The 57671-nt window shown below is 41.7% G+C and carries 56 protein-coding genes and 4 pseudogenes (1 of these 60 cut by a window edge); 23 read left to right on the top strand and 37 right to left on the bottom strand.

Annotated features, from left to right (window positions below; genetic code table 11):
- Positions 1-547: the 5' portion of a TetR/AcrR family transcriptional regulator gene (locus J7649_RS04055; RefSeq protein ID WP_004646788.1), read on the bottom strand. 101 nt of this gene lie to the left of the window's left edge; 547 of the gene's 648 nt are visible here — the first part of the coding sequence; its start codon is at positions 545-547; its stop codon lies off the left edge, out of view.
- Between the two features lie 230 nt (positions 548-777).
- Between J7649_RS04055 and prpB the strand changes: the two genes are divergently transcribed.
- Entirely contained in the window at positions 778-1662 is an 885-nt protein-coding gene (gene prpB / locus J7649_RS04050; RefSeq protein WP_004280180.1) for a methylisocitrate lyase, read from the top strand.
- A 4-nt stretch (positions 1663-1666) separates the two neighbouring features.
- Positions 1667-2806 carry a bifunctional 2-methylcitrate synthase/citrate synthase gene (prpC, locus tag J7649_RS04045; RefSeq protein WP_219309501.1) on the top strand — a complete coding sequence of 380 codons (1140 nt, stop codon included), beginning with the start codon at positions 1667-1669 and terminating at the stop codon, positions 2804-2806.
- Positions 2807-2871: 65 nt separating this feature from the next.
- Here prpC and J7649_RS04040 read toward each other — a convergent pair whose 3' ends face one another.
- Both J7649_RS04040 and J7649_RS04035 read right to left on the bottom strand, forming a co-directional pair.
- The gene (locus J7649_RS04040) at positions 2872-3492 is read right to left on the bottom strand and encodes a hypothetical protein (protein WP_005100825.1); all 621 of its coding nucleotides are present in this window, start codon (positions 3490-3492) and stop codon (positions 2872-2874) included.
- Positions 3493-3594: 102 nt separating this feature from the next.
- Positions 3595-4071: a CinA family protein gene (locus J7649_RS04035; RefSeq protein ID WP_219309499.1), complete on the bottom strand. Its 477-nt coding sequence runs from the start codon at positions 4069-4071 to the stop codon at positions 3595-3597.
- Between the two features lie 252 nt (positions 4072-4323).
- Between J7649_RS04035 and J7649_RS04030 the strand changes: the two genes are divergently transcribed.
- Positions 4324-4554, top strand: coding sequence for a hypothetical protein (locus tag J7649_RS04030; RefSeq protein ID WP_004280185.1), 231 nt, complete (start codon positions 4324-4326; stop codon positions 4552-4554).
- A 622-nt stretch (positions 4555-5176) separates the two neighbouring features.
- Positions 5177-5428, top strand: coding sequence for a hypothetical protein (locus J7649_RS04025; RefSeq protein ID WP_219309497.1), 252 nt, complete (start codon positions 5177-5179; stop codon positions 5426-5428).
- A gap of 105 nt (positions 5429-5533) precedes the next feature.
- Here the strand turns inward: J7649_RS04025 and J7649_RS04020 are convergent, their stop codons facing one another.
- Positions 5534-5875, bottom strand: a complete 342-nt coding sequence (locus tag J7649_RS04020) for a hypothetical protein (protein WP_004646794.1) — start codon at positions 5873-5875, stop codon at positions 5534-5536.
- 1213 nt (positions 5876-7088) lie between these two features.
- Here J7649_RS04020 and J7649_RS16940 point away from each other — a divergent pair.
- Positions 7089-7316, top strand: a complete 228-nt coding sequence (locus J7649_RS16940; protein ID WP_016806847.1) for a type II toxin-antitoxin system HigB family toxin — start codon at positions 7089-7091, stop codon at positions 7314-7316.
- A 162-nt stretch (positions 7317-7478) separates the two neighbouring features.
- Positions 7479-7625, top strand: a complete 147-nt coding sequence (locus tag J7649_RS04010) for a hypothetical protein (RefSeq protein WP_004646799.1) — start codon at positions 7479-7481, stop codon at positions 7623-7625.
- A 41-nt stretch (positions 7626-7666) separates the two neighbouring features.
- On the opposite strand, the gene J7649_RS04005 is transcribed toward J7649_RS04010, so the two are convergent.
- The 3 genes from J7649_RS04005 to J7649_RS03995 all read right to left on the bottom strand — a co-directional run bounded on the left by J7649_RS04005 (position 7667) and on the right by J7649_RS03995 (position 11039).
- Complete coding sequence (locus J7649_RS04005; protein ID WP_219309496.1) at positions 7667-8302, bottom strand: SOS response-associated peptidase; 636 nt, start codon at positions 8300-8302, stop codon at positions 7667-7669.
- 226 nt (positions 8303-8528) lie between these two features.
- Positions 8529-9743: an alpha/beta hydrolase family protein gene (locus tag J7649_RS04000; protein WP_420868637.1), complete on the bottom strand. Its 1215-nt coding sequence runs from the start codon at positions 9741-9743 to the stop codon at positions 8529-8531.
- A gap of 159 nt (positions 9744-9902) precedes the next feature.
- Entirely contained in the window at positions 9903-11039 is a 1137-nt protein-coding gene (locus tag J7649_RS03995; RefSeq protein ID WP_219309494.1) for a catalase family protein, read from the bottom strand.
- A 379-nt stretch (positions 11040-11418) separates the two neighbouring features.
- On the opposite strand from J7649_RS03995, the gene J7649_RS03990 reads away from it, so the two are divergent.
- Positions 11419-12585 (top strand): MFS transporter, encoded by a 1167-nt coding sequence (locus J7649_RS03990; protein ID WP_219309493.1) that lies wholly within the window; start codon positions 11419-11421, stop codon positions 12583-12585.
- A gap of 16 nt (positions 12586-12601) precedes the next feature.
- On the opposite strand, the gene J7649_RS03985 is transcribed toward J7649_RS03990, so the two are convergent.
- Together J7649_RS03985 and J7649_RS03980 are read right to left on the bottom strand one after the other, a co-directional pair.
- The gene (locus J7649_RS03985) at positions 12602-14092 is read right to left on the bottom strand and encodes an amidase (protein ID WP_219309492.1); all 1491 of its coding nucleotides are present in this window, start codon (positions 14090-14092) and stop codon (positions 12602-12604) included.
- 46 nt (positions 14093-14138) lie between these two features.
- Positions 14139-15569 carry a sensor domain-containing diguanylate cyclase gene (locus tag J7649_RS03980; RefSeq protein WP_219309491.1) on the bottom strand — a complete coding sequence of 477 codons (1431 nt, stop codon included), beginning with the start codon at positions 15567-15569 and terminating at the stop codon, positions 14139-14141.
- 314 nt (positions 15570-15883) lie between these two features.
- On the opposite strand from J7649_RS03980, the gene J7649_RS03975 reads away from it, so the two are divergent.
- A complete protein-coding gene (locus J7649_RS03975) occupies positions 15884-16327 on the top strand; it encodes a hypothetical protein (RefSeq protein ID WP_005100815.1) in 444 nt (147 codons plus the stop codon).
- A gap of 56 nt (positions 16328-16383) precedes the next feature.
- Here J7649_RS03975 and accC read toward each other — a convergent pair whose 3' ends face one another.
- Genes accC through aroQ form a run of 3 tightly spaced genes read right to left on the bottom strand, consistent with a single transcriptional unit; the run spans position 16384 to position 18655 of the window.
- Positions 16384-17748 carry an acetyl-CoA carboxylase biotin carboxylase subunit gene (gene accC, locus J7649_RS03970; RefSeq protein ID WP_004646808.1) on the bottom strand — a complete coding sequence of 455 codons (1365 nt, stop codon included), beginning with the start codon at positions 17746-17748 and terminating at the stop codon, positions 16384-16386.
- Between the two features lie 18 nt (positions 17749-17766).
- Positions 17767-18183 (bottom strand): acetyl-CoA carboxylase biotin carboxyl carrier protein, encoded by a 417-nt coding sequence (gene accB, locus J7649_RS03965; RefSeq protein WP_005107117.1) that lies wholly within the window; start codon positions 18181-18183, stop codon positions 17767-17769.
- 16 nt (positions 18184-18199) lie between these two features.
- Entirely contained in the window at positions 18200-18655 is a 456-nt protein-coding gene (aroQ, locus tag J7649_RS03960) for a type II 3-dehydroquinate dehydratase (RefSeq protein WP_219309490.1), read from the bottom strand.
- 958 nt (positions 18656-19613) lie between these two features.
- Between aroQ and ybaK the strand changes: the two genes are divergently transcribed.
- From ybaK to J7649_RS03945, 3 genes are all read left to right on the top strand, one after another.
- A complete protein-coding gene (gene ybaK, locus J7649_RS03955; protein ID WP_219309489.1) occupies positions 19614-20081 on the top strand; it encodes a Cys-tRNA(Pro) deacylase in 468 nt (155 codons plus the stop codon).
- Between the two features lie 192 nt (positions 20082-20273).
- The gene (locus J7649_RS03950) at positions 20274-21527 is read left to right on the top strand and encodes a YncE family protein (RefSeq protein ID WP_219309488.1); all 1254 of its coding nucleotides are present in this window, start codon (positions 20274-20276) and stop codon (positions 21525-21527) included.
- 62 nt (positions 21528-21589) lie between these two features.
- Complete coding sequence (locus J7649_RS03945) at positions 21590-22072, top strand: hypothetical protein (protein ID WP_219309485.1); 483 nt, start codon at positions 21590-21592, stop codon at positions 22070-22072.
- 115 nt (positions 22073-22187) lie between these two features.
- On the opposite strand, the gene J7649_RS03940 is transcribed toward J7649_RS03945, so the two are convergent.
- Genes J7649_RS03940 through tusD form a run of 4 tightly spaced genes read right to left on the bottom strand, consistent with a single transcriptional unit; the run spans position 22188 to position 23579 of the window.
- Complete coding sequence (locus J7649_RS03940) at positions 22188-22499, bottom strand: TusE/DsrC/DsvC family sulfur relay protein (RefSeq protein ID WP_005263018.1); 312 nt, start codon at positions 22497-22499, stop codon at positions 22188-22190.
- 14 nt (positions 22500-22513) lie between these two features.
- The gene (locus tag J7649_RS03935) at positions 22514-22798 is read right to left on the bottom strand and encodes a DsrH/TusB family sulfur metabolism protein (protein WP_219309483.1); all 285 of its coding nucleotides are present in this window, start codon (positions 22796-22798) and stop codon (positions 22514-22516) included.
- Between the two features lie 17 nt (positions 22799-22815).
- The gene (locus J7649_RS03930; protein WP_219309481.1) at positions 22816-23166 is read right to left on the bottom strand and encodes a hypothetical protein; all 351 of its coding nucleotides are present in this window, start codon (positions 23164-23166) and stop codon (positions 22816-22818) included.
- Between the two features lie 44 nt (positions 23167-23210).
- Positions 23211-23579, bottom strand: coding sequence for a sulfurtransferase complex subunit TusD (gene tusD, locus J7649_RS03925; protein WP_004280211.1), 369 nt, complete (start codon positions 23577-23579; stop codon positions 23211-23213).
- A gap of 70 nt (positions 23580-23649) precedes the next feature.
- Between tusD and J7649_RS03920 the strand changes: the two genes are divergently transcribed.
- The 7 genes from J7649_RS03920 to J7649_RS03890 all read left to right on the top strand — a co-directional run bounded on the left by J7649_RS03920 (position 23650) and on the right by J7649_RS03890 (position 30347).
- Entirely contained in the window at positions 23650-24660 is a 1011-nt protein-coding gene (locus tag J7649_RS03920; RefSeq protein ID WP_219309479.1) for an NAD-dependent epimerase/dehydratase family protein, read from the top strand.
- 138 nt (positions 24661-24798) lie between these two features.
- Complete coding sequence (fumC, locus tag J7649_RS03915; RefSeq protein ID WP_219309477.1) at positions 24799-26193, top strand: class II fumarate hydratase; 1395 nt, start codon at positions 24799-24801, stop codon at positions 26191-26193.
- Between the two features lie 126 nt (positions 26194-26319).
- Positions 26320-26811, top strand: coding sequence for a hypothetical protein (locus J7649_RS03910; protein WP_219309475.1), 492 nt, complete (start codon positions 26320-26322; stop codon positions 26809-26811).
- Between the two features lie 433 nt (positions 26812-27244).
- Entirely contained in the window at positions 27245-27847 is a 603-nt protein-coding gene (locus J7649_RS03905) for a nitroreductase family protein (RefSeq protein ID WP_219309473.1), read from the top strand.
- A gap of 129 nt (positions 27848-27976) precedes the next feature.
- On the top strand, positions 27977-28339 hold the full coding sequence (locus tag J7649_RS03900; RefSeq protein WP_064102146.1) for an immunity protein Imm33 domain-containing protein: 363 nt from the start codon (positions 27977-27979) through the stop codon (positions 28337-28339).
- Complete coding sequence (locus J7649_RS03895) at positions 28340-28708, top strand: hypothetical protein (protein ID WP_219309471.1); 369 nt, start codon at positions 28340-28342, stop codon at positions 28706-28708.
- Between the two features lie 877 nt (positions 28709-29585).
- Positions 29586-30347 (top strand): alpha/beta fold hydrolase, encoded by a 762-nt coding sequence (locus J7649_RS03890; protein ID WP_219309469.1) that lies wholly within the window; start codon positions 29586-29588, stop codon positions 30345-30347.
- Between the two features lie 25 nt (positions 30348-30372).
- Here the strand turns inward: J7649_RS03890 and J7649_RS03885 are convergent.
- From J7649_RS03885 to J7649_RS03865, 5 genes and pseudogenes are all read right to left on the bottom strand, one after another.
- Positions 30373-30513: pseudogene (locus J7649_RS03885) on the bottom strand (ISNCY family transposase); the annotation flags it as partial.
- A gap of 188 nt (positions 30514-30701) precedes the next feature.
- On the bottom strand, positions 30702-31511 hold the full coding sequence (locus tag J7649_RS03880; protein WP_219309465.1) for an SDR family oxidoreductase: 810 nt from the start codon (positions 31509-31511) through the stop codon (positions 30702-30704).
- A 51-nt stretch (positions 31512-31562) separates the two neighbouring features.
- Positions 31563-32414 carry a TauD/TfdA family dioxygenase gene (locus J7649_RS03875; protein ID WP_219309462.1) on the bottom strand — a complete coding sequence of 284 codons (852 nt, stop codon included), beginning with the start codon at positions 32412-32414 and terminating at the stop codon, positions 31563-31565.
- Between the two features lie 38 nt (positions 32415-32452).
- On the bottom strand, positions 32453-33973 hold the full coding sequence (locus J7649_RS03870) for an AMP-binding protein (RefSeq protein WP_219309461.1): 1521 nt from the start codon (positions 33971-33973) through the stop codon (positions 32453-32455).
- Between the two features lie 35 nt (positions 33974-34008).
- Entirely contained in the window at positions 34009-34743 is a 735-nt protein-coding gene (locus J7649_RS03865) for a thermostable hemolysin (RefSeq protein WP_219309459.1), read from the bottom strand.
- Between the two features lie 187 nt (positions 34744-34930).
- Here J7649_RS03865 and J7649_RS03860 point away from each other — a divergent pair, with 187 nt between their 5' ends.
- Together J7649_RS03860 and J7649_RS03855 are read left to right on the top strand one after the other, a co-directional pair.
- On the top strand, positions 34931-35317 hold the full coding sequence (locus J7649_RS03860; RefSeq protein ID WP_004729795.1) for a diacylglycerol kinase: 387 nt from the start codon (positions 34931-34933) through the stop codon (positions 35315-35317).
- Between the two features lie 39 nt (positions 35318-35356).
- Positions 35357-36028, top strand: coding sequence for a phosphatase PAP2 family protein (locus J7649_RS03855; protein WP_219309458.1), 672 nt, complete (start codon positions 35357-35359; stop codon positions 36026-36028).
- 66 nt (positions 36029-36094) lie between these two features.
- Here J7649_RS03855 and J7649_RS03850 read toward each other — a convergent pair whose 3' ends face one another.
- The 10 genes and pseudogenes from J7649_RS03850 to J7649_RS03805 all read right to left on the bottom strand — a co-directional run bounded on the left by J7649_RS03850 (position 36095) and on the right by J7649_RS03805 (position 49162).
- A complete protein-coding gene (locus J7649_RS03850) occupies positions 36095-37414 on the bottom strand; it encodes a sensor histidine kinase (RefSeq protein ID WP_219309457.1) in 1320 nt (439 codons plus the stop codon).
- A 5-nt stretch (positions 37415-37419) separates the two neighbouring features.
- Positions 37420-38091, bottom strand: coding sequence for a response regulator transcription factor (locus J7649_RS03845; protein ID WP_219309456.1), 672 nt, complete (start codon positions 38089-38091; stop codon positions 37420-37422).
- A gap of 1 nt (position 38092) precedes the next feature.
- On the bottom strand, positions 38093-39778 hold the full coding sequence (locus tag J7649_RS03840; protein ID WP_219309455.1) for a phosphoethanolamine transferase: 1686 nt from the start codon (positions 39776-39778) through the stop codon (positions 38093-38095).
- Between the two features lie 105 nt (positions 39779-39883).
- Positions 39884-40960: pseudogene (locus tag J7649_RS03835) on the bottom strand (DUF4010 domain-containing protein); the annotation flags it as partial.
- Positions 40961-41146: 186 nt separating this feature from the next.
- Positions 41147-42443: pseudogene (locus tag J7649_RS03830) on the bottom strand (amidohydrolase family protein).
- Positions 42444-42486: 43 nt separating this feature from the next.
- Complete coding sequence (locus tag J7649_RS03825; RefSeq protein ID WP_219309454.1) at positions 42487-43407, bottom strand: ABC transporter permease; 921 nt, start codon at positions 43405-43407, stop codon at positions 42487-42489.
- Between the two features lie 33 nt (positions 43408-43440).
- Positions 43441-44538, bottom strand: a complete 1098-nt coding sequence (locus tag J7649_RS03820) for an ABC transporter permease (protein WP_219309453.1) — start codon at positions 44536-44538, stop codon at positions 43441-43443.
- 41 nt (positions 44539-44579) lie between these two features.
- Positions 44580-46181: an ABC transporter ATP-binding protein gene (locus tag J7649_RS03815; RefSeq protein WP_219309450.1), complete on the bottom strand. Its 1602-nt coding sequence runs from the start codon at positions 46179-46181 to the stop codon at positions 44580-44582.
- A gap of 109 nt (positions 46182-46290) precedes the next feature.
- Positions 46291-47391 (bottom strand): BMP family ABC transporter substrate-binding protein, encoded by a 1101-nt coding sequence (locus J7649_RS03810; RefSeq protein WP_219310047.1) that lies wholly within the window; start codon positions 47389-47391, stop codon positions 46291-46293.
- A gap of 715 nt (positions 47392-48106) precedes the next feature.
- A complete protein-coding gene (locus J7649_RS03805; RefSeq protein ID WP_219309448.1) occupies positions 48107-49162 on the bottom strand; it encodes an aromatic ring-hydroxylating oxygenase subunit alpha in 1056 nt (351 codons plus the stop codon).
- A 278-nt stretch (positions 49163-49440) separates the two neighbouring features.
- Here J7649_RS03805 and J7649_RS03800 point away from each other — a divergent pair, with 278 nt between their 5' ends.
- Positions 49441-50364: a LysR family transcriptional regulator gene (locus J7649_RS03800; protein ID WP_219310046.1), complete on the top strand. Its 924-nt coding sequence runs from the start codon at positions 49441-49443 to the stop codon at positions 50362-50364.
- 76 nt (positions 50365-50440) lie between these two features.
- Here the strand turns inward: J7649_RS03800 and hpxO are convergent, their stop codons facing one another.
- Complete coding sequence (gene hpxO / locus J7649_RS03795) at positions 50441-51598, bottom strand: FAD-dependent urate hydroxylase HpxO (RefSeq protein WP_219309446.1); 1158 nt, start codon at positions 51596-51598, stop codon at positions 50441-50443.
- Positions 51599-51808: 210 nt separating this feature from the next.
- Here hpxO and alc point away from each other — a divergent pair, with 210 nt between their 5' ends.
- Together alc and J7649_RS03785 are read left to right on the top strand one after the other, a co-directional pair.
- Positions 51809-52813, top strand: a complete 1005-nt coding sequence (gene alc / locus J7649_RS03790) for an allantoicase (RefSeq protein ID WP_219309445.1) — start codon at positions 51809-51811, stop codon at positions 52811-52813.
- 12 nt (positions 52814-52825) lie between these two features.
- Entirely contained in the window at positions 52826-53323 is a 498-nt protein-coding gene (locus tag J7649_RS03785) for an ureidoglycolate lyase (protein ID WP_004646920.1), read from the top strand.
- Positions 53324-53380: 57 nt separating this feature from the next.
- Here the strand turns inward: J7649_RS03785 and J7649_RS03780 are convergent, their stop codons facing one another.
- The 5 genes and pseudogenes from J7649_RS03780 to puuE form a co-directional block, all read right to left on the bottom strand.
- Positions 53381-54094: an outer membrane protein OmpK gene (locus J7649_RS03780; protein ID WP_004280255.1), complete on the bottom strand. Its 714-nt coding sequence runs from the start codon at positions 54092-54094 to the stop codon at positions 53381-53383.
- Positions 54095-54220: 126 nt separating this feature from the next.
- Positions 54221-55581: pseudogene (locus J7649_RS03775) on the bottom strand (nucleobase:cation symporter-2 family protein).
- A 30-nt stretch (positions 55582-55611) separates the two neighbouring features.
- Complete coding sequence (uraH, locus tag J7649_RS03770; RefSeq protein WP_004280258.1) at positions 55612-55932, bottom strand: hydroxyisourate hydrolase; 321 nt, start codon at positions 55930-55932, stop codon at positions 55612-55614.
- Entirely contained in the window at positions 55929-56432 is a 504-nt protein-coding gene (gene uraD, locus J7649_RS03765) for a 2-oxo-4-hydroxy-4-carboxy-5-ureidoimidazoline decarboxylase (RefSeq protein WP_219309444.1), read from the bottom strand. Before uraD ends, uraH begins: the two co-directional genes overlap by 4 nt.
- A gap of 142 nt (positions 56433-56574) precedes the next feature.
- Positions 56575-57537 carry an allantoinase PuuE gene (gene puuE, locus J7649_RS03760; RefSeq protein ID WP_219309443.1) on the bottom strand — a complete coding sequence of 321 codons (963 nt, stop codon included), beginning with the start codon at positions 57535-57537 and terminating at the stop codon, positions 56575-56577.
- Between the last annotated feature and the right edge of the window lie 134 nt (positions 57538-57671).

Genomic DNA, 57671 nt, shown 5'->3' with positions numbered 1-57671 from the left:
GCCATTCCAGATTGCGCAAAATACCAAAATACAACTGTGCCGAATATTGTGGATTTTCGCAATGCAATAAACCTTGCGCATCTGCCTGTTCTAAAGCCGTGGCAATGGCACTTTGCACATGCACCGGGCCTCGCTCATGAATATGTTGAGCAAGTTCTGGATTGCGCTGACTCTGTTCCAGCACCAGACGCATAAAGGCCGAGTTTTCAGGTTGCATGATCTGGTGATAAAAATTGAGTAGCGTGTGTACTAAATAACTACGAAAATCCAGTGCCATCAATTCGATCGGAATACTGATATCTTCAAAAAACTTGATACGACGATAATCGCAGATGGCTTTAAACAAGCCTTCTTTATTGCCAAAGTATTTATAGATCGAAGCTTTGGAGCCTCCGGCATGCTGGACGATATCATCCAGAGAGACAGCGTCATAACCCCGTTCCAGAAATAGCTCGGTTGCACTGATCAGCAGCGCAATACAACGCTCATGACCACGTTTGGTCTGTGGCAGATCTTTGGCGAGCGGTTCTAGGGCAAGGTCTTGCATAGGAGATCGTACATCAACATGACAATAAAGATTGAAACGCCATCATAGCAAATATATGCACATATTTCATAATTGCGCCAGATAAGTGCGCTATTTGCTAATTAGGTAAAGCAAAACTTAAAAATTTGACTAAAGTTTTAGAGTATTTGTTCTATCGGGTTATGGAATGAGCAAGCCAAATGAGTATACTCGAATTTCAATAATTATAGCCAAGACTGTGGAAAAGGAAGATGACAGAACAAATGTCTGCAGGTTTAAGATTTAGACAAGCGCTTGAAGTCGAGAAACCATTGCAAATTATGGGCACGGTAAATGCCTATGCTGCCATGATGGCCAAACAGGTCGGTTATAAAGCCATTTATTTATCAGGTGCGGGTGTCGCGAATTATTCTTATGGTTTGCCTGATCTGGGCATGACCAGCCTGGATAATGTTCTTGAAGATGTACGCCGGATCACTGAGCGTGTGGATACACCTTTACTGGTTGATATTGATACCGGTTGGGGCGGTGCATTAAATATTGCCCGCACGATCAAGCAGATGATTGCAGCAGGAGCCGCTGCGGTTCATATTGAAGATCAGGTGGCACAGAAGCGTTGTGGTCATCGTCCAAATAAAGAAATCGTATCGCAACAGGAAATGGTCGATCGTATCAAAGCTGCTGTAGATGCGAAAACCGATTCAAACTTCGTGGTGATGGCGCGTACCGATGCGCTACAAAAAGAAGGCCTGCAAGCCGTGATTGACCGTGCTTCTGCCTGTGTTGAAGCGGGCGCAGATGCGATCTTTGCTGAAGCGATGACTGATATCACCATGTACCGTACAGTGTGTGATGCGGTCGGTGTTCCAGTCTTGGCAAATATTACCGAATTTGGTGATACACCCTATTATACGGTAGATGAACTGGCTGAGCAGGGCATTGGCATGGTGCTGTATCCATTGTCAGCGACACGTGCCATGCAAAAAGCCGCACTTGAAGTGATGCGTTCGGTGCGCGAACATGGTACTCAGGTAAATGTTCTGGATATCATGCAACAACGAAAAGAACTCTACGAATTTTTAGATTATCACAGCTTCGAAGACACATTAGATAAACTGTTTAAACAGGAGAATTAAAAAAATGGCTGAAGGAAAAGTACTCACTGGCGCAGGATTGCGCGGACAAGTGGCAGGTAAAACCTCACTCTCAACAGTAGGGAAAAGTAGCGCAGGTCTGACCTATCGTGGTTATGACGTGCAGGATCTGGCTGAACATTGCCAGTTTGAAGAAGTCGCTTATCTGATTTTCTTCGGAGAATTGCCGACAGCAGAGCAATTGGCAGCCTACAAAGCCAAACTGAAATCCTTGCGCACTTTACCTCAGGCATTAAAAGAAGTCCTTGAGCGTATTCCTGCGGATTCGCATCCAATGGATGTGATGCGTACTGGCGTTTCCATGCTGGGCAATCTTGAAACTGAGCAGTCTTTTGAGCAGCAACAGGATATCGCAGACCGCATTTTGGCAACTTTGCCGGCAATCATTTGTTACTGGTATCGTTATAGTCATGACGGCGTACGTATTGAAGAAAATACTGACGATGATTCGATTGGTGCACAGTTCCTGCATCTTCTGCATGGTGAAAAACCAAATGAGCTACATGAACAGGTAATGAATGTTTCCTTGATTCTGTATGCAGAGCATGAATTCAATGCTTCGACTTTTACCGCTCGTGTGTGTGCATCAACGCTGTCAGATATGCATTCCTGTATTACCGGTGCAATCGGTTCCTTGCGTGGCCCTCTACATGGCGGTGCCAACGAAGCTGCGATGGACATGATCGAAAACTGGAAGTCGCCTGAAGAAGCTGAACGTGAAATGCTGGGCATGCTGGAACGTAAAGAAAAAATCATGGGCTTCGGTCATGCGATCTATAAGGACAATGATCCGCGTAATGGCATTATTAAAGTCTGGTCGGAGCGTTTAGCCAAAGATGTCGGTGATACCGTACTTTATCCAGTGTCAGTGCGCTGCGAAGAAGTCATGTGGCGTGAGAAGAAATTATTCTGTAATGCGGATTTCTTCCATGCTTCGGCTTATCATTTCATGGGCATTCCAACCAAGTTGTTTACCCCGATCTTTGTTATGTCACGTGTGACAGGTTGGGCAGCGCATGTGATGGAACAGCGTGCAGATAACCGTATTATCCGTCCAAGCGCGGACTATACCGGTCCAGAACTACGTAAAGTAGTGCCAATCGCTGAGCGTTCTACAGCGGCTTGATCCGTAAATGTCCTAGAATAAAAATAAGGTCTCAATTGAGACCTTATTTTTTTTAGTGAATTCTGTTATCGACTTAACAGTGCCGGATCTTCAATGCTATAACCTGTTTCAAAAGGAATACCCAGATACTTTACTATTACCAGGGTTTTATTCTGTTTCGGAACTTTATAGGCCTGGCTAATTTTCAAGCCTTGCTGATAACTGACTGCTTGCTGAACCGGACTTTTTTGTAAGCTGGATTTTACTTGATATTGATAGGTCCATTTTGGCACTTTTTCCTGAGGATCATGCCAGGCAGGCGCGCTACCTTTCGTTGTCTTTAACACCTTAAGCTGTGGCTTTGATTTTTGAATTGGATTTAATGGAACTAAACGTTTTTTGATTTTGGCAATGTCCTGATCAAACTTGCGACTGTCTTGATCATAATCGATGCGCTTGGTTTTAGGATTGATATATAAGGAATTGACCTGAACCAGTTGATTTGGTTTTTGGGATTTAAAATTATAATAATACAGTTGAGGCAAGCGTCCACGACCATCAAGATAATGACGCATGATATAAAGCTTCTGTTCTTTGACTTCATAGCCTAGAACTTCAATATTTTGTGGGCCGCCTACAGTAGCGAAAGCCAGACTGGGCAAGCTCAGAGGGAGCAGAAGCAGTGCGGTTTTAATATTCATGGTCATTCCACCCTCAAAAAAATAGATTGGCATTTGATCATGCCAATCTATCTTAAAATACGGTAGAAATAATGAAGCTTATTCAGGCTACATAGTAACTTTGAAAGCTTAGCTGTTATTCAATAGATTGATCATGTCATGTGCAACCACAGCGGACAGTTTGTTGAGGCGTTCAAGTGGCGAGCCTTTCAGATAATACTGGAACTGATGGATTTGCGTGCCATCATTAATGGCCACAAAAAAAGTCCCTTCCGGTTTTTCTGGCGTCGCACTACCGCCTGGTTTAAGCAGCCCTGTACAGGCAATAATCCAGTCCGCATCACGGAACATTTTTTTACCTGCTTCCGCCAGAGCAACAGTCACCGGCATGGATTCCGCAGTATGACTATTGATTAGAGTCTTGGAAATGCCCAATACTGAAGTCTTGACACTTACATCGTAGCAGATCAAACCACCAATCAAAATTTCGGCACCTTCTCCTTTACAGATGGAGAACTGGCTACTGAGATATCCAGAACTTGCGCTTTCGATAAAGGCAATTTTTATGTTTTTCTCTTCGAGTAAGCCGCAACAGGTTTTTATCATAGTCTCTATATTTTCTTTGTGGGAGTGATTTTAGATCAATCTGGACAGATTTTTTCTGTCGATCAACTCCAAGTATATTTATATTTTTATGAAAGTTAAAATTTTTTTCATAGATTAGTGTAATTTCATGTTGACCTGATCACAAAATCTGAGTGGTTAAAGCTTGGGCTATTTTCAAAAATATAGGTTTATTCTCAGGCTGAACAATGGTAAAAATAAAAATAAAGTGCTTAGTGAAAGTAGGGTGTTGGAATGAAAACCACAGTAAAATATGTAGTCTTAAAAAGTCTTGACTATCAATTGGGTACACCATTATTTCAGGAAGAAATTGACGCTGATGGTCAATATTTTGATCAGATACCAAGCACAATTTCTTATCAGAACTTACAGTTCAAAGTAAAAAGCAAAGAGCTTAAACGTTTGCATCTGGCCGAAGAGCAGGAAGATACTCAAACGATTATCGTCAAAGTAGTCAATATCTAATAAAAACTGAATAGAATAAGCCTCTTTTAAAGAGGCTTATTTATTATAAATAGATTAATAAATATAATTACAAACAATGATTTGATCTAAGTTTATACTAAAATAATAAGTAAAAATATTTGAATTAAAGTCAACGTAAATTCGAAACAGCTTAAGTTTTATTGGTGAGGTCATGTTAAGTATCGTATTTCTTCACAGTTAATAATATTCAAAAAGAATTGTATTTTTAATGTTTTATTTAATTTTTTAAAAATATAGAAGGTTTAGATTTATTTTTATATATTTATAAATATCAATAGCATAGTTATTAAGTGGTTCTGTTTAATAACGCTTTTTAAATTTTATTAAAAATTTTCCTATATATGAAATAGGACTTAAGTTATTCCTTTTATTGGATAATAAATTTTTGACCTATAAAGTCTTTCATTATGTTTCTGTTGCATTATATCAGGTAATTTATGTTGCGCATTAATCTCCACTTCAAGTACTTATCTTACTATTTTTTACATTGAATTAATCTGTAACAGGTTAAAGGTTGGCGAAATCTGAAAAATGCGTAGAGTAGATATTAAGTCGAAACCTATCGGCTTTTAATTTAAAGCAAATAGTAAGGAATACCACCATGGCTAATAATCAACAGCAAGACCAACAGAAACAACAGCAACAGCAACAGCAACAACAAAATCAAGATCAGCAGCGTCAACAAAACAACCAGCAAAACCCAAATCAGCAACAAAATAACCAGCAACAACAACAGCCGCAGGGTGGTCAACACAACCAGCAGCAACAAAACCAGCAAGGCCAACAGCAACAACAGCCACAGCAAAACAGTAACCAGCAACAACAACGTTCACGTAATCAACAAGATCAGTGAAAGCCACAGCGTTAATCTTTTTTAAGATATATGCTCTTCATAAAAAAACCGCCTGATTCAGGCGGTTTTTTTTATATTTCATTGCACGATTAGACTAAGTATTTATTAACACTGAATATTGGCTTTTAGCTTGTAGAAATTCAAGGCATTGTCTAGGTCGGTGAGCAACTCTTTTTCTGTATATTCCTTGGGTGCAAGTTTTAGCAAGGCAGGCATATAGTTATTTTTATATTCTTTAGGATATTGTTCACACAGGATACGTGTTCTTTCTTCCAGACTAATTGTTGAAGAGTCAAGTTTGTCCAGATAAGCACTCAGTTGATTATCTGATTGTTCAAACTGCACTTTAATGTTTGCATCAGCTTCTGCTGCACTCTCTGCTTGCTGTTTTTGGCAGCCGCTTATTGCCAGACTCATCAATAAAGTAATTAGTATGCGATTTTTCATGCTGCCAAAATATTGTTATTGCTCATATGAAAAATTATAGAGAGAAATGACTAAAAAGAAAGCAATGATCTATAAACTTTATGAGACATTGAACATTCATAACATCCGATATTGACTGAAATAAGGAATTTTCTCCTACAAATCTGAATTAACCTATTCTCATTTATAGGTTTAGCAATTCTTTTTGGGTTTTGGTTATTTAATCGTCTTATTTGCCCATTAAAAAGATTTTTGGATAAATTACAGTCATTTAATTAACAAAAGTAATGGTTTTTTCATATTTTGAAACATTGCATCTATATATCCTACACAGATTGGCTGCATGGCTAGTGATATCTTGGCGTCATTCTAAGAACTTAATGAAAATAATTAAAAATCAGCACATTATAGGGCCTGTTTAATTTAGGAGAGTTAAACAGGCTTTTTCTTTTCCGTCTTAAATCTGGTTTTTTCTTTGCTGATTGTATTTTTTGCTCATTCTCTTTCACATAAGTTTTCATACACAACATAAAGCCTGAAAATTCCCTCAGGAGAGATACATGAATAGATGTTATTTATATATCTCTTTTCACGAAAAGACAGGACAAAGCTATGATGAGATGTATATGCGCATTTGGCATGGGCGTAATGGTTGGCTGTTGTTTTAAATCTTGCAAAGAGAAAATGTGTCAGATGATGAGCAGCAAGCATTGTAAAAGTGATCATTGTAAAAAAGATCAGGCGACTCAAGCTGAAGAGCCTGTACAAACTTAGCCCAAAAGCTTCAATTTTACTGAAAGGCTAAACAGAGCTGAGTACTGAAGTTGTTCTAGATCGCTGATCCAATCATTTTATATTGAATCATTCTATATTTAAAGCAATAAAGCTTGATCCTAGATTGAGCTTTTTACACTTAGGAGAAAAACATGATGCAATTTATATTTTGTTTATTTGGTCTTCATGGTGCGACTGAAATTAACTACACGTGTGACCATGATGAGGTCAAACAGTGTCGTGATTGCTTGAAAAATATTGAATAATGTGCCAAATCATCAGACATCTTAATGAAGATCAATCCCCGTTCAATTATCAGTTGGCGGGGTTTTTCTTTACTGATAAAATTTTTGGATCTAAACATAATTTCTCACAAGGAATACTTTATAAAAGAATCATTTCAATAGGATTACGTTTTGATAAATTCTTAGCTGCTTAGAACTGGAATACAATAAAATTTATGCGTGTGATCACCCATGCTCGAATTCTTGAAGCAATTCAAAAGAGGCCACAGGCTGAAACTGCATTAGCTGGTTGGCATCGAATGATTAAGGCCAATCATCCTAAAGATTTTACTGAAATGAAAAGACTTTTTCCGGCAGTGGATAAGCTTAGAAAATTTCATGTATTCGATATCGGCTCGCACGCGAATTCATATTCTTTGCTGTACCATCTACGATCAGGCTGAACAGCTTATTTGCTCAGATGGACTTTAGGGTTTGTGAAATGTAAAAGAATACTTCAAGGAAAATTTGTCTTTTTAGAAAACTGAATGTGCAACATAAATAACATTGATGTTTAGCAGTAGATGTCATATTTATCTCTTAATAGATATATGAAGGAGATGCATATGACAAATAAGCCAGAGCAAGAGCAAGAATCAAATCCGCATAAAGAATCGAATGACGACAAGGGTAATCAGGCATCTTATAAGCATGTCAAACCAGAGAAAAAACCCAATGCAGAACCCGAAAATCCATTGAGAGAGCAAAAATAGCTTTTTCACATGGACGAAGCCCTAACTTGGTTTAGGGCTTTTTAATTTCCCGATAAACGTTGATCTCTCGGCTTTGCAATAAACTCATCTTTCATTTCAAAGAAAAATTCATGGGCTTGTTCATGATCGCAGTGCAACCAGTCATGTCGTGATTCTTCCGGAATCACAATAATCGAGCGTTTTTCGTCATTCGGGTCATGAAACTGTTTCATAAAGGGATGTTGATCTGAATTTATGGTTAGCATCGAAAATGATCTGATTTTTTCACCATCAATGAGCGCATCATCATAAATTGCCGCCACGGTAAAAGGATTGCCATCTTCACGTGAAATACCAAACCAGCGCGGTTTACCATCTATATATTTAGGTTCATAGAATATATCAACCGGTACTAAAGCAAACTGGTTGTTTTTCCAGGCATGTCGAAAACTCGGTTTGGATGCCACTGTTTCTGTCCGTGCATTATAGGTATGCCGGCCATATTTCAATTCTTTCGCCCAAGCTGGAATCAGTCCGAAACGTGCGATATCCAGCTCAAACTCGTCAGCACCGCGCATCATGATTGGGGCTGGCGCTAAAGGATAAACATGCCTTTTCATTTCCAGTTCGAGTTGATCTTCATGAATATCTAATAAGGAAAGACGTTTTTTTGAGGGGAATTCATAGTTCGAGCACATAAATAACCTCTTTCATTCTAATTATTGTTTGCTAAAGAATTAAGGTATAAAAATGATGGGCTCAAAACAATTCAAAATCGTAAGTGTAGTTTTAACAGAAAGTAAGAATACGGATTAATATCAGTTTATCCTCTTTATAGAATAGCGCTCCTTTAAAGGACTATTCTATAAATATGAAGATTAAAATATTTGCGTTTTTAATGATTAAATATAAAAGCTCGCCGGGTTATTTTGTAGGGCAGGTGCTCAAAGCTTTTCCTTGTTCAACTGAATGGATAAAGTTTTCAATCAGAAATTCACTCTGTTTTAAGGAATCACGATGATCTCCATTTTTGACGAGATGGAAAACGATAGATTTTTGCTTTGTACATACCTGCTGGTAGTAAGCATAAGTACCACGATAATCGACCAGTTGATCTTTCTCACCTTGTACCAGCAGAACCGGCACAGTCGGTGTCATATTCTCAATAGACTGTTCTTTTAAATAATTTGTCAAAGGTGCCAGATTTATATTTGATTTAAAGACAGTCTTAGGTGCTTGTTTTAGGTCAGATTGTAATTCTGACAAACAGCGACTGCGTGCATGATTAAGAATTCCTCCCATTTCTGGGCTAACTAAATTTGCTGGAGCAAGCATCGGGTCTGCAGCTTCTGCTCCTAAAAGCACAATTGGAAAAAATGCGGCGACATCAGTCGTGATTTGCGAATTGCTGGCAACATATTCAGCGATTCCTTCATATTGGTAACCGCCCGGTGCTAGTGCAATTGCCCCGCGAAGATCAAATTCAGGTGCATCTTTTTGACCGGCCGCAGCAATTTTAAGAGATGCTGCACCTCCTTGACTATGACCCATAACATACCAATTTTTACTAAAGCTATAAGGCTTTAAATGGTGGATCGCTCGTACAGCATCCACGACAGTATGCAACTGACTTCGCGCATTCATATAAGGATGACCGCCCGGAGTGCCTAAACCTTGATAATCAGGTGCAATGACTGCATAGCCGCGAGCGAGCCAGGCATTCAATGCTTTAGCAGCGATTTGCTGATAGACATGGACTGGCCCGCCCACATAATCCCCAGAGGGTGCACATGTATCAGCAACGCCAGTTGTACCATGCGCCCAAGCCAGAACAGGCCAGCCATCTTTAGGGAATTTGCCTTTAGGTAACAAGATATAGCCTGAAGTGACAATGGGTTCGGATTTTGTGCCACGACTGCGATAATTGATTAAGAAACGTTGTGAGGCATTCGTAAACAGATCAGTATTTTGTTCTTGTATAGATAATATTGTACCCGGTATTTTTTCCGAAATATGAGATGCTTGGATTTTGCTGTTATCGGGAAGTGGAGGAGAGGCTATTGCATATGTTGAACCTGAACATAAACAGCTCATGATTAATTTAATAATAGGAGATTTAATTTTCATCGCTGAAACCATTTTCCTTTTTATAATGTCATTTTTAATGTAGCAGCTTTATTTATGTTTCTAAATTAACTCTGCACAGAGTTTGTAAACTAAAGCTTTTAAGTTAAGGCGAATGAGCAGTACAACAGGTTATTTTAGTCTAGCTGATAGCTTCATATAAGCACTTATATTTTAATGTGCTTCTGATCTGTGAGTAGAATTCATATCATGTCTAACTTTACTAATACGATCATAAATCACTTTTCGCATTCGGTTTATTACTCCCAGAGGTTTGTGCTCCGGTAGTGTATGCCATGGTGTAAAAGAGAGATTTTCACAAAACTTGTTTTGTTCAGGTGTATCAAAAACTTGTTGAGGAATGCGGATAGTTGCGACCTTGTAAAAAGGCGCCTCACTTTCTTGCCATTCAGTCATGGAATCTTCGACTGACATGGTGTTTGATGTTCTAGGCTGTATCAGAAACTCCATACATGCTTCACTTTTTTGCAAATGTTTGCGCAATTTTTCTCTTAGAAAATTATGATGCGGAGCATGTGGAAGAGGATCTGTCACTGTCGAACATGCTTGAGCTGAATACTTTATAGCTTGACGATCAGTGCCTATTCCTAATTGATAGGGCACCATAGACCAATATCTAGTTTGCAAAGGATTAGAAATTTTATTTCTCGTATTTAAGGCAATCCAGGTTCCTTTAGCTCCTAATGCAAAAGGAATATGGAGCTTATTGAAAAATCTATCGCTATTTATATCTTGCATAAATGACATATATCGGACTGGATCATTTACAAAAAAGACAGGATGATTGATCATAATGAAATCTTGAGTAGAGGTTTCATCATCTAAAAGCTTTTCTCCCGGTACTCCCAAAAGTTTTATCGCCATGCCACGGGCATCTTTTTTAATATCTGCTTGTTGGGCATTTTTAGACCCATTAGAGAAACGAATCCAGGCTTGATATGTTTTTCCCGGAAGAAAAACACCTTGAGCCAAGTTTTTAGGAAGAGCTTCATCTACTTTGAATTCTGCGCGTACACAACCGTGTGCTTTGGGATGGGCATCACGTAGCGCGATACCTGTGGAATATTCTTTCCGAATCGATATCTCAATTATATCTGCGATTTTTTCAGTTATATTTGCTTCATCAGGATAAAGACTTTCACTTAAATGATGATCTATATTGGGATGAATATTATCTTTTGAAGAGTTAGATGCTATAGGGGAAGCGTTAGCATATGCAGCACTACAAATACTTATTGCCATTAAAGAGAAAACTAGACCCGAGCATATAGGTCTTATAAAGTTAGGCATTGATTTTCTCCTTGCTATAAAGCTAGAGTTAGTTTTAATTTTTTAGCCTATGAACTGAAAATTCTTTGGACATACTTTAGCCATAAAATAATGAGAATGTCTGTGTAATTATTGATCTTCAGATTTAAAGTCCACCCATACTCCTTTCTAAAATATTTCCACTCTTTATCGTGTGCTCAATATAGAAGCCGATTTATGTTCTTACTTTAATTTAACTCCACACAGAGTTTTTTACTTTAGCAAAATTTATCCATAAACTTATGAAAATTTATTTTTAGACTAATGCGAGATGCTCGTAGCAAAATCAAGAGTCGTCGAATACAGTGCTATAGAAATCTATTTAGTTTAACATTCTGAAAATATTAGGATATATAAATCAATGCCAGTTCTAGCAATCCAGCATAGACTCAGTGGATTTTACTTTTTTTACTATGCGATTGTTGGGGCGTTCATGCCTTTTTGGAGTCTGTATCTAGAAGATCAGGGCTTCAATTATCAGGAAATTGGCATTTTATCTTCTATTGCAATCGTCACCCGCTTTTTTGCTCCCTTAATTTGGGGCTGGATTGCAGACAAGTCTGGTAAACGCATGCTGCTGGTACGTATTGCCACCTGGATGGAAGCCTGTATCTGGTTCATGATTTTTATCATTCCCAATAGCTTTCAGTCCGTAGCTTTACTGATGCTGATTTTCAGTTTCTTTCAGAATGCTATTTTGGCACAGTTTGAAGGCGTGACTTTGTTTTGGCTCGGGGAAAAAAGAGCAGAACTTTATGGCAAAGTACGAAAATGGGGATCTGTCGGTTTTATTATTGGTGTATTCGGCTTGGGCGCCGTCTTTGAAATTATGAGCATCAGTATGTTGCCAGTGTTGTTGCTGTGTATTTCATTTCTGGCCTTTCTCTGGTCATTTACCATTAAAGAGCCCACGATGGCGCCTACCGCCCAGAAACAGCTCGAACCCTTATGGCCGATATTTAAACGCCCAGTGGTGTATAGTTTTTTCCTGATTGAATTGATTCTGCTATTTTCACACGCGCCGTTTTATAGTTTTTATAGCAATTATCTCAGTCAGGCGGGATTTAGCACCAGTCAGATCGGGCTGCTCTGGTCAGTCGGGGTCATTGCGGAAATCATCATGTTTGCCTATGCGACGTTCTTTCTGACACGGTGGTCATGGCGTCATCTGGTCACGCTATGCTTGTTAATGACAGGATTAAGATGGTTCATCGTCGGAGTCTTTCCTGCTTCATTTATGGCACAGTTTTTTGCTCAAACGATTCATGCTTTAAGTTTCGGTTTATTTCATATGATTGCAATGCGGGTGATATTCCAGAACTTCTCTGCAGGGCAGCAAGGACGTGGACAAGCGCTCTATAGCACCATGTGGGGCATTGGCGTGGCGAGTGGCAGTATTCTGGCTGGGCATTATTGGGATCAAGTCGGCGGCACATCTATCTTTATCGCTGCTGCAGCATCGACCTTGCTTGGCTTGTTACTGATTTTCGGATTGCCGAATAAAGTCGAACTGCAAAAACAGGCTTGAAAATATCATCTCAACATTAAATACGGATCTTGGAATATTGCCCAAACCACGGTTGAGCTTGTTCCAATTGAGCTGCCAATTGTAGCAGGAGATCTTCACGGGCAAACGGCGCAATAAACTGTGAACCGAGCGGCAGGTTTTGTTCATTCCAGTACAGCGGTACAGACATCGCTGGGAGTCCGGTAATATTGGCCAACTGGGTAAAAGGCACCCATTTTAGATTTTCTTTCACAATCTGGTTTACTAGTTTCCCTTGCGCCAGTAAATGCGCTTTATTCAGTTTCAATAAACCTTTAAGAATCGGTTTCTGCCAGTTTGGTGTTTTGACCTCACCATTTTTCGGCGCCACTGTCGCCGTTGCAGGCGTTAGATAGAGGTCATAATTATCAAAGAAATGATTCATCTGGGTCACATACTGGCCCCAGTTATTCAGGTTCTGGATATAATCAATCGCGCTGGTTTTGGCCCCAAAAGCCGCCAGTGCTAAAGAGTCCAATTCAAAATCATTTGTTTTAGACGGATAGCCTTTCTGGATTTCATCCAGCATAAATGAAAATTGGCTAAACCAGGTGGTAATAAAATCCTTGGCCAGTTGCATTCCATCAATGGCTGGGCGGTCTTCGACCACCTCATGGCCCAAAGATTCTAGCAATTTGGCTGTTTTTTCAATGGCTTTAATGGCATCCTGGGAAACAGGTGTGCCAATCGTAGAATAAGTGCTAAACGCAATTTTCAGTTTTTTTGGCGGTTGCTGAATCACATCCAGATAATGATGCTGTGGACGCTGAATCTTAAACAGTGAACTATGATCTTCACCATGGGTGGCATCCAGCATTGCAGCACTATCCCGTACCGTTTTGGTCAGTACATGCTGAATCGCGGCGCCATGCATGGCTTCACTCATTTGTGGTCCCCAAGGCGTGCGGCCACGACTCGGTTTCAGGCCAAACAGGCCGCAATAGGAAGCGGGGATACGTATCGAGCCGCCACCATCACCAGCACCCGCAATTGGTACAATTCCGGCAGCCACGGCAGAAGCGGAACCACCGGACGAGCCGCCGCTATTATGCTGTAAATTCCACGGATTTTTACAGCTGCCCCAAGCATCTGGTTCAGTAATACCTTTAATCCCAAATTCAGGAGTATTGGTACGTCCAAAAGTCACAATCCCGGCTTTTTCCCAGCGATTGACAATCTCGGCATTGGTCTCGGCGATATAACCAATCCGTTTTAAGCCCTGACAACCATAAGAAGTTGGATAACCGGCATATTCCTGAAACAGGTCTTTAACCAGAAAAGGCACACCGGCAAAAGGTCCGGACAGATTTTGCTGGCTCCGTTTCAATGCATGCTCATGCATCGGAATAATAATTGCATTTAGCTCGGGATTGGCAATTGAGCTACGCTCTAGTGCAGCAGATAAAAGTTCACTTGAATGTACTTGTTTATTGGCGACCAGATCAGCCAGTCCTAAACCGTCATATTGCAGATATTCTTCAAATTTCATTGCCATTCCCTAGTGTTGTTGCTTCAAGGTTGTAGATCATTTAGGCTCAAGATGCAAGCACCACCTGATTTCGCCCACGATGTTTGGCCTGATACAAGGCTTGATCTGCAATATTGATCAGGTTTTGCAGGTCTTGGGCCTGCGGTTCATTTTGATGAGTGATGCCCACACTCACGGTAATATACAGGGGCGAGCCATCTGATTGATAAATCGGGGTTTTTTCCACCATATCACGAATCCGTTCTGCAATAAGACGTGCTTCTGATGGTTCGGTATTCCAGAGTAACAGCACAAATTCTTCCCCACCAATTCGTGCAAACAGATCTTCAGCACGTAAATTGCAGCGAATGATTTCCGCAAAATGTTGCAGCACCTTGTCACCGACATGATGGCCAAAATCATCGTTCAGACGTTTGAAATGATCAATATCCAGCATGATGACCGAAAATTCCATTCTGTTGGCATATTGCAGTAAATATTCACCTTTCTGAAAGAAAAAATGACGGTTCATGGTGCGGGTCAGACTGTCATGATTGGCCAGATAGAGAACCCGTTTAAACAGCTCATTGCGGTTTTGACTAATAATACAAAGAATAAGCGGCGATAAGGCCAGCATAAACAGCCCGATCCGGAGCGAAATATAAATCGTAGAATCTGTCAAGGTGTCATGCGTTGTGGCATAAAACCGCGTCAGGCTGTAATAGGTTAAAATAGTCACAAACGCATTAATCAGTGTCATGCTAAACAGGCGATAGGTTAATGCGGCCCAGATCAGCGCAGCCAAAGGATAGAGCAGGGTGCCCGGACCTGAAAAAATATTGGTGATGATGACACAGAGTACGACTGTAGCTGCGGGCAGAAAATAACTGAAATGATGACGCTTTTGACGACGGTTTTTAAATAGATACTGCATGTCTTTTATTCTTGGGAATGCCAAGATTAAAGGGAGAAACACAATATAATTCACCATTTCACCGGTCCACCACAGACCAAAATCAATCCATAAATTCTCTTTGGTCATGAATGAATTGGGTAGATTTGGCAAGGTGAGAACTGCAAAAGCCGCACTGGCCAGACAGCCTGCAAAAGCGAAGATGCCAAATAAATGAACGAATGTATAACCAGTATTATAGTATTTGTAATTAATCTTGAAATATCGAATAAAAAATATCGAGACAATAGTGCTGATCAGATTAGACAAGGTAAGAAACAGGCTTTGTAATAGGCTGTTCCCGGTGATCAGATCTGCAAACATAAAAGCGCTGAATGCACCAAGCCAACCTCCCATATTATTTAAATGTGGAAAGCGTAAGAACAGGGCTAACAAGGCAGCATTGGCCGGCCACAATAAGGCCAGATACTCAATTGGTCTGGTTGCGATCCCAATAAAACAACAGACTAAAACAGCGAAAACAATGACAAAATAAGCATAGGTTTCATGATTTAATTGTTGTTCTGTTATTCGAGCTAATTGCAAATTTAAAATCCTATTCAAATTTTTAAGTGTGAATGATCACTTTGTTCAGCAACTAAGTTTGACCCAAAATATAATTTTATTGTTTGATTAATCTGTTATTAATGCGAACTATTAAGATTCTTATATACGAAATATATACAAAAAAAGTCAGAAAGGAAATCCATGTTTTTAAACAATGTGATAAATAATTTCTGACTCTGTATTGAAATTGCGTTAGAGCGGGACACGATCCCAAAAAATATGATAATTTAGAATCAATTGTTAACAAGATGCCGGTAAATATGAAAAAAATATGTCTTAGCCTTATCTTACTCATGAGCTCACCTTGGCTAATGGCGACAGAAAATAAAAAACCAGCGAATGCTCCTGCTAAAGCTGCTGAAATCCCAAATACATTTACTGTGAAAACCCGTCCGGAAATTGTCGGATTGTGGGGAATGGAAATCCCGAATAATAAAAAATGTATCGAATATTATAATTTTAAAGGCAATAATAATGTGGTGATTAAAAGTGGCGATGAGTGGACGTCGGGGCTATATGACTATCAGCCGGCACAGGATCCTTCGCAGCAGATTCCAGCGCTGATTCTGCAAGTAAAATATGACAATAATGAAAAAGACTGTTCAGGCAATCAGGTGGATCAGTCTGGTGAAATTTCGCAATATTTTGTGAAATGGCAAAACCCTTATACCATTAACTTCTGCGCCAATGAAAAAGCCGAACAATGTTTTGCTGTGCTCAGACGCGTATTGCCTTAAATTGCAAACAATAAAAAAACCGCTGAATGACAGCGGTTTTTTTTATGAGCTTTGATTTAAGCTTTGTCTTCAGCACCTTCAAGCTGCTTTAACAAATGCTTCTCTAGGTAATGAATATCCATTGCCTGTTTGCAGAAGTTTTTATCCTGAAGGATTAAATCTTTATGCAAAGGAATATTGGTTTTAACGCCAGTCAAAATCATTTCTTCCAAAGCATTTCTCATTCGAGAAATAGACGTCTCACGATCCTTACCATGCGAAATCAGTTTGGCAATCATCGAATCATAATACGGTGGAATGCTGTAACCTGGATAAACATGCGAATCTAAACGGATACCTGCGCCGCCTGGTGCATAGAAGTTGTCAATCTTGCCTGGTGAAGGCAGGAAGGTCGATGGATCTTCTGCGTTAATACGGCATTCAATCGCATGTCCTAAAACCTTGACGTCTTCTTGCTGAATATCGAGGCCTAAGCCGCCAGCAATACGCAATTGCTGTTCGATAATATCGATCCCCGTGACCATTTCAGTCACCGGATGCTCAACCTGAACACGCGTATTCATTTCAATGAAGAAGAACTCATCATCTTCAAACAGGAATTCGAATGTACCTGCACCACGATATTGCATCAGCTTACATGCATTCACACAGGCTTCTAGAATATCAGCACGTGCTTGCTCTGGTAAGTTCGGTGCTGGCGCTTCTTCCAGTACTTTTTGATGGCGACGCTGTAGTGAACAATCACGATCATACAGATGAATCGCATGGCCATTACCATCAGCCAGTACTTGCACTTCGACATGACGTGGCTTTTGCAGGAAACGTTCCATATACACCGTATCATCACCAAACCACATTTCCGCATCACGCTGTGCAGCCTGAACAGATTCAAGCAGGGTATCGACATTTTCTACGATACGCATACCACGACCACCACCACCAGAAGCAGCTTTTACAATCAGTGGAAAACCGATCTCTTTCGCTTCAGCCATGGCATTGTGAATCGTTACGGCATGGTCGCAGCCTGGTACTGTTGGTACACCAGCTTTTTTCATGGCAATAATGGCAGAAACCTTGTTCCCCATTAAACGAATATGTTCCGGACGTGGGCCAATAAAGATAAAACCAGAATTTTCTACGATTTCGGCAAATTCTGCATTTTCAGCGAGGAATCCATAACCAGGATGGATTGCATCTGCGCCGGTAATTTCAGCAGCTGTAATAATCGCAGGAATATTCAGGTAGCTGTCACTGCTCGCACCAGGGCCGATACATACTGCTTCATCACAGAAACGTAAATGCATCAGGTCCTTGTCTGCGTCAGAATAGACACCTACAGTTTTGATCCCTAAAGTTCTGCAAGCCCGGGTGATGCGTAACGCAATTTCACCACGGTTTGCAATTAAAACTTTTTGCAACATTATAAATCCCCGGGGTGATTAAGCGCGGTAGCGGAAAAGTGGTTGACCGAATTGAATCACTTCACCATTTTTCACCAGAATTTCTTCAATCACACCGCTTTGAGTTGCTTCAATCGGGTTCATGATTTTCATTGCTTCGATAATACCCAGCGTATCGCCTGCAGAAACGGTCTGGCCAACTTTAACAAAGGTCGGCTCACCCGGGCTTGGTGCTGCATAGAACACGCCGACCATTGGTGAAGTTTCAACTGCGCCGCGAGGAGATTTTGCTGCTGGCGCTTCGGCTGCTGGTGCAGGCATCGCAGGAACAGCTGCTGCAACCACTGGATTACGACGAGTTAATGCAATCGATTGATCGCCTTCTTTAACTTCGATCGCCTGTAAGTCAGATTCAATCATCAAGTCGATGAGTTTCTTGATTTTACGGATATCCATGAGACAGTATTCCTAATTAAGATTGTGTAGAAGGTTGTATTTTTTCAATGATATAGTCGAGGGCAGCAGCATAGCCTTTTGCACCTAGACCACAAATCACGCCGATGGCTTTATCGGACAAGTACGAATGATGTCGGAATGCCTCACGTGCATGCACATTAGACAGATGGACTTCAATGAAAGGAATGGCAACGCCAAGAAGGGCATCGCGAACCGCAACAGAGGTATGAGTCAATGCTGCCGGATTAATAATGATATATTGAACGCCGTCTTGCTGAGCTTGATGAATTCGGTCAACAATGGCACCTTCCCAGTTGCTCTGGAAAGTTTCAAGTTGTAATGTAGCCTGTTGAGCCTGAGTAATCAGTTGCTGGTTAATATCGTCAAGACTAAGGTGACCATAAACTTCCGGTTCGCGCTTCCCAAGCAAGTTTAAATTCGGTCCATGAATAACCAAAATGGTCGAACTCATCCAGCATGCTCCAATTAAAAAGTATCGGGGTTTGTTTGCAAGATGTCTGCAAACTCTGCTTATTATTGCATGATTTTCTACATTACTATTTATAATTTCTTTTAATTAACGTAGAAAGCATATAGCAAACAGTGGCGCTATAATGAAAACTTTGCAGAGATTTGGCAATGTTAAAAAATTACAATTCGCTGGGTATTCAGATTATTTTCATTGTAAACCCAATTGGCAAAAACAGTTAATATCCTTTATGTAACTGTATCTTCATGTTAACGCTAAATTCTTCCTTTTAGTGATATTTTTAGTTTTGAGCAGGAGTTGTCTGGCTGATTTTACTACAATGTTCGATTTCTAGAGCATAGAAAACTCTTTACATTCTGACTTTAGAGTTGTGCTGATTATCCTCTTTATCTATAAGCTATCGATCGATTCTCAAAATATGATGAAATTTAAAAAAATAAGATAAGACAATATGTTAATGATATTTTTTCTTATTTTACTTGGATTTTTCTGAGCCTATTCTTCTAATAGATTGGAATGAGTTACATCATTTTCAATTCAAGTATTCATGACAGACACTGTATAAGAATGTATTTTCTCTGCCTGAGATAAGGGTTGAATCTCAGCAGGTTTAAGATAAAACCCTTGGACTATATGCCTCGTATTTATAGACGCATGAAGTGACGAATGTGTTCATCTTCAAGTCTTCTACATAGTGAAGCTATTAAGCGCTTAACGCTTGGATAGTGGCAAAAACGCATACATTTGATGCAATTTTGCGCATCATCATCTTTGCAGAAAAGTTTAAAAGTATTGAAGAGCGTAACGATTCAACCAAATAGGTCTGATTGAGGCGGAATACGGGCTTAAAGCAAAATTTGCTCTATAGTTGCCTCCTCTAAATTAACTTCTTGAGCTAATCTTTATATAATCATGCGATTCATCTCAAACAAGACTTTCTATGACACCTGCATGCAAACTATTAAAAGCCAATAAAATTGAATACAGCATTCATGAATATGAACATGATGCCAATGCCAAAAGTTTCGGGCTAGAAGCTGCTGAGAAATTGGGGCTTTCGGTGGAAGAAGTCTTTAAAACTTTATTGGTTACGGATGATAAACAGTATTTTGTTGCCATATTGCCGGTACATCATCAACTCAATCTGAAAAAAGTAGCGCAGGCCGTAGGATGCAAAAAACTTCAGATGGCAGATCCTAAACATGCAGAACGCTTGACCGGTTATCTGGTTGGCGGAATAAGTCCCATTGGGCAAAAGAAACGATTAAAAACGGTGATCGATGCCAGCGCAGAACAGTTCGATAAGATCTATGTGAGTGGCGGTAAAAGAGGTTTGGATATCGGATTAAAGCCGGCTGATCTTGCCAAAGTGCTCAATGCACAGTTCGTCGATGTGCTGGATACATAAGATCGAAGTAAGGTGATCACCTAATTCATAGAACCTGAAGTAATAGATTTAAAATAGCTGCATATTTTTTGGTCGGAAATAACAGTAAATCATTTTATACGTTTGTATATTAGATACGTTAAAACACAGCCTGACTGTGTACACAACAAGGAATGAAAACAAAAATATAAATTATTATGCGGAGCATAATGGATGAAAATTCAAAATAAAAAATGGCCACGGTTCTGTCTGACACTATCTGCAATGGCGATGCTATCTGCATTGCCTAGTGTACAGGCCGCTTCTGCACCTTCAGCTGCACCTGCCAATTCACAGCAGGTTTTCTTTGTCGGAAATAACTGGGATGGCACGGTAACCGTGATTCGTCCATCGGGTGATTTTGGCAAGATTGGCGTTATTAACATGATTCCTGACCGGAAAGAGCGCCTTAAAGAAATCCACCTGAATCCAATCAAACTGATTGCTTATACTTACATTCAGGCTACAGCCGGTGAAGGCAATGACCAGCTGGTGGATGATATGTACTCGACACCAGATGGACAGTCAGTCGTTGCATCACGACCAAGTTTCGCTGATGTGGTATCAATTAATATCAAAACCGGCAAGATTAACTGGCGGACGCCTGTAGAAGGCTTCCGTGCTGACCATATGGCGGTATCACCAGATGGGCAACGGGTCGCCGTATCTGCATCTTCAGGAAATGTGGTGCATGTACTGGATATCCATACCGGTAAAGAGTTGGGCCGTTTCAGCACTGGCGATAAACCGCATGAAAACATTTACTTCGATGGTGGTAACAAGATCCTGAACTCTGCCATCGGCAATGTGGAAACGTCGATGGATGCACAGTGGCAAGACTTTACTAAAGGTAAGCGTTTTATCACTATTGCAGATGCCAATACACATCAGGTGCTAAGAAAAATCGATTTCAGACCTGCACTGGATGCATTTGGCCGCAAAGATTTATCCAACTCAGTACGACCAATGGTATTTAGCAAGGATGAAACCAAACTGTATGCCCAGGTTTCATTTTTTAATGGTCTGATTGAGTACGATCTGAATCAGAACAAGATTAGCCGGATCGGACAGCTGCCTGGTAGTGACAGTATTCCGAAAGACCGGACAAAATGGGTCAATGATTCACGTCATCATGGCCTATCAATCAGTGCTGATGGTGAAAAGCTCTGTGTCGCCGGTACGATGGATAACTACGCTACGATTGTAGATCGCAAAACACTGACAGCCGGGAAACTGATTTCTGCAGGTAAACCTTATTGGGCAACGCGAAGCCCGGATGGTCGTAGCTGTGTGATTTCAGAAAGTGAAACCGATGTGGTCACAGTGATTGATTTTGCCACAGGCAATAAAGTGCTCAGTGTGCCGGTAGGGAATCATCCACAACGCGTCCGGATTGGTTATGCACCAGCAGACTGGTCAACGCCGTAGTCGATGAGCGAAAAAGACAGCTTTTTGATAAAGGCTGTCTTTCTTTAGCTGAGGACATAAAAATGAATGATAAAACAATTCTGTTCTATGTAATACTCGGATTGCTATTGTTTGGGACTTTAGTCGGTATTGGCTATCAGGTACGACAAGAAATCTATCGGACGAATTTTACTGATCAGACCCATTCTGATCCGGTCCTGCCAGCTGAAAAATCGGCAAGCTATATATCTGTTAACTCTCCTGAGAATAGTCAAACTACGAATAAGGAACAGAATGATACGGTTGCAAAGCAAAGCGAATTATCAAAGCAACAAGAACAGTTATATCTGGACTTTACTCAGATCATTAACGCTTTAAGTGAGGGACAACGACCAAATCCTCAACAAGTCAGTTTGTTGATCAGTCAGCAGCAAAAACTGGTAGAGGCCCAACTGGTGAGCAAGGCCGAAGCGAAAGCACAAATTGAGTTTCTGATTAAAGTTCTGCCTGAAATGGATCATGAATTGCATCGGGCGTTGCGAGTATTAGAACAAACTCGAACTTGACGAATTAGATCCAGCTGTATCTTTCATTATTCTAAGCCTAAAAATTGTTCTCATGAAAAAAGGCCCAAAAAATGATTCGGGCCTTTAAACACATGCTTTAAAAAGCTAAGTATCTTTATAAACAGTTCGCAGGCTTGGGTACACCAGCCAAACGGCTTAAGTGACGGGCCACCAGACCAGTATTAAACTTTTCCTGAAGCATGGCATTATTGATATCGGCACTGACAGTTTTCATTAAAAATTTAATCAGTGGGCGTGTTGCTGGTGAATGACCAAACTGCTGATAGAACTGACGTACCGCTTGCAGAATTTCAAAATGCCAAGGAGTTAAGCTCAGTTCCAGACTATCGGCCAGCACTTGAGCAACGTCTTCATTCCAGATGGTATAGTCAACTAGATGGCCATCTTGATCCAATTCTAAATTCATATCTAACTCATTCATTATTTCATTGAAATGCAGCGATTAAACTCGAGGCAAAGATCTGCAAAATCTGCATAATTCAAAAGCTTTATTTGTGTAGGCAAAGGTTGTACTAATAACTCCGCATCATTTTCCAGCATGTGAATTTTCGGCAAGCTTTGAAGAAATGAATGCTCTAGCAGCAAAACCGCTTCACCCATCAGCACGACCTGATCACCCGTTGCATAAATTTGAGCCAGTTGTTCTAGGATCTGCGCTGTTGCCGAATAGCTGGATTGGATCAGGTAAAGTGTATGATTTGACATTTGTATATCCTTATTCCTTACCAATACAACACATGATCAAAGCTTTGAATAAATTCAGGATTAAGCTCAATAAATTCGATTTCTTGTTCGCTCTGCGTCACAAATGGGGAATTCTGGTTTTTCTGCTCAATCAGAACTGGAGTGAGATCATAAAACTCAAAACTGTCGACCATATTTGATGCCAGTTTAAATGCATGTTGCAACTGGTCAAATTGCAGCTCTGAACGCAGCAGACTAAGGGCGGCCCCTTGTAGCAGGACTTTAACTTCTGCGCCAAAAGTTGCCAAGACCATGGTAGCCGACAGACTTTCATGTACCTGCAGGCTGGTCAGATTGGCTTGGGTTAATATAACAAGTACAGATTTCACACAAGATTCCTTGGAAAAGCAACACATTCTAAAAAATGAAACATCTAGAATTGAATGAGACGTTGTGAGGACTGAACAGCATCGGCAAGTTCACCTAAACCGACCAATTCAAAGGCATCTGCCAGATTATGCTGCTGAATATTGTGACGTCGAGCATTGTCCAGATCTGTAATTCCACGTGCCAATGCTGCACTTACACAGACCGGGAGGCGAATCTGTAGCGCTTGCCATGCATGTGTAAGATGACGTTGATCGTCGGGTACCCATTGCAGTGCATTTGCGACCGATACGCCGTCCTGATAGAAGAATACACGGAATGCTTCCTGTTTATCTTGCAAGGCCTGAGCCAAACCCAGGGCATGCCAGGCATAAATGGAAGTCGGTGCGGAGGTAACAAGAATTAAGGTGCTCATCGAAATTCACTACAGGCTTGATCAATAGCAACAGATTGATCTTGGCTTCATCAGAAAGTAGGTAGTATAAATGATTTTAGTGACGGGTGGATTAGGCTTTTTAGGCTCACATATTGCTTTAAGTCTGTTAGCACAAGGACTAGAGGTCATTGTGGTCGATAATTTGGCCAATGCTAACTTACAGACTCTGGAGCGCCTCGAATTTATTTCTGGTATGTATGTACCTTTTATCAAAATTGATATTCGCAATACGCCAGCATTGAACAAAGTCTTTGAGCAGCATTCGATTCAGGCTGTGGTACATACCGCAAGTTTTAAGTCACTGGAAGAATCAGTATTAAAACCACTTGAATATTATAATGATAATGTCAGCTGTATTATGAGTCTCATGCGTGCCATGCAACGTACCGGAGTGCGTCATCTGGTACATTTATCCAGTCTGGCGGTATATGGACAATCTGGCACAGATTTAAGCGAAGATCTGCCTTTTAACTATACCTATCCGAATCCCTATATCAAATCGCAACAGATGGTTGAGGAAATTATCCGCGATACTGCCAAAACTGACAATGAATGGCGGATTGCAATCCTACGTCTGTCCAATATCGCCGGCGCCTTTGAACACGGTGTGCTGGGGGAAGCGGTGCCACCTTTACCGAAAAATATTTTGCCTTTGGCGATGCAGGTCGCTGCACAGCAACGTGAATATCTGGAATTACGCCGTCAGGCCCATACTGCGGATGGCACAGTAGAACGCAGTTTTCTGCATGTCGCAGACTGTTGTGATGCCGTGATCAAGTCCTTGCAATGGCTATCACAACAGCAGGAATTAAAATGTGAAGCCTTTAATATTGCCGGTGAATTGATTTCCATACAGGATTTGCTAGATCAACTGGCTGAAGTGACTCAGTCTGCAATCAAAACCATGGATGCTCTGCCATACCCACATGCGGAAATCGATCAATTGGGGGCGAACATTGGAAAAGCGCGAAATATCCTACATTGGCAACCTCAGCGATCACTCAGAAAGATGCTTGAGGATGAATGGTTGTTTTATCAGAATACGCTCAGAGGGCAGTAAGTAAGAGAACTTAGCTTGTATTTGATAATAATTATCATTTACATTAATACTGTAATCGATTACTTTAAATAAATAGATTAAATCATTGATATAGAAATTCCTAAGATCCGTAACAGGCAAGAAGAATTGAGGTTGAACATGCAAACACGTATTGAACATGACACGATGGGAGAAGTGGCTGTACCGAGCGAGGCTTTATGGGGCGCTCAGACTCAGCGTAGCTTGCAAAATTTCAAAATTGGAAATGAGCGTTTGCCACGGCCAATGATTCGTGCCATGGGACTCGTCAAAAAAGCTGCGGCCTTAACCAATGCCGAGCTGAACCAGATTTCCCAAGAACTGTCACGCTACATTGTAGATGCGGCAGATGAAGTCATCAGCGGGAAATGGGACAGTCAATTTCCATTGGTGGTCTGGCAAACCGGTTCAGGTACGCAAAGTAATATGAACTGTAATGAGGTGATTGCCAATATTGCCAACCAGAAATTGGGCAATCATTTAGGGGCACAAAAACCGGTTCATCCAAATGATCATGTCAACCGTGCCCAATCTACCAATGATTCATTTCCAACTGCGATTCATGTGGCTGCGAGCTTGCAGATCAATGAACTGTTAATTCCGGCAGTCACACGCTTGCGCGATACTTTATATGCCAAATCTCAGGATTTTGCCGATATTGTAAAAATTGGCCGGACTCATCTACAAGATGCTACGCCTTTAACCTTGGGGCAGGAATTCAGCGGTTATGTCTCTCAGCTGGATCATGGGCTTCTTCGTCTAGAACAGGCCTTAGTTGGTTTATATGAATTGCCATTAGGCGGGACAGCGGTCGGTACCGGTCTGAATGCTCATCCCGATTATGCCGTTCAGTCTGCTAAAACCCTGGGACAGTTAACTGGCTTGCCATTTGTAACTGCGCCAAACAAGTTTGAGGCTTTGGCAGGCCGTGATGCTGCGGTATTTGCTTCTGGTGCATTAAAGACTTTAGCAGTGAGCCTAAATAAGATTGCCAATGATATTCGTTGGCTGGCCAGTGGGCCTCGTTGTGGTTTTGGTGAATTGCGTATACCTGAAAATGAACCGGGTTCTAGCATCATGCCGGGTAAGGTGAATCCGACGCAAAGTGAAGCGATGACGATGGTAGTCGCACAAGTTCTCGGCAATGACACCACCATTAATATGGCAGGTGCATCAGGTAACTTTGAACTGAATGTGTTTATGCCGGTCATTGCCTATAACCTGCTGCAATCCATCCAGCTTTTAGGCGATGCGTGTAACAGTTTTAATGATCATTGCGCCGTAGGAATTGAGCCGAATCATGAGAAAATTGAACATTTCCTGCATGATTCTTTAATGCTGGTCACGGCATTGAATCCGGTCATTGGTTATGAGAATGCAGCCAAGGTTGCCAAAACAGCTTATAAGGAAGGAAAAACCTTAAAACAGGTGGCTGTTGAACTGGGTTTAGTCACCGCTGAACAGTTTGATGAGGTGGTGCGTCCTGAACAGATGGTTTCACCGAATGCCAAATAAGGGCTGTAGCGCTTTTATTTTCAATCTTTCCGCCTGTTTTATCATGGAATAGTCAGCAGTGGTTTTTATCTCAGGCAGAGTTGCGTACAATAGTGCTAGATGAGATTAACCACTGATGATTGTTTTATGCTTGATATTTATTTAACAGATGTTCAAAGAAAGGTGCAATTCAAGGATTATCCAGGTGAGCATCCTGTTAAATTTATTCTGAATTTCAAAAAGATTTTCCCAAGTGTGATGGAACTTCTTTTACCTGTGCTTCCCGATAATGAAAATCTGGAAGAAATGTCTTGGGAATCGACCAGCGATGATTTTGAAACCTTCCAGATATTCTTAACTGGATGGGGTATTATCGAACTGCGATTAAAAGCAATTACCCAGTTTAAAGATAAAGCATTTGCGGATCGTCTGGTTAAACAAGCCCAACAGAAACGCAAAGACTATCAAAAACAGCAGACTAAACTAACCACAGTTGAACTGGATTATTTGTTTATGCACGAGATGCATGCCTTGATTGATGCAGAGCTGGTTGAACTCGGTGAGAAATTCTATTTACCGATTTTACGTGAGCTCTGGAAAACTAAAGTATCTGCTCAGGTGTTGAACGCGAAGTTTTAAACTGGGTTTTTAGCTTTTATTTATAAAATTAATCCTCCAATTTTGGGGGATTATTTTTTATCTGCAATATGAGATTTATTTCATGATGTGCTATTCTTTAGAATAGCCTAAGCAAGATTAAATTTGGTGATTGAACGTCTTTTATTCTTAAAATTTTGCTCAGTAATAGCGCATGTTGAACCATTGTTTAGCATCAGGCTCTATCATAGGGCAGCAGTTTTAACGAATGTTCAAAAAATAGATGAAAATGATCATTTTTAGCTAAAAAATATATAAAAATATCAATTAAATAGCCTAGTAATTCAGTCTATTATTTTTTAAGGTATATAAGCTTTATCTCACGTTAAAGCAAAAGCTTCATTGATTAGCTATCCTTCACAAAAATAACTGAAGGTTCAAATTTTCCCGAAGATATATCCCAGGATTTTCAAAAATGTCGAATCAGTTTTTAGATTTAATTACTAAACGCCGTACTATTTATGCCATTGCCAAAAATGTTGAACAATCTCCTGAACGTCTAACTGATTTGATTCAGACTGCAATTAAGCAAAGCCCATCTTCTTTCAATTCTCAGTCGTCGCGCGCCGTCATTTTATTCAATTCAGAACATGAAAAGTTCTGGGGCTTCGTCGCAGATAAATTAAAAAGCTATGCCAAAGATGAAGAAAGCGCTGCAAAAACCACAGCAAAAATGGCAAGTTTTGCGGCAGGGGTAGGCACTGTTTTATTTTTTGAAGATCACACAGTCGTAGAAGGCTTACAGGCACAATTCCCATCTTATGCTGATAACTTCCCAATCTGGGCAGAGCATTCGACTGCGATCGCACAATTTGCAACCTGGACAGCATTGCATACAGAAGGATTGGGCGCATCATTGCAGCACTACAATCCGATCGTGGATGAGCAAGTTCATGCGGAATGGGACATTCCATCGAACTGGAAGTTGCGTGCACAGTTGGTGTTTGGTTCGATAGAAGGCGAGCCGCGAGCTAAAGATTATCTGGCGGATGAAGAGCGCTTTAAAGTCTTCCAATAAGTTGAGATCCATATCTGCGCTTAACACGGTTTAAGGGCAGATATTTTTTAGATCTCGATGAAATCCCAATCAGCTTCATTAAAATTAAGTTAAAATAGCGCGCTAATGAAAATTGATGAGTAAGACCGAATGTCGAAAAACACGCAAAACCTGTCACCTTTACAAGAACTGATCGCGGAACAAAAACTGCTCTGTGAAGAAGTAGGTTCGGCTTATGTTGAAGTGAGTGGTGATGATGTGGTTGCCGTGGCCGTACATACCTTGAAACAAGATCCGATTGTCGGCATTCGTAAAAAGCCCGAGCCGGCTGAAAATATCAGCTGGTATATTTACGGCGGAGAACCTTCAAGTGAAGATGCTTTTGAAACCATGACCGTACGTGAATTACAGGACATCGCACCAGAAGTTTTACCGTATCTGGCTCTGGAAACAGGTTTTCGTTTCATGATTGATGCCGATGATTATGAAGATGTCTGGAAAGAAGAAATTTAAATGCTAAAAAAATCATCTTTCATTTGTGCTGGATTATTATTAGGACTGAGTAGTGTGGTCTTCGCACAGCGGCTTTCACAAAGTGCCTATGACGAGTTTATTTCAGCTCAGACTAAAATCGTTAATGAAACCAAGCATATTTTAGATGAAGATGATCAAAAGGTAGATGCCCAAACTCAACGTCAGGCTTTCTGCAAACGACTGAAAGCCTATCAGGATATTCAAAAGGTGTCCGAAGAAAACAGCAGTCTGGATATGGCGCCCACGATGGTCATGGTCGCCAAAAGTTTTCTTAAGAGGCAGGATCAAAGTTTGACTCAATCTGGAATGACCACAAGCGTATTTTGTAAAAATAGGAATGTAGAATAAATTATAAAATACTTTTCTATCTTGAAAGTTTTTCGCAGTAGAATAAAAATTAAGTAGGTAAGTCTATTTCACAACCAGATTTTATAGATATTAAAACCTGAAAGACCATTTCCTGAATATCATGTAATAAAAAATCTGTTAAGTTAATTTAAATTTATCTTGGTGTGAATATCTAATATCTCGGGTATATATCCACTGTTTTTAATACATTGATAAGAATAAATGAATAATCGTAGTTTTGTAATTTCTTGAACAGGACGATTTAAGTAGGATAGCGTGATTGTACGCTGATATTTAAGCTAATAACTTGAATATCTTAAGATGCTAAAAATAGCCTAAGCAACACATAAGTTTAACAACTTTCTCAAGAAAGGGAGAAGGGGGAATTGATAATACTGATATTTACTGCCTGTAACTCATTTGGTCTTAAAACGTATTATTTTTAAACAGAATTAAGTCGATTAATAAGCTACTTATGAATGGTCGATCTTTAATAAATTATGAGCAGTAAATATTAAGGCAGATTATTTAAATTACCTCAGTCTATTTGGATAATCACAGCGAGTTAATTTAAGAAACACTCCGACCTAAAAGTGCTTTACATGTTATTAAATCCCAGTTTTAAGGTTTTCATTAATTTTATTTGGTCTGCATCACAATTTAACCATCTTCGTTCATATTTATAGCCAGATATCCATCCAGATCTTAAATCGTAATTTTAAAAACTTATGAATCGATTAAGTTTTTTTAGCCTAAGCAAAATATACTTCCATAAAATAGCCTAAGCAAAATTTTATATTTAAAAATTTTACAATTGATTAATTCCTAATATAAACCCACTATTAACAGTTAAATACAGAAATCACGGAATTCTCAAATGATCCTAAATTATCAACTCCAACACCACGAAACGTCAGTGCTATCTCCAATGGTCTTTATTCATGGTTTATTCGGTAGTTTAAGTAATTTAGGAGTACTAGCTCGATATTTTTCTGAGCAAAGAACCGTGCTTCAAATTGATGTACGCAATCATGGTCTTTCTGCTCATAGCTCAGACTTAAATTATCAACTTATGGCTGAAGATGTCCTAGAAACTTTATCGAGTTTAAATATTCAAAAGTTCGTAGTAGTAGGGCATTCTATGGGCGGAAAAATTGCCATGAAATTGGCTGATTTAGCCCGCGTACAAACTGAAAAGTTGATCGTCCTGGATATCACACCGATCCAATATCATGAAAGTCATCATACTGAAATTTTTAAAGCTTTATTCGCAGTACAGCAAGCAAATGTTGCTTCACGACTTGAGGCAGCAAAAATTATGCGTGAATACATTCATGAAGAAATGGTAATTCAGTTTTTATTAAAATCCTTTAATAAAGGACAATGGCTCTTTAATGTTCAGGCTTTATTTGATCATTATTCAGATATTATGGATTGGGAAAAGCTCGAAAAAATGAATCAGCCAGCTTTATTCCTGCGTGGTGGAAATTCTTTTTATATTTCAAAACCGGAACACTTCGCAGCAATTGATGAGCAATTTTCTCAAGCAAAAATTGAAATGATCGAAAATACAGGACATTGGCTGCATGGCGAAAAACCAGAAGAAGTGATCCAGCACATAAAAACCTTTTTGAATTAAGCTGATATGAACGTTTCAAGCGTTACTTCTCATGCACCAATGTAGGACCAAAGCTAAGCAAATGTTCAGAAATAATGGCAAGGTATTCTGATTTTAATAGATCGTCATGGCGACAATGACCCTGTTGACCACAGCTGGCATGCATCAGACCTGAAGTACCATCTCGGATGTTGATGCGCATCATAAACTAGACATTTTTATTGGTGAGAATATAGACATTTTGAATGGGTTCTAACAGATTGATTTCGTATAATGTATATTATGTTAAATGGAATCTCTGTGACAGCACTCTTTCAAAGTTATTATCCATAAAAGTTAATTTTGGAGTTTTCCTTGTGTGTATACCTTTAACTGTTAAAAAAACATATTTGGATCAGCATATCTATAAATAGTATCCAGATCTTTTTCAATCGAACCAGAAACTATATTGGGTAAAACCTGATTTACCTTCACAAAGATCTTTTCAGGATAACCGACCTGATACGACTGACAATCTTTCTGTAAGAAATGATAAAACTCTTGTGCGACAAAATCAGGATCATCCATTTTAGTTCCCAGTGCCTGATTCATTTCTGTGACATTTGCATCATTCATTTCCGTGATCGTTGCCCTTGGTGAAAAATAACGAAATTGAATTGAGGTCTTAGCATACTCACGTGCAAGCGCTTCGGTGGCACCGCGCAAGGCGAATTTACTGGCACAATAACTGACATAACCCGGATAGCCAATGCTACCGAAAGTAGAACCGATATGAATGATCTGGCTTGGCTGAGTTTTTGACATCAATGGAATCATGCCTTGCACCAGTTGCAAGGGATAGACCACATTAATCAGCATCATCTGTTCCATCATTTCCTGTGACTGCTGCGAGAACAGACTGAAATCATTGATACCGGCATTATTGATGTAATAGTGAATGGGGGTATTCAGTTCGGCCAGCGCACCTAGCAAATCGTTACGGCTGTGCTGCTCGGCCAGGTCACAGCAGATCCCTTGCAGTTGTATATCCGGATAACACTGCGCCAGTTTTTCACCTAATTTTTGTAAAGTCCGTTCATTACGTCCGACCAGAACCAGATTCAGGCCATTTTTCCCAAGAATATCGGCAATGGCCTGTCCGATGCCACCGGTCGCACCTAGAAGAACTGCTGTTAAATTGGACATAGATCATTTCTCTTATCGTTGAATTTTTTAAGATGTCTCTTTCTGCTTTGCTTAAAAGTCAGGATTCAAGCCCAGTCCCATACAGATGTATAGCTTGCGCTGTTCAAGTGGTACCAAGATTTCACGTCGGCCATGCATAAAGCGTTTGTTATCAATGATCACCAGATCACCATCCTGCCAGTCAATTTCTGAGGTCTGGGTTTCACAACGCTCTGCCAGTTCTGCGAGTAAGTCTGAACTGATCTCTGAACCATCAGCAAAATAAAAACGGGGTTTTTCATAATTGAAAGATGGCCCTAGCAAGGTATTGGCAAATGCTGGAACACCCTTGAGATTGTCATGGCGGACCATCGGCATATTTAAATGGTAGTGCACTCCCCCGTCATGTGCCGGGCTAATCCGCTGGCCGGGTATTATCTGGATAAACTGTTGTAGCTCCTGCTGGCCGACCTGCTCTGCATTTTCAATATTCAAGGCAGTGGCCACATATTTCTGCCAGATCGGTTTGGGTAAATAACGGCTAATGGTCATCGGTTCGGCAAATTTCTGCTTGAGAGCATCCGGCATATTTTTCCAGACTTCATGCCCATCACATAAGGTAGTCTGCGAACCGCGCGAAGCACTTTTCTCACTGAAAAAGGCGATGATATCGGGCGGTAAAGGCGTCGTGCCATTTTCAATATGCAGTCCCATGGCCTGGCTACCTGCATCAACTTTCTGAGACTGGCGAGTGATGTTTTCGCGTGCAGGATCATAAGTCAGCCGCTGGCATAGCCTATTCATGAGCTCACTAAACGATGTCACGTCATAGTGTTCATGTCTTAACAAAACCCAGCCCTGTTCTACCAATTGCGTTTTAATCTGATTAGGTGTGGTGTGCAAAGCTTGCTGTGCAATATTCATGTGTTCGCTCTCATTCGATAGATCTATGGGTCTGTGAACTATGCAAAAATAGATTGGGACTCGTCCGGTATCAGTTCAGCCTGAAACTTTTGCTGGATCTGCTGTCTGCGCAGTTTGCCGTTGTCGGTCAACATCTGGTTGTTCAGGGAAAATGGCTCTGGAGATCTACACCAGTGTTTGATCTGAGCATAGTCTGGCATCCGGCTATTGGCCCGTTGAATCGCTGCTACCAGTTGCTGGTCTGAGGTGTCATTAGGGGCATAAATCACAGCCGACAGATAGGGCTGGGCTTCGCCAAAAATGGCAATCTGCTGGATTTCCGGCTCGGTCAGACTGTTGGACTCAACCCATTCCGGGGAAATATTGCGTCCAAAACTGCTGATAATCATCTGCTTGATGCGTCCGGTAATGTACAAATAGCCTTCCTCATCAAAATAGCCGGCATCACCCGTATGAATATACGGTGTCGCGGCCTGATCATTGACATAACCCAGCATGGCATTACCTTTCACCACCACTTCGCTGTTGGCTGCAATCTCAACTTCGACATGCGGTAAAACCCGACCCACACTGCCAATGCGGCGTGCACCCGGCAGATTCAGACTGACTACTGATGCACATTCGGACAGGCCATACCCCTCATAAACCGGAAGGTTAAGTTGCTGGCACTGTTTGAGTAAATCAGCAGAGACTTTCCCTCCACCGACCGCAATAAATTTCAGCATCTTGAACCCTGCAGCACCGTGTTCAGCGCTATATTCCACAATCGCTTTCAGCATCTGCGGTAATAAAATCACACTTTCGATTTGATAGCTCTGCACTGCATTTACAAACCGCTCTGTCTCAAAAGTATGATTAGATGTCAGGCCAAACTGGCTCACCTCGCCAACAATTACGGCGCGTCCCATGCTCAGTGCGACATAAATGCCGGCAATATTTTCCAGCAAGGTAGCAAATGGAATCAGGCACAAATGCCGTCCAAGCTGACTGCTGGCCAGTGCCTGACTCAGTGAATGAGTAATTGATTCTATGGTGTCTTCAGCCAGACACACGCCTTTCGGTGTCCCCGTACTGCCAGAGGTATAGGTGATTTTTGCCGGCTGCTGGGTTTGTAAAGAAAGTGAATACTGTACTGCCTGCTCTAGCTGAAAAAAGCGTGCATGTAGTTGGCCAGTAATAAATATCTCATCTCTACTCATGTCTTGGGCTAGATTCAGCAACCATTCTGGTGCAGAGAAAGATTCATCTAGAGTACATAGCAGCTCGGTTTGGCTGTCGGAAAGCAGATGCCGTACTTGGGTTGCAGTAAAAAACAGAGGTACCGGAATCACGGTCATGCCGGCTTTTTGTGCGGCAAGATCGACCACAATCCAGTCGATGCTGTTCACGCCCCATAAGGCCAGACGTCGTAGATTAAGCTGCTTGAAACCGGCACTCAATAATTCTACCCGCTGCTGTAGTTCCGCATAGCTCAGTGTTGCCTGTGCGGTAACCACAGCTTCTCGCTGCGGATACTGGTGTGCTTGTAGGTTGATACGTTCAAATAAAGCAGTCATCATTTAAATTCTGTGCCTCGCTAATCAAGCAAAATGCTTTAATGACTAAATTGATAAAGTTGACGAGCGACTTGTAGGGCTTCTGCCACATCAATCGCCAGCACATAAGGTTTCTGCTGGTAATAACTGCCCCACAGGCGTTGTGCCTCTCCAAGGACTTGCGGATCAGCCTTTTCAAGCACATGAAAACGTAATCCCATCTGTTGCAACACATAACGTACTGCAGTTGTTCCGGTACATACTGCCCATTCGATGTGTTGCTGCGAGAGATGAAAAACCAGAAAGGCCACCATCAGTTTGGCTTTGTCCATATCTAGTGCTGCCAGATTGCCAATTTCTACTACTTTGTCTCGGCTGACCCTGGTCTGGCTCAGTTTGCTTAATATGTTTTCAACGGGTTCATCGAGATACTGTTCCAGAAAGGCATTAAATTGATTTAAATGCTGCATACCAATCACCACCTGCATCTCGGCTCCGTGATAACCGGCAAACAGGGTCGAAGAGAAGCTCGATACAGTGGCCTGATGGACTTGCTGATATTTTTCCTGAATAAAATTTTCCAGGCTACGGCGTTCAGGTGTCTCGCTTTGTTCTACAGTTTTGACCGTCAAATGTAGCGATTGATCCTGTGCTGAAATTACCGGATACGCCGGAGGTACTTGTAGTAAAAATTTATTGTGATGGGTTTGTTTTTTATATTCAGGCTGCTTGAAATATGTATTTAGAAAGTGAATCTGACTAGATAAATAAGGATCAAAACTAAACTTGATCATTTGGCTCACACCACGAAATTAACTTGCTACTCAAGATAGAAGTCCAAACTTAAAAAATTCTTAATTTTGTGCAAAAGAATGTAAAAGCTGTGTGTATAAAAAATCCAGAGATCGGCCGGTTTTTTTAAGAGCATTTTAAGATTGAAAATTTAAGTTAATCCTATCTCTTGTTAACTGAAACTGTTCTATGTCTTCCTACCGCTCACCTTATAAAGGCACCTCAGGAACGCAGCGTATTTTTAATGCGACCCGTTATTCCCTGGCTGGTTTTAAAACCGCCTTTCAAAATGAGGCTGCCTTCCGGCAAATTCTGCTGATCAACCTTATTTTGATTCCTCTAAGTTTTTGGATGCCGGTTAGTCCAGCTGAGCAAGCGCTGATGGTCGCCGTGTGCCTATTGGCGTTGATCATTGAACTGATTAACTCAGCGATAGAGGCAGTGGTAGATCGTATTTCCATGGAACGGCATGAACTGTCTAAAAATGCCAAGGATATGGGCAGTGCGGCTCAGTTTGTAGCACTTAGTTTAATTGCCCTGACCTGGGGCATCATTTTGGCTGGTCATTTGATTTGACCTCTGCTCTTGCTACTGCCTGAAATGGACAACTTAAAAATGATCACTGACCGTTCCCGGTTTTTACTGACCCAAACCTTACTTTTGATCTTCAGTTTTTTGATTCTTCTCAACTTCTTTGATATTGGAGGAGTGCTGGACTTGCAGCTCATCTATCCCTTTATCGATGATCATGGTCAATTTCCCCTTCGAAAACAATGGGCACTGGCAGAACTCAATCATCGCTATGTGAAAGACCTGCTGATTCTGGTGTATATCACATTATTACTGGCCTGGTTGGCATCACTAAAATGGCAGAACTGGCATACGCGGCGCTGGGAATTTGGCTATTTCTTTAGCATGGTGGTGCTGACCACGGCCTCGATCGGAATTTTAAAATCTCAGTCGGCCCATGCCTGTCCCTGGGATATGACCATACCTACCCATAATGGGATTTTGTGGGATTTTAGTGCCACTGCAGGCCACTGTTTTCCTGGAGGGCATGCATCTAGTGGTTTTGCGTTAATGGCCGGCTATTTTGTTTATCGCATTTATAACCGCAAGCGTGCTTATTTTCTTCTGATCGCTGCAGTAATTTTAGGGTTGGCCATGGGCTGGGCACAAATGATGCGCGGTGCACATTTCCTGAGTCATAACCTTTGGACTGGCTGGATTATCTGGTGCATCAATGTCATTGGCTATACGCTGTTTAGCCACAAACTCCCCCAATAGAAAAGACCACTCCTATACGCTCTAGTATCAGGCAACCTTAACTCCAAAAACTAGAAGCCTATTTGCTTAGGCTTTGGCCAAAGGAAACTTGACCTGTACACAAAGGCCACTCAGATTGACACTTCGCGAAAATTCTAGTGTTCCACCCAAGCGCTCGGTGGCTTTATCTACAATGGATAAACCCAAACCGCTGCCAATTTCTGCATGGTTATGTATCCGGTAGAAGCGTTGCCGGATCTGATTGAATTGAGCGGGATCTATACCTGCACCACTGTCTTCAATCTGTAAAACTGCCTGATGGCCTTGCTGGAAAATCGACACATTAATCACGCCATCCTTCGGACTATATTTAATCGCATTATCAATTAAATTATAAATAATCGAGTGCAAGGCCGAAGCTTGGCCCTGAATCAAGAGTTCCTGCTGCTGCTCTACCCCTAAATCAATGTCTTTCTGTAGCGCCAGTTGAATCAGCTCTTCGATACAGGTGACTGTCATTTGATTCAGTGATAGCAATTGAACAGGTTCGCTTAAACCTTCGGTCACATCCTGTTTGGCCAGACTTAATAACTGGTTGACCAGATGCTGCATGCGCAAAATGCCTTGACTCAAATTATGGATAGACTCGCTCTGAGGGAACTGCTGTAGCAAAATTTGTAGCTGTAAATTCAAGGCCGTCAGTGGCGTGCGTAATTCATGTGCAGAATCCGCTACAAATTGACGTTGTTCCTGTTGGGCTAGAGAGATGCGGCCAAACAGATAATTCATTTCCTGAATGGTCGGTTCCAGCTCCAGGGGATAATCTTTCATTGCAATTGGCTTTAAGTCTTGTGCCTTGCGGCTGGCCAATTCAGTTTTAAAGTCATTGAGTGGCTGAAAATTTTTCCGGATCATCCAGCCTAAGCCAAACACTGCAAAAGGTAAAAAAAGTACGTAAGGAAGAAACATATTGGCTGCCAGTTCCAGCGCCAGTTCCTGCCGGACATTTTGCTGCTGGCTCACCTGAATCTGTAATTGCTTAGCAGGAATAATATAAGTTAACCAGGTTCCATATGGCGTTTGATGCTTGTAGAAACCTGCTTTCCTGACCGGTGCCACCAGAACATCCTGCGGATGCAAGGAAGTGGCTGTATCTGTATAGGACCAGATATCTACAAATAAATCTTCTTCACTGTATTGTTTTGCCAGATCTATTTGGCTTTGCAGGGGTTGCGGATGATTTTCTGCAATGCGCTCTGCCAGACTTTGCATCTGTTTATCCAGTACTTCATTAATTTCTTCGAGCGCAATCCGGTATGCCGAAAAGATCAGCACACAGCCCAGTACTACGCTAAATAATGAAATATAAATAACCAGACGTTTTTGCAAGGAATAACGTTTCTGCATGGCGCTCATCCTAAGCGATATCCTAGCCCACGTATGGTACGGATGAAGTCTTTTCCTAATTTTGCCCGCAGATGATGGATATAGACTTCTACCGTATTACTACTGACATCACTATCAAAGTCATAAAGCTTGTCTTCCAGATCATTCTTGGAAAAAATTTTATTCGGATGATTTAACATGGCCATTAAGATGGACCATTCCCGATTGGATAATTCTATAGCCTGTCCATTAAACAGAGCGATATGCTGCTCCAGATCTAGTTCCAAACCACTGTGTGATAATTTCTTATTCGTATCTATCCCGGTATTTTTTAAACCACTACGGCGTATTAAGGCATGAATACGGGCCAGTAACTCGTCAAATTCATAAGGCTTGATTAAATAGTCATCTGCTCCCTGATTCAGCCCATCCACCCGGTTTTGTAATTGATCCCGGGCAGAAATAATCAGCACCGGTAAATTCGGAAACTTCTGCCGGATATTTTTTAGCACCAGCATGCCATCCATCATCGGCAAGCCTAAATCGAGCAGGACAATATCGTAGACCTGCTGCTGTAACTGTTTTAAACCCTCAATCCCATTATTGACCCAGTACACCTCAAACTGATGCAACTTGAGCAATGTTTCAGTCGACTCGGCAATCATAAAGTCATCTTCAATAATTAGTATTTTATGCATTTCAAGCTCTGTTCTTTAAGGATGGTGAGCATTGTGCAAGCATATCATTTTTAGCTTCAATCACTTGCGTTTTTATATCCAGCAAGCGTAATAAGCTGGGGAAAAGATGATCCTGACTACGGGCTTGGTTGGTCTGTCCTTTGAGACAGCTGATCTGCTGGATATTCTGCTGCTTCCAGGCATCGGAGAACCACATCAGCATCGGGACATGGGTTTGCTGAGTGGGCGCCATGCTATAAGGAGCACCATGCAGGTATAAACCATGCTCTCCGGTGGATTCTCCATGATCAGACAGGTACCAGAAACCGGTCTGATATTGAGTCTGCTGCTTTAAAGTTTCAATGATTTGGGCAAGAACATGGTCTGTATATACAATCGAATTATCATAGCTATTTTTTAATTCTTCTGTACTACAGCCCTGAATGGCATTGCTATTACAGGTCGGCTGAAATGGCTGATACGGCGCTTTGGAACGCTTGAAATATGCGGGGCCATGACTGCCCATCTGATGCAGTACAATTAATTGCGGTTGCGGGTTGTTTTTATCCAGATGCGCCAGATAATCTTTCAGGCTATCCACCAGAATTTCATCAAAACATTCACCACCAGCATCACACCACTTCTGTTTCAGTTGAGCCGGAATCTGATATTGCTGTACCCGGTCACAGGCACCTTTACAGCCTGAGTTATTATCAATCCAGGTCACCTGATAACCTGCGCGCTGAACAATATCCAGCAAACCTTCACGGTGGCTGGCTAGCTGTTCATCATAGGTTTCACGTGACATGCCCGAAAACATACAAGGCACTGAAACGGCTGTTGCAGTTCCGCAAGAGCTCACCTGATTGAAATTAATCACCGCTAACTTGCTCAGTTCAGGATTAGTATTACGCGCATAGCCATTTAAGGCAAAACTCTCGGCACGTGCAGTTTCTCCCACTACCAGCACCATTAATTTGGGATGCTCCTGCATTTGAGCCTGCTGTAGCAGATGTGCATCTTCGCCAAAAGTCACCAAAGGCAAATTTGCTTTAGGTGCTTTCTTTTTATAATAGGACAAGGTAGACGCGATGCTGTTTTGTGGAGAAAGCATACCCTTCAGATCGCGGTGCTCGCGGAAGATGGCAGCATAATCGACATAGAAACAGAACAATAAACCTAGAATCAGTCCGAGTGAGACTACACTGCTCAGGCTTTTATGCACCAGCTGATGCCCAGTCGATGCAGGCTGTATTTTGAGCATCCAGACGATGCAGAGTGGAAAAGTTACAAACACCAGTGTCCAGATCACCAGTCGCATTGACCAGAGATCTCGAACTTCACGGGCATCGGTTTGCAGCATATTCTGGATCTGGTCAGGCGTAATAACGACCCCCAGACTATTGACAAAATAAGCACTAAAGCCACCCAGAATGATCAAGACACTGGCCAGTATTTTGGCGTTCCATTTCCAGTTCAGCCACTGTAATACCAGGTTGTAAAACGCAATAATGATCAGTGCCGTAGCGACCAGTAACAGGCCTGCTTTTAGATTGGCATAAGGCGTAAATTCATGAATTTTCTGATAGAAAGCAAAGTTTAGGATCAGTCCTAGCCACATAGCCAGCAACATATTGAAGCCTGAAAGACTAATCGACTTTTTAGGTCGCTGACTAAAAGAAGACGAATGGGAAAACAGCTTCAGCATGATCCATGGCTCAAAGACTTTAAGATGCTTTAGCCTAGAATCTGAATCTTAAAAATGACTTAAAATGATTGGATCATTTCATAATATATGCAAACCAGCCCTTCTTTATTTCAAACTCAGAAGAATAAAGATAAGTCCTAACATATGTAGAATCTGGCTAGGTGCAAAATACAGAAAAAATTTCCATCCCCCAGTCACAAAAGAATTGATACTTTTAGACACCGCATGTGCCGCAAGTCCAATCATAACAGCATAAATTAAAGTCAGGTTGTGAGGATTTCCCTGTATCACTACACCTGCTACAGCAGCATGCACTTCAAATAAAGAGGCTAAAAAAGTGCCTAAAATTAAGCCGCTATCCCCCAGTAGAAGATTCGCGCCGTAAATCCCAGCCTGGATTAAGGTCAAACTGACCGCAATAATTACCGCTTCTTTGATACTGAACATCCGGCTATCAATTTCTTGTATTTCATTAATGCTCATACTGTTATCCGCTTGGGGAGTTCGATAAATCAAGAATCCGGCAGCAATACATAAAATTCCGATGCCCACCAAACTCGGAATTAGCAGAAACTTGAACCATTCTACGCTCACTCCCAGAACAATCAGCAAGAGCTGTAATAAGGTGGCAATACAGGAGATTAATCCCGCACCTGCATTTAATTTAGCACTGGCCTGTCCGGATCGAACTTGCATGCCCAAACTGGCAATTGTGGCCGTACTGGAGACAAATCCCGAGGCTAAGGCAGATAAAATAAGCGCCTTATCATTGGACAGGATTCGTTTTGCCACATGTGCCATGGACTGCACAATCAAGATTAAAATTAGTAGTTTCAGGATGATATAGGGATTCAGTACGGCGCCCCACAAGGGCTTATTGGGCATGACCGGCAACGCAATCAATATCAAAGCCAATAAAAGTAGCCCATCTCTTAACTCATAGCTTTGGATCGTTTTTCCGGCAAATTGATGCAGTGTCTGTTTGCCCATCAGGATGATCGTAAGTAGAACCGCCATCCCTGCAGCAAGTGGGATATTCCAAACACAAACAGCGCCAATGATATAGGTCATCAAAAAAGCCAGTTCAGTGGTAGAGCCGATATCCTGCTTCTGTTGAAACAGGCTATACACACAGAACAGGCTGACCGCTACGGCTCCTATCACCCCAATATAGAGATGCAAAGGGGTAAATTCAAAGAATGGTTTTATAGCTTATTAGATGCAATTTAGAAGTGAATGAATGAAACTCATCTAAAGATTAGAAAATATCAGTCTATTCACTCTGTTTAATTTCATTTAAATCATTCGTTAGAAAGGCGTCTGAGGTCACCCCACTATCAATGAATAACCTCAACATCCACGTAAATCTTAAAATTCTTCCCGCTGTAATTCATTCACCGTTTGCCCCTGCTTTGCAAACCACTGATCACGACGTTCAAACAAGCGTGGCGCCGCCTGATTCACTTGATCAATTAGAGCCTGTAAATCGGCATTGATCAAACGGCCATTTTTAACCACAGTCTGTCCCGCCACCATCGTCATCACGACATCTTGGCCTTGAACTGCATGGACTAAATTGGTATGCAAATTAAATAATTTTCTATGATCAATCAACGGCGTCATCCGCGGTGTATCCAGTTTCACCGCAATCAGGTCGGCCTGTTTGCCGACTTCCAATGAACCAATTTCATCTTGCATACCCAAGGCTTTAGCTCCTGTAATCGTAGCCATTTGACAGACTGACCAGGTATCCAGGGCAGCCGCATCTAAATTCGAAAACTTGGCCAATAATGATGCCGTTTTCATTTCTTCAAATAGATCCAGGTTATTGTTTTCTTTTTCTCCATCAGTACCCAGACCCACCGCAATGCCTTGGCGTAGCATTTCAACCACAGGGGCTGCACCGGAGGCCAATTTCATATTGGAAATCGGGTTATGGGCGACACCGACCGCATGTTGCCTTAAAATCTGAATTTCATTTGCATCTGCCCAAACGGCGCAGGTTTTCCTGTACATCAAATTGGCTTTCATTGCTGTGGGTATGAAAACCGGTTTGATAATCCTGACAAAGTTTTTCAATACGGCTTAATGCTGAAGCTTCCGCATAAAATAGATGCTCTAAACCCACCCAAACCTGAATACGTCCATTCGCCTGCTGATGCCAACGATTGATTAAGGCCTCATTACTTTTTAAGGTTTCAAAATAATTGTGATCCGGATGCTCTGCGACATAGGGCACTAGAACAGCACGAATCCCTAAGGCTTTTGCTGCCTCCGCACTACCCTCCATATAGCGCCACATATCAACGATAGTAGTCGTTCCCGACAAAAGCGCCTCCGCATAACACAAATAAGAGGCAATTTTTGCATCCTCTGGTGTCAACACCCGGTGCATCGGGTCAATGAACTGCTGTAACCAATCCCGAACCGGTAATCCTTCTGCCGTGCCACGCAATAAACCGGAATGGCAATGGGTATTGATCAAGCCCGGCATCAGGATCGTTTGTGGATAATCTTCAATGAGCACTTCTGGATAGCATTGGGTTAACTGTGCCAATGTACCCACTGCTTTTATTTGGTTGCCATCAATCAGTATCGCGCCATTTTTAATACATTCATTTTGCACATTCATGGTGAGGACATAGGAAGCTGTTAAAATTTTCATGATTTATACTCAAATCTATTCTGTTTTTGATGAATGGCTGCGGTTATGGCACGAAGGTTTTACCTAAAAAAGATGGCAAATTCATTTTTAACACTTTTTTATTCCGCGATATCATGACCAGTACCACAATCGTGGCTATATAGGGCAATGCGGCAAGCAACTCGTTCGGAACCTTTATTCCAAGCGCCTGGGCGTGAAATTGTAAAATGGTTACGCCACCAAACAGGTAAGCGCCGAGCATTAAACGTGTTGGTTTCCAAACCGCAAATACCACCAGTGCAATCGCAATCCAGCCGCGACCTGCCACCATATTTTCAATCCACATCGGGGTATATACGGTTGATAAAAATGCTCCGCCAACCCCTGCCATCAAACCGCCAAATAGCACTGCGCCATAACGAATCGCCAACACGTGATAACCCATGGCATGGGCACTTTCTGGTGATTCACCCACAGCTTTAAGCAATAAGCCCAAACGGGTTTTCGCCAAGACAAACCACACCAGAAAGAAGACCAAGATTGACAAATACACCACATAGTTTTGCTGGAACAAAATTGGACCCAATACTGGAATATCCGCTAATAGTGGAATATTAAAATTAGCCAGACCCGGTAAAGCCATACTGACGTAGTTCTGTCCCAAAAATGCAGAGATACCGAGTCCAAAAATGGTTAAAGCCAAACCGCACGCGGATTGATTGGTACTTAAAGACAAGGTAAAAAAGGCAAAAATCAGGGCCATCAGCATGCCTGCCAGACCACCCATCAATAAGGCACTTAATACACTGGCATCATATTGCGCAGCAAAAGCAAAACCTGCAATTGCACCGACCAGCATCATCCCTTCTACTCCAAGATTAATCACACCTGTCCGCTGTGTGACCAATTCCCCCAGACCTGCGAAAATCAGTGGTGTTGCTGCTGCAACAGTACCTGCAAGAATTGCAGTTATTTCTAAAGCCATATCATGCTTCCTTTTGCTGTAGACAACATTGGGTTAAAGGGTAGTTGCTGTGGGCTGAGGGACCGGTGACGCCATTTTTTTGCTAAACCGGTAACGGTTTTCAATTAATGCATCGGAAGCCAGCAGGAAAAACAACAGCAGCCCCTGGAAAATACCGGTAATCGCGACCGGAAGCTGTAGCTGCATTTGTGCCATTTCACCGCCCAGATAAATCAGCGCCATAAAACAGCCTGACAGCACAATACCGATTGGGTTTAAACGCCCTAGATAGGCCACGATAATCGCTGCATAGCCATAACCTGGGGACAGGTTCGGATTCAGCTGACCAATAGGTCCAGCCACTTCACAGATTCCGGCAATACCTGCCATCATTCCGGAAATCACCAGACTCATCCAGATGGCTTTAGAGGAAGAAAAACCTGCGTATTTGGCAGCTAAAGGTGCCTGACCGCTGACTTCCAGTTTATAGGCCGTCAGACTTTTACGCATAAAAACCCAAAACAGAAGGACTGCAAAAAAAGTGATAAAAATAGAGGCATTAATGCGTGTGCCTTCTACAATGAATGGCAGCGTCGCACTCTCACTAAAAACCACCGATTGTGGGAAGTTCATCCCTTCCGGATCACGCCAAGGACCATTGACCAGGTATAGCAACACACATACTGCGACATAATTCATCATCAGGGTGGTCAGGGTTTCTTCGGCATTAAAATGGGTTTTCAGTAAGGCAGGAATTGCGCCCCAGAGTGCCCCACCAAGTGCGCCCATGACAATCATTAACGGGAGAATCCACCAGCCAATTTGGTCGTGAAATAAAATCGCAATACCACCGCCAAAAATCGCGCCCATGGTGAGCTGACCTTCAGCACCGATATTGAATAATTTGGCTCGAAATCCCACCGCCAGCCCCAAGGCAATCAGAATCAGAGGCCCGGCTTTCACTGCCAGTTCACTCCAGCCATAAGAAGATGTCAGCGGTTCAATAAAGAAGATGTACATGGCTTGCGCGGGATTAATCCCCAGCATTAAAAACAGAATACTCCCGACAATCAGCATGGCCAGCAGCGCAATGAGTGGTGAAAGCCACTTCATGATTTGAGATGGATGTTCACGCGGTTCCAGTAAATGCATGTCGCTTTCCTCTCAACCTATATATTTGTTTTTTGGCTATATTAAGCATGAGCTTGCTGCTCCTCTACTATGATCGCAGTGTCATGACTTGAAATACCTGACATCAAGACCCCAACATTTTCAGTATTGGTTTCATGAGTAGGTATCGCTGGAGATAGTTCACCATTGGCCAACACGCAGAGACGATCACTGATTTCAAACAGCTCTTCTAATTCTTCTGAAATCACCAAAATGGCAACACCTTGTCGAGAGAGGTCGATCAGGGTCTGCCGAATAAACATGGACGCGCCGACATCTACGCCCCAGGTCGGTTGAGCCACAATCAGAAATTTGGGGGTTTGCAGAATTTCCCGGCCTACAATAAATTTTTGTAGATTTCCACCGGACAAGGAACGTGCTTCTGCCTCTGGGCCACTGGCTTTCACCCCGAATTTTTCAATACAGTGCTCGGCAAAAAGCTTACATTGTGCAAACTTGATTAATCCCCATTGCGTCAGGTTCTGCCGAAATGCGGTCAGCAAGGCATTCTGGGACAGTGTCATGTTCGGGACTGCTCCTCGGCCCAGACGTTCTTCAGGGACAAAGCCCAGGCCCAAATCACGCCGTTGTCCAGAACTGAATCGGGAAATATCGATTTGATCCAGAACCATCCGGCCATGTTTCAGGCTATTTTCACCCGACAATAAAGACAGTAATTCTGCTTGCCCATTGCCAGAAATCCCGGCAATTCCTACAATTTCACCGGCAAAAATATTTAAATTGATATTTTTCAGCGACACACCAAATGGGTCGTCGGACTGGTAATTGAGATTCTCAACCTGGAATAATATCTGTTTTTCACCTGTATATTCAGGGCGTACATAAGTCGGTAAATCACGGCCAATCATTAAGCGTGCTAAATCACTGGTACTGTTGTCTTTGGGATTAACATTTCCGGTGACACGGCCATTGCGTAAGATGGTCGCTTCATCACAGAGTTCTTTGATCTCGTGTAATTTATGACTGATATATAAAATTGAAACGCCTTGGGAGGCCAATAACCGTAAAGTTTTAAACAGTTGCCGTACCGCTTGTGGTGTCAATACTGAAGTCGGTTCATCTAAAATGATTAAAGCGGGATTTTGCAAAAGGCAGCGAATAATTTCGACACGTTGCCGCTCACCTACCGATAAAGAATGTACTTCGCGGCGTGGATCAATGGGTAAACCATATTGTTCTGAGACTGCAATGATTTTTTGACTTAGAGCTTTTAAAGGAATCTTTTCATCCAGTCCCAGTGAAATATTCTCCGCCACGGTCAAGGTTTCAAACAAAGAAAAATGCTGATAGACCATGCCAATCCCGAGTTTTCTTGCCATCGACGGGTTATCAATATGAACTTCTTTACCGTTCCAGAGGATTTGTCCCTGATTGGCCTTGGTTGCTCCATAAATGATTTTCATCAGCGTACTTTTGCCAGCACCATTTTCACCCAAAATGGCATGAATCTGCCCAGGTTGAACGGTTAAATGTATCTGGTCATTCGCTTTCAATGAATTGTAACTTTTACAGATATTGATGAGCTGTAAACGCGGTACACCTGAAGAAGAACGTGCGTTCAACTCTTGCGTATGAACAGATCTATCGTGTTGAGAGGTCATCATCAGTGCCCTATTCAATGCTGTGACAGTGCGGCATCCATCTGAAGCGTGCAGGCATTCAGATGGATGCGGGAAAGTACATCTAGATATTTAATGGCGAAATTGAAATGCTTTATTTCGGTAATGAACCCTCGACGCCCTTCACGTAGTAATTCATTTTGCTTAAGGCCGCATCATCTAGGCGCTTGCCTTTTGCCAAGACCAATGTGCCATCCTGTTTGTGAATCGGACCGGTAAATGGATGCAGTGTGCCTTTTAAAATGCCATCACGTACACTGAGTGCTTTTGCTTTAGAGGCTGCCGACACGGAAGGACCAAAGCTTTCAATATCGACTGCTTTTTGTTTCACGCCATACCACATTGCACTGGGTTTCCAGGTTTTATTGCTGACTTGCGTCATTACTGGAGTGTAGATTTTTTCCCAATGTAAAACCGATGCAGCAAGATGCGCTTTAGGGCCAAATTTGCTCATGTCAGAATCCCAGCCAAAAGCAAAGACACCTTTTTGTTCAGCCGCCTGTACCACTGCTGGAGAATCGGTATTTTGCATGAGTACATCTGCGCCTTGAGCAATCAAGGCCAAGGCTGCGTCACGTTCTTTACCCGGGTTAAACCATGAATTCACCCAAATGACTTTGGTTTTAATTTTTGGATTTACACTTTGTGCGCCGAGGGTATAGGCATTGATATTACGGATAACTTCAGGAATTGGAAAAGACGCAACTACGCCCAAAACATTATTTTTGGTTTTTTGCCCTGCGACCACACCTAGCATATAAGCGCCTTCATAGGTGCGGACATCATATACCCCTAAATTTTTGCCCTGCTTATAACCGGTTGCATGCATAAATACGGTATTTGGAAATTGCTTGGATACTTTCTCCATCGCATTCATATAACCGAATGAAGTCGCAAAAATGACTTTATTGCCTTGTTGTGCCAGGTTACGGATCACACGTTCGGCATCTGCCGTTTCCGGGACATTTTCGATATAAGAGGTTTTGTATTTTCCTGCGAGGGTTTTTTCAGCCTTAATCCGGCCCTGATCATGAGAATAAGTCCAGCCATGGTCGCTGGTTGGGCCAATATAAACAAATGCGGCTTTATCTTGGGCCTGAACATTGGCGACAGCGGCCATGCTCATTACACCACTTGCCATTAATACCCCTACCCATTTTTTCAATCCGGTTTTCAAGCTATTTTTTTCTTTCATTCTATTCTGCTCTTGGTTGTTCTGTGTCATGCAACACATGCTTTAAAATGACTTCACTTAAATGTGCTCAGTCTGTTCAATATATAATTAGCAATAAGTATTCCAGTTTTTATCAAAAATAATAAAAAGATGGTTTTAAAATAAGATGTTTTTGTTTTTATGATTTAATTAAAGCGTGATGATATTAAATTTATAAAAGCTTATTTTGTGATTGATAGGGAATTTAATTTATAAAATGGATTTATTTTTTATTTTTGCTTATAAGTGGTGCGATAAAATAAAATGCCTTAAATTTGCGCATTCCTTTTTTAATCCAAGCTTCATATTTTTCATGAGCAAAGATAAATTAAAATGATAGAACCATGTATTGAGCTTCATTGATGGATTGGAATTTTTTTATATAAGTTACTAATATTAAAAAATTAATTTTTTTTGATAATTCGATTTAGCTTGTAATATACCAAAAGGGTGATGTTCTACAGATCTTATTCTTTTCTCTCCTCATTGAACGAAGTTGTAACTCGCTAATCGCAGCTTGCCTAGATTGATTTATTTTAATTTCTAAATTTTAACAATATTAATTAGTTTTAATCAAAGAATAAGGGAGTATAAATAATATTTTAATTATTTAAAAATAATATAAATAAAAACTACTATATTAAAATATAGGGTTTTTATTTAAAATTTAATCTATATTTTTTAATTTTAAAATATATTAGACCACATAACGTTTACTTAATCCCCACTCGGCTAAGATTCGACGATAGGTCGTTGAAGAACGATCCGCTTCAAAATGTGCTTCCATGGAAATATCGAGCGGTAATTCTTCAGGTTTCTGGCTTTCCACCATGTCCTGATCTTCGGCAAAAATTTGTGCATTGAAGTCATATACCGCCTGTAAATCTCCTGTGGTATCGAAGTTGCGTGTCAGCGGCACAAATAACCGAGTTTTATTGTGTGAAACCGGACAACAGGCATTGAGAATTTTTAATTGTCCCTGTTCTGGGAAATGTACGGTTAGCACCGCAGAAAACGGTGGATAAACATCAAATACACGTTTCCACAAAAAGCCTTCCGGTGCCAGATCTTGCATACCATGTGGATAGTTGCTGACACTGCTGACATATTCGGTATGCAGGCCGTAATCTGTACGTTCTGTCGTGTATTTGGGTACAACCTGATTTTCAGGATCTGCGAAAGACCCCTGATGAACCCAGGCAAAATGTGCAACATCAATAAAGCCTTCCAATTGACGGCCACTTGAACCGGCAATATCCACAAACGGCGGTAAAATTGCCTGATGATCTGGCATCTCCCAGGTATCTAAAACAGGAAAATTGGCTTTTGCTTCGTCACGGCCAAAAATACTGGTCCAGATCAAGCCATATTTTTGCACTACTGGAAATTTGGTCAGAGAAAAGCGCTCAGAAATGTTGGTCAGCTCGGGTTGTGCAGGAATTTTGATACATTTTCCCTGGCCATTGTAGTGTAAGCCATGATAAGGACAGACCAGATTTTCACCCGAAACCCAGCCTTTGGTTAAGGGTACACCCCGGTGTGGACAGAGATCACGGACCAGATGAATATCGCCACTTTCTGTTTTGTACAATGCCAGTTTGACATCAAGCAGGGTCACTTGTTGCGGTTGGGTAGAAACGTCCTGAATCCGTGCCACCGGATACCAGTGACGAGCCAGAATGTCCCAGTCCTGATCATCAAACTGGCTATAGCAGGGTTTGTTGAATAAATTGATGACTGGAATTGCGTTCATATCAAACCTATATTCTTACTATGGATGGTCTCTTTTTACAGGCCTTGAACAGTGCAGAACTGTGCAATTTTGGCTTTGCTTCTAATTGAAATTACTGAATTTATTGTTATTCTGTCTATTAGAATGATTCGTACTATTCATTCTTAAAATTAGAACACATCAACCATGTACAAATGTACTTGCCGATTAAAGCTACCTTCTTTGGCATAAAACTCGCATAAACACGTTTATCTCAAATATTGATATAAATAAACGGTGGTACTTGCTTGACTAAATTGATGAATACGCCTTTTTCCCGATTTTCAGAATATTTTATCGCGGTGGCGAAAACGGGAAGTTTACGCAAGGCCGCAGATCAATTATTCATTTCCGTGTCTGCAGTACATCGGCAAATTGCTCTGGCTGAAGAAGAACTGGGAATTATGTTATTTGAGCGCTTGCCCAATGGTTTAAAACTGACACTGGCGGGCGAATTACTCTATGCCGATGTTATAAAATGGCAAAAAGAATTCCAGCAAACCCGGATTCGCTTTGATGAAATTCAGGGGCTTACGCGTGGGACCATCGAATTTGGTTTAATTTCTGCCTTGAATGATGGTTTTGTCATGCAGTCCGTGCAATATATGTATGAACATTATCCCTGGATTAATTTTAATATCCGGGTTGCAGACAGTGAAATTGTAGCCAAAAAAGTGATTGAGGCAGATCTGGATTTTGGCCTGATCCTGAATCCGAAATCCCATCAACATATTGAAGTCCTCCATTTTCTGGAACTACCTTTAGGTTTTGTGATGGGTACATCACACCCTCTTGCTCAAGCAGAAAAGATTTATTTTTCAGATACCTTGAACGACAACCATTTTATTCCGGCCGACCCCCTGATTATTCATGATTATGTACAGGCATTGTATAAACATCATCAATTTATACCTGCACGTAAAACGGAATCGAATGATATACGCCTGATGAATACTCTCATTAAGGCGAATTCCGGGATTGGAATTTTTAGTTATCTCGATGTTTTACCGTATGTCGAGCGAGATGAAGTGGTCTTTAAACCTGTCTCTGAAAAAGGGCTGCATCCGCTGACCATTGCCTTGTGTGTGGCGCCTAAACGCCAAATTTCACGCGTTTCCCAGTTGATGATTAAACATATGATTGAACAAATGGAAACCTTAAAAAGCAAGGTGCAGCAACTGTAGTATTTTCATACTTAAATAACAAAAACCGCGATGGCTAAAATCGCGGTTTCTCGATATGTGATGCTATTAATTAGACTTAATCCAATGGATTACCCACAATATTGCTAATAATGCCTTTCATAATATGTGGGCCTTGTTCTTTCCGTAGGTCTGCATACCAGTCTTTGGTAATTTGCTCATATTTCATATGCGTGACATCACAACGCTTACGTGCACGTAGCAGCAATTCATTGGCGCGTTCATTGCGTTTATTCTGATAACGTTTCAGGGCATCTTCCAGACCTAGCGTATTAATTTGTAAGGCACGTGCCAGATAGACCGCATCTTCCATTGCCTGGCAACCTCCCTGCCCGATATCCGGTGTGGTGCTATGTGCCGCATCCCCTAAAATTACCACACGGCCCTTATAAAACTGGTTAAAAGGCTCAATATCATGGATTTCGACACGATTGGTTTTCTGCTCATCAATACTGTCAATCAGGCATTGAACCTGGGAGCACCAGCCAGAGAAATATTGCTTTAATAAGATCTTATATTCCGAACGTTGATTCTCCAGACCTGCGGGCAATGGCACATCAAAGAAGAAATAAAAGCGATGCTCTGCCACAGGCATCAGTGAAGCGCGTTTGCCTTCACCGACAAAAGTGGTCCACTGCTGTGCGGGCGCTAAATCTTCAGAGATCTCAACCAGTCCGTTCCAGTTCACATAGCCAGCATAACGGCGTTCAACCTGTTTGCCCAATACATACTGACGCGTCATGGAATGGGTACCATCTGCGCCAATCAATAATGCGGCAGAAACAGTGCTGCCATCCTGAAAACCGATTTCAACGTGTTGCCCCTTATCCTCAATAGACACCATTCTTTTACCGAGCTGAATATCCTGCCGGCCAAACGCATCCATTAACATATTTTGTAATTCAGCACGCGATACCGGATATGGACGTTGACCGACTTCTTCAATTAACGGCGCCAAACTAAACTGCGTCATGACCTCGCCATTCAAACCATCGATATAGGCTAAGTCATTCATCTGGCCACCTAACTTTGCTACCTGTTCAGTTAAGCCCAGATAGTTCAAACACTTCACCCCGTTTGACCACAAGGAAATTGCAGCACCGACAGGTAAAATCTGTTCTGTCTGCTCATAGATGGTGACCCGATGTCCGAACTTTTTTAGTGCAATTCCTGTGGTTAATCCGCCCATGCCTGCCCCAATAATTGCAATCTCCATCTATTCCTCCTGGCTATTTCATCTTCATTGCCAGCTAAAATGCTAAAAACGTGCCATCCTGAAAAAAATGCACTAAAAAAATAGCAAGAGTTGGCACACGCTGTGCTTTTAAATTCCTTCAATGTCCTGTTTTTATAAAGGCAGAAGACCTAAATTTGTATTTATAAAAGTGCATATTCATGTGACGTATACCAATGATGGAAATTTAAGATGGCGACCTTATTAGCTCCAATTTTTGATCTGCCTGCTCCAGTACAGCAGTTAACTAACCTTGCAGATGCCCGAATTGGCGCAGAAATTCTTGAATGTTCAGATGAGTTTTTTGCTGAAGCAAAACGCATGTTGCAATTTGAGGCACCGGTCTTTATCGAAGACAAGTTTGATGAGCATGGCAAATGGATGGATGGCTGGGAAACCCGTCGCAAGCGCCACACGGGCTATGATTGGGCCATCATTAAACTTGCTGTTGCAGGTCAAATACAGGCACTAGATATTGATACGACTTTTTTTAGCGGTAATTATCCGGCCTCTGCTGCTGTGCAAGCATGTTATGCGCCAGATGGAAATCTTGATCAGGCAGAATGGATCAGCATTATAGAAAATAATGTCTTGGGCCCCAGCCAGCATCATATTGTTCAGATTTCAGCAAAGCAGATATTTACCCATGTCCGTTTGAATATTTATCCTGACGGTGGGATTGCACGTTTTAAGGTCTATGGTCAGGTAAAAATCAATCTGCAAGATAGTGATCAAATGCTAGATGTTTTGGCACTAGAACATGGTGGCCGTGTCGTTGCCTATAGCGATGCGCATTTTGGACATCCACGCAATCTGATTAATCCGGGACGTGGCATTAACATGGGCGATGGCTGGGAAACCAAACGGCGTCGTGCTCCAGGATTTGACTGGTGCATTTTGGCTTTAGGCGCCAGTGCCCGAATCGAGAAAATTGAAATTGATACCGCCCATTTTAAGGGAAATTTCCCTGCAGAGGTTTCTATTCAAGCCATCTATGTTGAGGATGCAACCGATGAGCAATTCATTCCACAAAGCATGTTCTGGCCTTTTTTGTTAGCAGCCCAACCTATGCAAATGGATCATATTCATCATTACATCAATGAAATTTTACAACACGAAAAAATTTCCCATATTCGTGTCAACATGATTCCGGACGGTGGCATCAGCCGGATTCGTCTCTGGGGAAAATTGGCTTGAGTGATCAATGATATGTCTATGCAAAGTATAAAAATACAGCCTTTAAGCACTGAAAGTTTTCTGCCTTTTGGAGAAGTCATTGCCTGTCAGGGTAATCATTATTTTCATATCAATGAGCAGCAGACTGAGCGTTATCATGCCCTGGCTGAAGTAGAAAGTGACACCAAGGTCGGACTGAGTATTTTTAGAAATATGCAAGCTACGGCAATTCCTTTTCAAATCTCAATGCTGGAAAGGCATCCTCTAGGATCACAGGCTTTTATTCCGATGCACGGCCAGCAATTTTTAATCGTTGTAGCGCCTGAACTTGATTATACACAGCCCGATATTAGTCAGATTCAGGTATTTATCAGTGATGGTTCTCAAGGGATAAATTATCGTGCCGGAACCTGGCATCATCCATTATTGACCCTTGAAGCACCCAGCGAGTTTGTCGTAGTGGATCGTATAGGTAGCGGATCAAATTGTGATGTTCATCCTTTTCCTGAAAACATCCAGATCGTATTTTAAACGCATTAAAAAAAGCCCTTTTATCAGGGCTTTTAACTTATTTCTTCATCACTTTGCCTAGAAGTGATATTTCACTAAAGCACTGACATTATTTTCATCGGCATTTGGGATACCGAATTTGTTGTTCCAGATAGAATGTTCAATCCCCAGATATAAATTGGTGTCTGGAGAAATGTGTTTACCGACATTCCATTTCCATTGGGTGGTCCAGTTCATCTCGCTGTCATGAGTATCTTCTTCTGTAGACCAGTCCAAGAAGCCATCCACCAGAAATTCTTCAGTTCCCAGTTTAATTGGCACGCCATAGGTCAGTGTCAACTGGTAATCATCATCAATATTCTCATTATTCACGCGATAAAGGTTAATGCTGGCATAACGGAAATAGGGAATATCCAGATCGAAACCTACGCCGTACAGGAAGTTATCAAAACCCTCTCCACCTTCCCAGGTCGTTGAAACCAGTACATCTTTAACCGGACCAAAGGCAAGCTTCTGACCCGACACTTCACCCAAGCTCAAACGTGGTGAAAATTCAAAATAACTTGATTTAAAGTCATCTGCACCGCGCATACGGTCAATGAAGAAGAAGACATCTGCATATTTTACTTTTGCCGTATATTCAAAGGTCGCAGTCGCCTGTTTCTCATCGACCACCTCATAGTTTTCTCCATAAAGTCCGGTGACACTGAAGTCTTGCCAGATCGGTTTTGCCTGTGCGGATGCCGCACCCAATACAAGTAATGTTGCAGCAGTAAGTTGAGTGAATTTCATAAATAAGGGTCCCCAATGGAATGAAAGAATCACATTCTGAATTAAGCAAAAACAAAGCCAACATTTTTAATTTTTGATAAAAAAACAGCCCATTTTCTGGACTGTTTTCATCCTGGTTTAAATTTTCTAATGTGGAATCTTTGCCACAATTTCTGTAGTCGCTGTGCTTTTATTTTTAAATAGGTTCAGATGATTGAACAACAGGTTGAGTAAAATGGCCATTAAGCAGGTTGAGCTAATCCCCGAATGAAACAAGGTTTGCACCCATTTTGGAAAGTTGGCATAAAAGGAATGATCAATAATGGGAATCATGCCGGCTGCAATAGCCGTCGCAACAATGATAAGATTTTTTTGCTCGTTATAATCAATTTTAGCCAAGGTACGAATCCCGCTTGCAGCGACTGTTCCAAAAAGTACCAGACCTGCACCACCTAATACCGGTACAGGAATGGCAGCAATCAAACGTCCCATAATTGGCAGTAAACCCAACACGACTAAAATCATGCCCCCAGCTGCGACCACAAAGCGGCTTTTAATTCCGGTAATCGCCACCAAGCCGACATTTTGCGCAAAAGCACTTTGCATGAATGACCCAAAAACAGGCGCCATCGCACTCGATAACATATCGGCACGCAAGCCATTCGAGATACGATCCGCATCCACTTTTGTACCTACAATCTCACCCACTGCAATGATATCTGCTGTGGTTTCGGTCATAATCACGAGAGAGTAACGATGAGCATGGAAATAATGGCTGTGAGCTCAAAAGTCGGTAGTCCAAAGGCGAAGAAGCTGGGTACCTGAATCCATGTTCCATTCGCAACTTTAGAGAAATCACCAAAACCGAATAAATAAGCCAGTACTGAACCTAAAACAATTGCCAGTAAAATAGACAAGCGACGAATAGCAGCCTGTCGGCTCAAATTCAGGCAGACGACTAAAGCTAAAGTCATGAGTGCCAGACCAATATTTTCGACACTTCCCCATTCTGGTGCCTTGGGATTGCCGCCCATCATCCAGCGGACTGCCACCGGCAATAAAGACAAACCAATGATAGTAATGACGCAACCGGTCACGACTGGTGGAAAGAAACGGATAATTTTGGAAAAATAAGGTGCGAGGAAAAAACCGATCAATGATGCGACAACGACTGCACCGTAGACGGCTTGCAAACCACCGCCTGTAGTCACAATCGCCACCATCGTTGCGACACCGGCAAAAGAAACCCCTTGCACCAAAGGTAGTTTTGCACCGATATATTTCCCCCCAACGGTTTGCAAAATTGTGGCTAAACCACCGACAAATAGCGCCGCCGCAATCAATAATCCAATTTGATAAGCTTCTAGGCCGGCTGCTGTTCCCACGATTAAAGGTGGTGCAATAATTCCACCATACATGGTCAGTACGTGTTGCAAACCATAAGCTGCACTTTTCCCCGCACCTAAATATTCATGTTCAGGTGATATTGTTTTACTTTGTTCTGTCATTTTTCTCACCCTCAAAGTCTAAATATAAAATCAGCTTCCGCGATATGTGGAGTACGCGAATGGGCTGATCAGTAAAGGAATATGAAAATGCTGGAATGCATCTTTCACATAAAAATGAATAACTGCTTTAGGAAAAAAAGTTTCTAAACCCAAACCTTCAAAATAAGCAGATGTAAAAAACTCAAGACTATAGATACCTGTTTTTAAATCGACTATGCCAAAATCACTGACGCGACCGTCTGTATTGGTTTTTGTCTCAGCAAGCAAGCGACCGTCTTCAGCAAAAAGTCGTACCACCACGTCTGTCGCAGGTTTTCCCAGATGTGTATCTAAAATATGCGTGCTAATCATGCATGAAGCTCCTGAGCCAGTCGTGACAAGGCAATTTCTGCCAGTTGATGATGGACAATACGTTTCTCAATCTCTGGATCATTTAGCAAACGATAGTTCAGGGCTTGAAGGACGTCTTCACTGCTCAATCCAGCAGCTTTGATCAGAAAGATAAACCCATATTTTTTTTCATAGGCAAGATTGCCTTTAAGCAGCGCGAGCTGGGTATCGTCATCTGCTGTAATGCCGGATTGCTCACGATGGGAAAAGTCTTTTTCTATTTCACTTAATTCAGCCTGTGCCTGTTTTTCACCTATACGGGGATGATTATCCAGTGCAGTTTTAATCTCATCCCAACTCCAGGTCGCCGCTTGTTGTTTCGCTGCATTCAAAATATCCTCAAGCGATGCATAAGGACGTTTTGCTGCAAGTTCGGTCGACCAGCTGGGTATTTGCACACAGTGCTTTAAAAAGATCATCGCATCTTCTGCTGATGCTTGATTAAATTCAACAAGTTGCACTATTCAATCGCCTGATTATATTGCTTGGTTATTTAAAACTGGTTTTGCAATAACAGTGCCAAAGCTGATGTGTTTGTTATTTTTATAAAGTACATGACTCAAAAAAGAGCATTAAACTGATCTTTTCCAATATATTTTATGTCTATGGCGCATGATGGTTATACCAGTGCTCGGCAATATCCCCACGGCGGCAAATCCACACTTTGTCATGATTTTGAATGTAGTCCAGAAACTTTTGCAGGGCTTTAAAACGTCCCGGCCGTCCTAAAATACGGCAGTGCATGCCAATCGACAGCATTTTTGGCGCAGTTTCACCTTCGGCATAGAGCACATCAAAAGCATCTTTGAGATATTGATAAAACTGTTCCCCACTATTAAAACCGCCAGGTGAACTGAATTTCATGTCATTGCTATCCAGGCTATAAGGAATAATCAAATGTGGACGTGTTTCCCCTGCCTGATTGGTCAAGGTGCTCCAAAATGGCAAGTCATCCCCATAGTAATCAGCGTCATATTTGATTTGAGGAAAATCAGCCAGAAGTTGACGGGTATTCGGACTGTCCCGACCGGTATACCAGCCGATCGGTGCTTCACCAAACAGGCTTTCCAGAACGCTGACCGCCTGATCCATATATTGGCGTTCCATTTCAATCGGCATGTTCTGATAATGTAGCCAGCGCTGACCATGTGAAACGACATCATAATCGGCTGCTTTAATCGCCTCTACCACATAAGGATTACGTACCAATGCCATGCCGACCCCAAAGATAGTCATCGGCAAACCACGTTTCTGGAACTCCTGATGAATCCGCCAGAAGCCAGCACGTGAACCATATTCGTACATCGAATCCATCGACATATGTTTGTCTGGAAAGCTGGCAGCACCAATAATTTCAGATAAAAACTGTTCTGATCCCGTATCACCATGTTCAATGTGGTTTTCACCACCTTCTTCATAATTCAGCACAAACTGTACCGCGACACGCGCGCCGTTTGGCCATTGCACTTTTGGTAGTTCGCCATGATAACCAATCAGGTCACGCGAATAAGGTGCACTGCGAATGCTCTCGATAAGTTCTTGTCCGCGTAAGTAGCTAGTCGTCACATCAATTCCTTGTCGATTCTAGTAAATGATCAATGGTCTATACGCGTGATAAGCAATTTATGCGCCAAAGTAGAGCATTGAAATTGAGAGCACGCTTTTTAAAAAATATTTTCAGCGAGATTTAAGCTTAGAAA

The organism is Acinetobacter lwoffii (assembly GCF_019343495.1).
Classification (GTDB): Bacteria; Pseudomonadota; Gammaproteobacteria; order Pseudomonadales; family Moraxellaceae; genus Acinetobacter; species Acinetobacter lwoffii_P.
This window is presented reverse-complemented; position numbering and strand designations above follow the sequence as displayed.

What these genes read in the sequence shown, in the direction of transcription:
- J7649_RS16940 (WP_016806847.1), top strand. Translation starts at nt 7,089, where the DNA reads ATGCGTGTGATCACCCATGCTCGAATTCTTGAAGCAATTCAAAAGAGG.
- fumC (WP_219309477.1), top strand. Translation starts at nt 24,799, where the DNA reads ATGCAAACACGTATTGAACATGACACGATGGGAGAAGTGGCTGTACCG.
- J7649_RS03905 (WP_219309473.1), top strand. Translation starts at nt 27,245, where the DNA reads ATGTCGAATCAGTTTTTAGATTTAATTACTAAACGCCGTACTATTTAT.
- J7649_RS03785 (WP_004646920.1), top strand. Translation starts at nt 52,826, where the DNA reads ATGTCTATGCAAAGTATAAAAATACAGCCTTTAAGCACTGAAAGTTTT.
- J7649_RS03825 (WP_219309454.1), bottom strand. Translation starts at nt 43,407, where the DNA reads ATGGCTTTAGAAATAACTGCAATTCTTGCAGGTACTGTTGCAGCAGCA.
- J7649_RS03815 (WP_219309450.1), bottom strand. Translation starts at nt 46,181, where the DNA reads ATGATGACCTCTCAACACGATAGATCTGTTCATACGCAAGAGTTGAAC.
- J7649_RS04025 (WP_219309497.1), top strand. Translation starts at nt 5,177, where the DNA reads ATGGCTAATAATCAACAGCAAGACCAACAGAAACAACAGCAACAGCAA.
- prpC (WP_219309501.1), top strand. Translation starts at nt 1,667, where the DNA reads ATGGCTGAAGGAAAAGTACTCACTGGCGCAGGATTGCGCGGACAAGTG.
- J7649_RS03855 (WP_219309458.1), top strand. Translation starts at nt 35,357, where the DNA reads ATGATCACTGACCGTTCCCGGTTTTTACTGACCCAAACCTTACTTTTG.
- J7649_RS03935 (WP_219309483.1), bottom strand. Translation starts at nt 22,798, where the DNA reads ATGTCAAATCATACACTTTACCTGATCCAATCCAGCTATTCGGCAACA.
- J7649_RS03850 (WP_219309457.1), bottom strand. Translation starts at nt 37,414, where the DNA reads ATGCAGAAACGTTATTCCTTGCAAAAACGTCTGGTTATTTATATTTCA.
- J7649_RS03820 (WP_219309453.1), bottom strand. Translation starts at nt 44,538, where the DNA reads ATGCATTTACTGGAACCGCGTGAACATCCATCTCAAATCATGAAGTGG.
- aroQ (WP_219309490.1), bottom strand. Translation starts at nt 18,655, where the DNA reads ATGAGTTCGACCATTTTGGTTATTCATGGACCGAATTTAAACTTGCTT.
- J7649_RS03920 (WP_219309479.1), top strand. Translation starts at nt 23,650, where the DNA reads ATGATTTTAGTGACGGGTGGATTAGGCTTTTTAGGCTCACATATTGCT.
- J7649_RS03870 (WP_219309461.1), bottom strand. Translation starts at nt 33,973, where the DNA reads ATGATGACTGCTTTATTTGAACGTATCAACCTACAAGCACACCAGTAT.
- J7649_RS04020 (WP_004646794.1), bottom strand. Translation starts at nt 5,875, where the DNA reads ATGAAAAATCGCATACTAATTACTTTATTGATGAGTCTGGCAATAAGC.
- J7649_RS03975 (WP_005100815.1), top strand. Translation starts at nt 15,884, where the DNA reads ATGAGCTCACCTTGGCTAATGGCGACAGAAAATAAAAAACCAGCGAAT.
- J7649_RS03810 (WP_219310047.1), bottom strand. Translation starts at nt 47,391, where the DNA reads ATGAAAGAAAAAAATAGCTTGAAAACCGGATTGAAAAAATGGGTAGGG.
- J7649_RS04010 (WP_004646799.1), top strand. Translation starts at nt 7,479, where the DNA reads ATGACAAATAAGCCAGAGCAAGAGCAAGAATCAAATCCGCATAAAGAA.
- J7649_RS03895 (WP_219309471.1), top strand. Translation starts at nt 28,340, where the DNA reads ATGCTAAAAAAATCATCTTTCATTTGTGCTGGATTATTATTAGGACTG.
- J7649_RS04030 (WP_004280185.1), top strand. Translation starts at nt 4,324, where the DNA reads ATGAAAACCACAGTAAAATATGTAGTCTTAAAAAGTCTTGACTATCAA.
- J7649_RS03990 (WP_219309493.1), top strand. Translation starts at nt 11,419, where the DNA reads ATGCCAGTTCTAGCAATCCAGCATAGACTCAGTGGATTTTACTTTTTT.
- hpxO (WP_219309446.1), bottom strand. Translation starts at nt 51,598, where the DNA reads ATGGAGATTGCAATTATTGGGGCAGGCATGGGCGGATTAACCACAGGA.
- J7649_RS03995 (WP_219309494.1), bottom strand. Translation starts at nt 11,039, where the DNA reads ATGCCTAACTTTATAAGACCTATATGCTCGGGTCTAGTTTTCTCTTTA.
- J7649_RS03780 (WP_004280255.1), bottom strand. Translation starts at nt 54,094, where the DNA reads ATGAAATTCACTCAACTTACTGCTGCAACATTACTTGTATTGGGTGCG.
- J7649_RS03875 (WP_219309462.1), bottom strand. Translation starts at nt 32,414, where the DNA reads ATGAATATTGCACAGCAAGCTTTGCACACCACACCTAATCAGATTAAA.
- J7649_RS03860 (WP_004729795.1), top strand. Translation starts at nt 34,931, where the DNA reads ATGTCTTCCTACCGCTCACCTTATAAAGGCACCTCAGGAACGCAGCGT.
- J7649_RS03910 (WP_219309475.1), top strand. Translation starts at nt 26,320, where the DNA reads ATGCTTGATATTTATTTAACAGATGTTCAAAGAAAGGTGCAATTCAAG.
- prpB (WP_004280180.1), top strand. Translation starts at nt 778, where the DNA reads ATGACAGAACAAATGTCTGCAGGTTTAAGATTTAGACAAGCGCTTGAA.
- J7649_RS03940 (WP_005263018.1), bottom strand. Translation starts at nt 22,499, where the DNA reads ATGAATTTAGAATTGGATCAAGATGGCCATCTAGTTGACTATACCATC.
- J7649_RS04035 (WP_219309499.1), bottom strand. Translation starts at nt 4,071, where the DNA reads ATGATAAAAACCTGTTGCGGCTTACTCGAAGAGAAAAACATAAAAATT.
- accC (WP_004646808.1), bottom strand. Translation starts at nt 17,748, where the DNA reads ATGTTGCAAAAAGTTTTAATTGCAAACCGTGGTGAAATTGCGTTACGC.
- J7649_RS04040 (WP_005100825.1), bottom strand. Translation starts at nt 3,492, where the DNA reads ATGACCATGAATATTAAAACCGCACTGCTTCTGCTCCCTCTGAGCTTG.
- J7649_RS03950 (WP_219309488.1), top strand. Translation starts at nt 20,274, where the DNA reads ATGAAAATTCAAAATAAAAAATGGCCACGGTTCTGTCTGACACTATCT.
- J7649_RS04000 (WP_420868637.1), bottom strand. Translation starts at nt 9,743, where the DNA reads ATGGTTTCAGCGATGAAAATTAAATCTCCTATTATTAAATTAATCATG.
- J7649_RS04005 (WP_219309496.1), bottom strand. Translation starts at nt 8,302, where the DNA reads ATGTGCTCGAACTATGAATTCCCCTCAAAAAAACGTCTTTCCTTATTA.
- J7649_RS03880 (WP_219309465.1), bottom strand. Translation starts at nt 31,511, where the DNA reads ATGTCCAATTTAACAGCAGTTCTTCTAGGTGCGACCGGTGGCATCGGA.
- tusD (WP_004280211.1), bottom strand. Translation starts at nt 23,579, where the DNA reads ATGAGCACCTTAATTCTTGTTACCTCCGCACCGACTTCCATTTATGCC.
- accB (WP_005107117.1), bottom strand. Translation starts at nt 18,183, where the DNA reads ATGGATATCCGTAAAATCAAGAAACTCATCGACTTGATGATTGAATCT.
- J7649_RS03985 (WP_219309492.1), bottom strand. Translation starts at nt 14,092, where the DNA reads ATGAAATTTGAAGAATATCTGCAATATGACGGTTTAGGACTGGCTGAT.
- alc (WP_219309445.1), top strand. Translation starts at nt 51,809, where the DNA reads ATGGCGACCTTATTAGCTCCAATTTTTGATCTGCCTGCTCCAGTACAG.
- ybaK (WP_219309489.1), top strand. Translation starts at nt 19,614, where the DNA reads ATGACACCTGCATGCAAACTATTAAAAGCCAATAAAATTGAATACAGC.
- J7649_RS03800 (WP_219310046.1), top strand. Translation starts at nt 49,441, where the DNA reads ATGAATACGCCTTTTTCCCGATTTTCAGAATATTTTATCGCGGTGGCG.
- uraH (WP_004280258.1), bottom strand. Translation starts at nt 55,932, where the DNA reads ATGATTAGCACGCATATTTTAGATACACATCTGGGAAAACCTGCGACA.
- J7649_RS03845 (WP_219309456.1), bottom strand. Translation starts at nt 38,091, where the DNA reads ATGCATAAAATACTAATTATTGAAGATGACTTTATGATTGCCGAGTCG.
- J7649_RS03865 (WP_219309459.1), bottom strand. Translation starts at nt 34,743, where the DNA reads ATGATCAAGTTTAGTTTTGATCCTTATTTATCTAGTCAGATTCACTTT.
- J7649_RS03890 (WP_219309469.1), top strand. Translation starts at nt 29,586, where the DNA reads ATGATCCTAAATTATCAACTCCAACACCACGAAACGTCAGTGCTATCT.
- J7649_RS03945 (WP_219309485.1), top strand. Translation starts at nt 21,590, where the DNA reads ATGAATGATAAAACAATTCTGTTCTATGTAATACTCGGATTGCTATTG.
- J7649_RS03840 (WP_219309455.1), bottom strand. Translation starts at nt 39,778, where the DNA reads ATGCTGAAGCTGTTTTCCCATTCGTCTTCTTTTAGTCAGCGACCTAAA.
- J7649_RS03900 (WP_064102146.1), top strand. Translation starts at nt 27,977, where the DNA reads ATGTCGAAAAACACGCAAAACCTGTCACCTTTACAAGAACTGATCGCG.
- J7649_RS03805 (WP_219309448.1), bottom strand. Translation starts at nt 49,162, where the DNA reads ATGAACGCAATTCCAGTCATCAATTTATTCAACAAACCCTGCTATAGC.